Consider the following 56,833-nt stretch of genomic DNA (forward strand, 5'->3'; position numbering starts at 1 on the left):
GCAAGCCATCTTAGTGTAGTTTTAGCAAAGCTAGAGCAAATGGGTTTTAGCTTTGATATTAATGAAGATAGTATTAGTATAAATCCTGCCAAAGAAATCAAGCCAGTTGAAATTTTAACTAGCGAATATCCAGGCTTTCCAACGGATATGCAAGCACAATTTATGGCTTTAGCTTTAAAAGCAAATGGTACAAGTATTATTGATGAGAGATTATTTGAAAATCGTTTTATGCATGTAAGTGAGCTTTTAAGAATGGGAGCTGATATAAGATTAAACGGGCATATTGCTACTATAAATGGCACTAAAGAGCTTTTGGGAGCTGATGTTATGGCTACTGATTTGCGTGCATCTTCTGCTTTGATTTTAGCGGCTTTAGCAGCTAAAGGCACAAGCAAAATTCATAGAATTTATCATCTTGATAGAGGGTATGAAAATTTAGAAGAAAAATTTAAAAAACTAGGCGCAAGTATAAGAAGGCTTGAAGAATGAGAGATATTTTTGCAACTTTAGATTTTTTAAAAGAACAAATCAAAGCAAAAAATGAATTTCAAAAAGTAAATTTGACACAGGCTTTGGGGCGTATTTTGTATGAAGATGTTTTTGTGAAAAAAAACCTACCCGCTTTTGATAATTCTGCCCTAGATGGTTATGCATTAAATTATACACATAAGAATGAATTGCTAGAAATAAAAGGAAGCATTTTAGCAGGCGATAAAAATGATTATATTATAGAAAAAAATGAATGCTATAAGATTATGACAGGAGCTAAAATTCCTCAAAATGCAAACACCATTTTAATGTTTGAAGAAGCTTTGTTTGAAGATGAAAAGCTCAATGCTAAAAACGCTAAAGAAAACAATGCCATCCGCTTTAAAGGCGAGGAAGCAAAGCTTGGAGAGCTTTTGTTTAAAAAGGGACAAAAAATCACTTCAGGTATGGTAGCTATGCTTGCTGCTCAAGGAATTTATGAGCTAAAAGTCGTTAAGAAAATGCGTATTGGAATTTTTTCAAGTGGAGATGAGCTTGTAGAACCTTGGGAAAATGCTGATGAATACAGCATATATAATGCAAATGCTTTTGGTATTTATGCTATTTTGCAAGATTATGCTGATGTTGAGTATTTAGGACTTATAAAAGATGATTTAAATGCATATAAAAAGCTTTTAGAAAATAAAGAATTTGATATACTTATAAGCAGTGGTGGAGCTAGCGTGGGTGAGGCTGATTTTATCAAACAAGCTTTACTTGAGTGTGATTTTAACCCTATTTTTGAAAAAGTCAATGCTAAACTTTGCAAGCATGTAAAACTTTTTAGCAAAAGCGATATGCTTTTTCTAGCCCTACCAGGAAATCCTTTAGCCTCTTTAGTTTCAACACATATTTTTGCAAAAAATATACTCAATTTACTTTATGGTAAAGAACTTTTGGAATTTGATAAAGCAAGATTGACTAAAGATTTAAATTTCAAAGGCCAAAGAAATGATTTTGCTTTTGGAAAATTAGTCGATGGGTATTTTAAACCAAGTGAAGCTAAATTTGGCTCAGGTATGCTAAAACCTTTATGTGAAAACACGCATATTTTAATCACGCAAATTGATGACATAAAATTAGCAAAAGATCAAGAAGTTAAAGTTTTAAAAATTTAATAGGGTATTACACTACCCTATTTTGAATGATTAACTTCTTGCTTTATCTAAGGTTTTAAAAAGATTATTTAAGATATTTTCTTCATTTTTTTGGTATTTGCTTTGGCGTAATTTCTCCCAAGCATATACGCTATAATCTTTAGAAATCGAACCTATATTTAAATCTGTATTACTAAAAGCATTGTTGCTATCTTTTTTATACTCTTTTTCTTCTTTGTCTTTAAGTGCATTAAGTGTAGCTTGAAATTCATCTAAAGATGTGTTTTTTTCTTTGATTTTTGTCATATTATTTAGGGCTAGCGGACTATTTTTATCATTTACTTGCATGAGAACTCCTTTTAAAATTTAATAACTATAAGCAAAAAACATTCCTTAATTTTAAAAACTTGACAATAAAATAAAGTTTTGATAGAATCACACTCTACTTTCAAAATGCGGGAATAGCTCAGGGGTAGAGCACAACCTTGCCAAGGTTGGGGTCGCGAGTTCGAATCTCGTTTCCCGCTCCACTTCTTTTAACTAAAATCAAACTTTTTTAATGTATTATACGATTAATATATTTTTATAAAAGGTCGCTGTATTGTTTTTTAAGCAAATCATTCTAGTTTTATTTTTCTATACTTTAAGTTTTGCTTCAAATTTTGATGAAGTAAAATTAGCTTTGATTAAAGAATTTAAGACAAATTATCCGCAACTAGAAATCATTTCTTTAGATCTTAACACTCAATCAAGTTTGCCTGCTGATTTTAATCAATATATTTTTTTAAAGCTGGGTAATCATAATTTTGATAGAGCAGATGGTTTTGTAAAGGCTGAATTTAAAACTCCAGAGCAGTTTAAAAAAAATATATTTTTTAAGTATTTTTTAAAGGCAAAATTAGAAGTTTTACAAACCACACGCCCTATTGCGCGCAATGAAAATTTAAGTCCTGCTAGTTTTAAAATTTTAAAAATTCCTTTTGATAAAGCTCCTCAAGGTGTATTAAAAAAAGATGAAATCGCAAATTTAATAGCCAAAAGCAATATAAGAGAAAATATGATTTTAAAATATAATATGTTTAAAACCAAAACCCTTATACAAAGAAATGATTCTGTTTATGGGGTTATCAAAGATGGGGATTTAAGCATGATAATAGAATTAAAAGCCTTGCAAAGCGGGAATTTAAACCAAAGAATTCGCCTTAAAAATAAAGATGGAAAAGTCGTGCATGGTAAAGTCATTAGTAAAAATTATGTGGAGCTAAAATGAGAAAAATTTTAGTAGGTATTAGCGGGGCTAGTTCTTGTGAACTTGGTTTTTTATTGTTAAAACATTTAAAAGAAAAAGGGCAAATTTATGCCATTATAAGTAAAAATGCAAAAATAAGCTTTGCAAAAGAAAATTCTCTTTTAGAAAATATAGACTTTTTGCAACACGTAAAAGATAAATTTGAACTTGAACATGTAAATTTTTTAGATAATGAAGATATTAGTCAATGCGTTGCAAGTGGATCTTTCGGCATAGAAACGACTTTTATCGCACCTTGCTCTATTAACACTTTAGCAAAAATTACTTGTGGTATAAATGATACTTTACTTACAAGAGCTGCAGGAGTGGCTTTAAAAGAACGCAAAAAACTCATACTTGGAGTAAGGGAAATGCCCTATTCTACTTTAAATTTAGAACAAATGACTAAACTTTCTAGCTATGGAGTTATCATCGCTCCTCCTGTAATGGCAAGTTATGCTAAGATTGATAATTTAGAAAAATTATATGAATTTATCATAGGAAAATGGCTTGATCTAGCAAATATTGAGCATAATTTATACCAAAGGTGGCAATGATGGCTAGTTGTATATACCCAGGGACATTTGATCCTATCACTAATGGACATTTAGATGTTATCGTTCGAGCTAGTAAGATGTTTGAAGAAGTAATCGTTGCCATAGCTAAAAGTGAGAGTAAAAAGCCTATGTTTAGCTTAGAACATAGAGAAAAAATGGTAAAAATTGCTACAAAAGACTTAAAAAATGTTAAAATTACAACTTTTGATAACTTACTAGTAGATCTTGCTAAAAATTTGCAAATAAATATCATTATAAGAGGCTTAAGAGCGGTGAGTGATTTTGAGTATGAATTACAACTTGGTTATGCAAATCACATGCTTTGGGAAGATTTTGAAACTATATATCTTATGCCAAATTTAAAAAATTCTTTTATTTCAAGCTCTATAGTAAGATCAATTTGTATGCATAATGGCGATGTGAGTAAGCTTGTGCCAAAAGAAATTATACCTTTATTAAAGGAGAAAGATTGTATATAGCTTTTGAAGGGGTTGATTGTGTGGGTAAAAGCACGCAAATAGAGCTTTTGAAAAAATATTTTCATAATGCATTTTTTACTAAAGAACCAGGTGGAAGTGAGCTTGGGGTGCATTTGAGAAAAATTTTATTAGAAAGTAAAATGCAATTTTCTAAAAAGGCTGAGCTTTTGCTTTTTTTAGCAGATAGAGCAAATTTAATCGACATGCATTTAGCACAAAATAAAAGCAAACTTATCATTTCAGATCGTAGTTTTATTTCTAATATGGCTTATGCAAGATGTGATTTTGATCAAAATACTTTATTTGAGTTAAACTCTTTTGCCACAGGTGGAGTTTTTCCACAAAAGGTTGTATTTTTGCATGGTTCTAAAGAGCTTATCGCACAAAGACTTTCTAAAAAAGATCTAGATAGTATTGAAAAAAGAGGGATTGGGTATTTTTTAAATATACAAAATGCCCTAGAAGAAACTTTAGAGTTTTTAAAAACTAAAATAGATATAAAAATTTTAAAATTAGATGCTTCTTTGAGTATTGAAAATTTACATGAAAAGATTAAGGAATTTATAGATGATTAATGCTTTAAAAGGAATGAAAGATTTACAAGATGACCAAGCTATTCTTTATGAAAGAGTAGTTAAAACTTGTGAAGAAGTAGCTAAAAACTATGGTTTTACTTTTATTAATTGTCCGCATTTAGAACTTACTAAGCTTTTTAAAAGAAGTGTTGGGGAAAGCTCTGATATAGTTGGCAAAGAAATGTATGAATTTGTTGATAAAGCAGGCAATGATGTGTGCTTAAGGCCTGAAGGGACAGCTGGAGTGGTAAGATCATACATAGAAGCTAAAATGGATAAGGCTCAAAGTGTTAAAAGATGGTTTTATCATGGCTCTATGTTTCGCTATGAAAGACCACAAAAAGGAAGATTGCGTGAATTTCATCAATTTGGTGTAGAAAGCTTTGGTATAGCAAGTGTGTATGAGGATGCGAGTATTATTTTAATGCTAAATGAAATTTTTAAACGCTTAGAAATTCACACAAGTTTGAAGATTAATTCTTTAGGCTGTAAAGAATGTATGGGTGTATATAAAGAAAAACTCATAGCTTTTTTAAATTCTAAAGAAGGTTTTTGCGAAGATTGCTTAAGAAGAAAAGACTTAAATCCTATTAGAGTGCTTGATTGTAAAAATGATCATTGTCAAAGTTTAATCGAAAATGCGCCAAAACTAAGTGAAAATTTATGCTCATGTTGCAAGAAAGATTATGAAAAATTACAAAAACTTTTAAAAGAAAATAATGTTGAATTTGAATGTGATGAAAAATTAGTGCGTGGGCTTGATTATTATTCTAAAAGTGCATTTGAGTTTGTTAGCGATGAAATCGGTGCAAAGGCTGCTGTGGCAGGTGGTGGAAGATATGATAGATTGATTGAATACTTAGATGGTAAAAGTGGCTATGGCGTGGGTTTTGCTATGGGTATAGAAAGGATTATGGCTATTTTAGAGCAAAAACAAAGCGTAAAATCAAGAGAAGGAATTTATCTTTGTGCTATGGATGAAGCTTATATAGATACTATTTTTAAATTAGCAAATACTCTAAGAAAAAAACATAAGGTATATTTAAGTTATGAAGCAAAAAAACTTGCAAGGCATTTAAACCAAGCAGATAATGCTAATGCTAAAATCTTTTTGTGTATAGGTGAAGATGAAATGCAAAAAGAAGAGATTTTTTATAAAAATTTAGATAGTAAAGAAAATAAAAATATAAAATTAGCAAATTTGGAGAATGAGTTATGATTGATTATGGTATTAATATTTGGGGTGCAAATAATTTTATCATCGAAAATGGCAAAGTATGTGTAAATCATGGTAAAAAACCTGCCATTATAGATATAGTAAATACTTTGCGTGATGATGGTTATAAGGGGCCATTATTGCTTCGTTTTCCTCATTTAATCCATAAGCAAATTGAGCAAATTTATAATAAATTTGCCAAAGCAAAAAAAGAATTTAACTATAAAGGTTCTTTTAATGCTGTGTATCCTTTAAAAGTCAATCAATATCCAGGTTTTGTAAAAAATTTAGTTAATCTAGGTAAAGAATACAACTATGGCTTAGAAGCAGGAAGTAAGGCTGAGCTTTTACTAGCTATGGCTTATAATAATGAAGGTGCACCTATAACGGTTAATGGTTTTAAAGATAAAGAACTCATAAATATGGGCTTTATAGCGTGTGAAATGGGTCATAATATCACTTTAACTATGGAAGGGCTTAATGAGCTTGAAGCAATGATTGAAATTGCTAAAAATCGTTTTAAGCCAAAGCCAAATATAGGCTTAAGGGTGCGTTTGCATTCAGCTGGAGTAGGAATTTGGGCAAAAAGTGGTGGTATAAATTCAAAGTTTGGTTTAACATCTACTGAGCTTATTGAAGCGGTAAATCTTTTAAAAGCTAATAAGCTTTTAGATCAATTTACTATGATACATTTTCATTTAGGTTCACAAATTACTGAAATTCATCCTTTGAAAAAAGCTTTAAATGAAGCGGGTAATATCTACACTGAGCTTAGAAAAATGGGTGCAAAAAATTTAAAAGCTATTAATCTTGGCGGGGGTTTAGCAGTAGAATACTCTCAGTTTAAAAACGAAACAAGCAGAAATTACACCTTAAGTGAGTATGCAAACGATGTTGTGTTTATTTTAAAAAGCATAGCAGAACAAAAAAAAGATTTAGAGCCTGATATTTTTATAGAAAGCGGGCGTTTTGTAGCGGCTAATCATGCTGTTTTAGTAGCGCCTGTTTTAGAGCTTTTTTCTCAAGAATACACAGAAAGTAAACTTTTATTAAAAGATAAAAATCCAAAACTTATTGATGAACTTTATGATTTGTATAAAAATATTAAAGCCTCTAATGCACTTGAGTATTTACATGATAGTATTGATCATATGGAGAGTATTTTAACCTTGTTTGATTTGGGTTATGTAGATTTACAAGATCGCTCAAATAGTGAAATTTTAGTACATTTGATTATGAGAAAAGCTATTTCTTTAGTGGGTGATCAAGCTGATTTGTCGAGTTTGCAAAATGAAGTACAAGAAAAATATTTAGTGAATTTTTCAGTATTTCAGTCTTTACCTGATTTTTGGGGTTTGGAGCAAAATTTCCCTATCATGCCACTTGATAGACTCAATAAAAAACCTACAAGAAGTGCAAGCATATGGGATATAACTTGTGATAGTGATGGAGAAATTTCTTATTCTAAAGATAATCCTTTGTTTTTACATGATATTGATGTAGAAGCTGAAGATTATTTTTTAGGATTTTTCCTAGTGGGAGCTTATCAAGAAGTGCTTGGTATGAAGCATAATCTTTTTACACATCCAACCGAAGCTTGTATAAGTATTAATGAAAAGGGTTTTGAAGTAGAAAGCGTACTAGAGGCTCAATCTATTTTAGATACCTTAGAAGATCTTGATTATGATATTCATGCAATTATGGATAATATTAATGAAAAAATTTATGCTTCAAAACTTGTTAATGAAAATCAAAAAAAGCATATTTTGGGTGAAATTTATTTATTTTTAAATGATAATGGATATTTAAAAAGCATAGGCTCTAAATGAGTATTTTTAAACTAATCAAAGAAGATTTTTCTATGCCAAAGCAAAAAGATCCTGCATATAGATCTTGCGTGGAATTAGTTTTTAATTATCCTGGTGTTTGGGCTGTGGTAAATTATCGCTTTGCGCATTTTTTTTACCAAAAAGGTTTTAAAAAAATTGCAAGGATTATTAGTGGAATTTCTCAGTTTCTTACTGGAGTTGATTTACACCCTGGGGCACATTTAGGTAGAAGGATATTTATAGATCATGCAAGTGGGGTTGTGATTGGTGAGACTTCTATTATAGGTGATGATGTTTTGATTTATCAAGGTGTTACTTTGGGTGGAACGAGTTTAGATAAAAATACCAAAAGACACCCCACTATAGAAGATGGTGTGATTATAGGTTCTGGTGCTAAAATTTTAGGCAATATTACTATAGGTAAAAATGCCAAAATAGGCTCAAATGCAGTTGTATTAAAAGATGTTGGGCCAAATTTAACAGCTATTGGCATACCTGCTTATATTAAAGAACATGGTAAGATTGGTTATGAAGAAAAAATCGCTAAATTAGAAGCAAGACTTGCTATTTTGGAAGAAAAGCTAAATAAAGAGGATAAATGATAGCAATTACAGGTGGAGGCACAGGAGGACATTTAGCTATAGCTAGATGTTTATTGCAAAGTGCAAGAAAACAAGGTATAGAATGCATTTACATAGGAAGTGAAAATGGCCAAGATAGACTTTGGTTTGAAAATGAAAATGGTTTTTATAAAAAATACTTTCTAAGTTCCCAAGGCGTTGTTAATAAAAAAGGTTTGGCTAAGGTTCAATCGTTTTTGCATATTATAAAACTTGCAAGAAAAACAAAACAAATTTTAAAAGAACATAATATTAAAGTAGTTTTTAGTGTGGGTGGATATAGCAGTGCTCCAGGCGCTTTTGGTGCTTTAATGGCAAATATCCCACTTTTAATCCATGAGCAAAATTCAAAAATGGGAAGTTTAAATTCACTTTTAAAGCCTTTTTCTAAAGCTTTTTTTACTGCTTTTGATGATCAAGTTAATAAAGCAAATACTTTCTTTTGTCCTTATCCTATTAGTGAAATTTTTTCACAAAAAGCAAGAGTGAGAAAAGAATTAAAAAATATTATTTTTCTTGGTGGATCTCAAGGGGCTAAATTTATAAACGATCTTGCCTTAGAAAATGCTTTATACTTTAAAGAAAAAGATATAAATATCATTCACCAATGTGGTAAGAATGATTATGAAAGATGTAAAAAAGCTTATGAGGATTTAAATGTTAATGTAGAGCTTTTTGACTTTGATAAAAACATTATAGATAAAATTTCTAAAGCAGATTTAGCCATATCAAGATCAGGTGCAAGTAGTCTTTTTGAGCTTAGTGCAAATTTACTTCCTTGTATTTTTATTCCTTATCCATATGCGGCTAAAAATCATCAGTATTTTAATGCATTGTATTTAAAAGAGCGTAATTTATGTGAAATTTTAACCCAAGAAGAAAAACATCAATTTTTAAATTTGGTAGAAAATTTCTCACTAGAAGAAAAATCTTTAGCCTTGCAAGAGTTAAAAAGTGAAAATGGTGCAGATTTTATGATAGAAAAAGCAAAACAAATGGGGTTTATTTAAATAAAATACTCCCCAAACGCACCATATTTGAACCACATTTTATAGCTAGTTCAAAATCCCCACTCATACCCATAGAGCAAATTTTTGCCCCGTGTTTTTGTAAATTTTCATAGATTTTAAAAGTTTGCTCAAAACTTTCTTGAACTTTTTCCTCATCCATAGAACCTATACACATAATGCCTATAAGGTTTAAATTTTTACACTCTTCTTGTATTTGCAAATACTCTTCTATGGCCTTATTTTGCTCTATGCCACTTTTAGAACTTTCATTGGCAGTATTTATTTCTAATAAAGTATCTAATTTATAATCAAGTCTTTTATCTACAGCTTTGGCACTTTTTAAGCCATTGCAAGATTGCCAAAGTAACGGGTTTTGTTTGATTAAAAGGTTGATTTTATTACTTTGAAGATTACCTATAAAATGCCACTTGATTTCTAAATTTTGAAGTTTTTCTTTTTTTAAAGCTAAAGCCTGGACTTGATTTTCTCCAAACTCTACAACACCTTGCTTAAAAAGCTCTCGAATTTGTTCATCTTGAACATACTTACTAGCTGCTACTAAACGTACATTTTGTTTTATGGTTTTTTCAAAAATACTTTCTAAATTCATCTTTTCCTACATTAATTCATATAATTTTTTACGCTCACTTGAGCTTCCTATGCCAAGTTGCATACGATATTTAGTGATAGTCCTACGCCCTAGTTGCACACTTGGGAATTCTTTTTGAGTGAGTTCAAGAATTTTCAAATCACTCAAAGGCTTTTTAGGATTTTCCTTTTTAATTAAATTACTAAGAAAATCTTTAATAGTTGCATTAGAAGTTTCACCATCATCAACTGCAGTGGTAAAGAAAGATTTTAAAGGTATCAAGCCTCTATCACAACTTAAGTATTTATTTGCAATTGCCCTTGAGATGGTAGAAGCATTTCTTTCAAGATCTTGTGCTAAGTCTTTAAGCTGCATAGGTTTGATATCCCCACCCATGAAAAAATCATATTGATATTCTATAATCATAAGCCCTAGTTTATAAAGGGTAGCTTTACGCATGGCTAGTGCATCGATTAAATTTTTAGCATCTTTTAAATAAGCACTTAAAAACTCATGATCTAAACCATCTGCTTCAAAAGCAATTTCAGGGTAATAATCATCATTGATTTTAATTTTAATTTCACCATTTTCTTGATAAATAAATATATCAGGAATGATTTCCATACTCTCTTCAAAATACTCTAAAAAAGGTGGAATAGAGATTTTTTTAATTATCGCTATAGCCTTTTTATACAAAGGATCTTTGATAAAATCTTTTGCATTTTCTAAATTTAAAATTAGCATTTTGCAAAACTCATAAAGCTCATCATCTAAGTCAAAATGCTCTAATGCAAAAATAAAAGCTTCTTGATTGTCTTTTGCCCCTACTCCAACGGGATCAAGGTATTTAAATCTTTGCCTGATTTTTTCTACTTCTAAAGGATCAAATTCACCTAAAATTTCCTCATCATACTCAAAATAACCTTCATGATTTAAACATTCTATGATTTTTTCAGCAATGGTTTGGGATTTTTTAGTAGGAAAAAATGGTGGTATGATTTGCTCGCTTAAAAGTTCATACACATTTTTTACTTCCAAGCTTTTTGCATCAATCATTTGTGTTGTGGTGTTTTTGCTAAAATATTCTTGATAATATTTGTTTTGATTGTTTGTAATACTTGAGTTTTCTTTGATCTCTATAAAAGGATTTTCTTTAGCAAATTCATCTAAGCTTTCTTTTAGATCTTCAATGTTAGCTTGCAATATAGGAAGCCAAGATCTTAAGGTTTGTGATAGTTTTGCTTTTTGTGTTATAGAGGTTTTTTGTTTAAGCATTATTCAAGTCTAAACTCACTTCCAAGATAGTATTTTTTAACATCTTCATTATGCGCAATTTCATTAGCATTGCCACTAGCTAGCAACCTTCCACTTCTAATCACATAAGCTCTATCGCAAATTGCTAGAGTTTCTCTTACATTATGATCGGTGATTAAAACACCTATATTCATAGCTTTTAAGTCATTAATCAAGCTTTGAATTTCACTCACTGCGATAGGATCGACCCCAGCAAATGGTTCATCAAGAAGTAAAAATTTAGGATCACACATAAGCGATCTTGCGATTTCACAACGCCTTCTTTCACCCCCACTTAAACTCATACCTTTTCTGTGTCTAATAGGTTCTATACTAAGCAATTCTAGCATTTGTTCTATCTTTTGTTCTAATAAATTTTTATCCTTATATATTACTTGGGCGGCTAAAAGTAAATTTTCTTCTACGCTTAAGTCTTTAAAAACACTACTTTCTTGAGGTAAATACCCAATGCCAAGCTTTGCTCTTTTATTAAGCGGTTCTTTTGTGATATCTTGTGAGTCTAAAAACACCTGTCCACTTGTTGGCAAAATAAGCCCACATATCATATAAAAACTTGTAGTTTTTCCTGCTCCATTAGGCCCTAAAAGCCCCACAACTTCCCCACTTTGTACTTCTAGTGAAACATCGTGTATGATTTTAGTTTTTTTAATGATTTTTTCTAAATTTCTAGCTTCTAGCTTACTCATGTATTATATACTTTCTTTTATTTTCATAAGGAATGATTTGTAAAATTATATTAAAAATTTGATATTTATCTAAGTATTTTTTTAATTTTTCATCACCCCATTCTACCAAATGCAAACCTTCTTCAAAAAAATTTTCAATCAAGCCATTTTTTAAAAGTCCATCAAAACCTTCTTGATAAATATCATAATGATACATTTTACCTTGTTGAAAATCATACTCTTGCATGATAGAAAATGTAGGAGAATTAAGCGTTTTTTCTACTCCAAGAAATTGAGCATAATTTTGCACCAAAGTAGTTTTTCCACTTGCTAAATCCCCTTGAAGTAAAATAACTCCATTTTTAGGTAAAATTTCACAAAGCTTATAAAGCTCATTTTGACTTAAAATCATTTCTTTCATTGAATTTTTACCACATATTTTTCTTGCATAGCTTTTGGTATGCTTTTGGTTGTTGGTATGTCTAAAACTTTATAGATATTAGTATATTCTATAAATTTAATGCTTATTTCATCGCCAATTTTTACTTCTTTACTAGCTTTAACCACTTGATTGTTTATACTTACTACACCACTTTTACACATATCTTCTGAAATAGCACGACGCTTAGTAATATTAACTACATTTAAAAACTTATCTATTCTCATAAAAATATTTTATCAAAAAATACAAGAAAATGTTATAAAATGTCTAAATATTTTACATTATATTAAACTAAATTCGTTAAATTTTAAAATTATTTTTACAAAGAGGAAAGACAATGAAAAAAGATATCAAAAAAGTGGTTTTAGCATATTCTGGTGGACTTGATACAAGTATAATTTTAAAATGGTTACAAGATGAGTATAAATGTGAAGTGGTAACTTTCACAGCAGATATTGGACAAGGTGAAGAGCTTGAGCCTGCTAGAAAAAAAGCACTTTCTTTGGGTGTAAAAGAAGAAAATATTTTTATTCAAGATTTAAAAGATGAATTTGTAAAAGATTATGTATTTTCTATGTTTAAAGCAAATGCTATTTATGAGGGAGAATATTTACTAGGTACAAGTATAGCAAGACCTTTGATAGCAAAAGCTTTAGTAGAAATAGCAAATAAAACAAAAGCAGATGCTATTAGCCATGGGGCAACAGGTAAAGGAAATGATCAAGTGCGTTTTGAATTAGGTGCTTTGGCGCTAAATCCAAATTTAGCCATCATTGCTCCTTGGAGAGAATGGGATTTAAATAGCCGTGAAAAACTCTTAGCTTATGCACAAAAACATGGTATTGATATAGCTAAAAAACCAGGTAAGTCACCTTATTCTATGGATGCAAATTTATTGCATATTTCTTATGAGGGTTTAGTGCTTGAAGATCCTGCGGCTAAACCTGAAGCAGATATGTGGCGTTGGGTGAAAGATTTAAAAGAAACTCCAAATGAAAGCGAAGCGATAGAGCTTGAGTTTAGTAAAGGTGATTTGTGTGCTATTAATGGAGAAAAAATGACTCCTGCACAGCTTTTAGCAAAACTTAACGAACTTGGTGCAAAACATGGTATAGGTCGTCTTGATATTGTTGAAAATCGCTATGTGGGTATGAAAAGTAGAGGTTGCTATGAAACTCCAGGTGGAAGTATACTTTTAAAAGCACACCGAGCTATTGAAAGTATCACTCTTGATAGAGAAGCAGCGCATTTAAAAGATGAATTAATGCCAAAATATGCAAGTTTAATTTATAATGGCTATTGGTTCTCACCTGAAAGATTAATGCTTCAAGCCTTAATTGATGAGTCACAAAAATATGTAAATGGCAAAGTTAAACTTGAATTATATAAAGGTAATGTAATGGTAATAGGCAGAGAAAGTGCGAATGATAGTTTATTTAGTGAGGCTTATTGCACTTTTGAAGAAGATGCTGTGTATGATCAAAAAGATGCAGCAGGTTTTATAAGATTAAATGCTTTAAGATTTATCATCGCAGGTAAAAATGGAAGAAAATTTTAAAAAAGGAAAACAATGAAAGTATTATTGATTAAAGATGTAAAAAGCTTAGGAAAAGCAGGGGAAGTTAAAGAAGTAAAAGATGGATATGGACAAAATTTTTTAATTGCCAAAGGTTTTGCTAAGGCTGCTACACATGAAGTTTTAAAACAATATGAAGCAGAGCAAAAGAAAAAGGCAGAAAATTTAAGATTTGAGCTTGCAAATTTGGAAAAATTAAAAGAAGAATTATCTAAAATCACTATTTGTATAGCTAAGCCTGTGGGAGCTAATGGAAGCTTGTTTGGTGGGGTTACTAAAGATGAAATCGCTCATGCACTAAAAGAGCAAAAAGGCATAGAGCTTGATAAAAAAAGCCTAGAATGTGATACTATAAAAGAACTTGGCGTGCATGAAATTTCAGCAAAATTAGGCCATGCGATTCATGCTGTATTTAAGCTAGAAGTTAAAGGAGAATAATGTTTCACGCAACTACAATTTTAGCTTATAAAGGTAAAAATAAGTCTGTAATTGGTGGAGATGGACAAGTAAGTTTTGGAAATACTGTTTTAAAAAATAATGCAGTTAAAATTAGAAAATTAAACAATGGAAAAGTATTAGCAGGCTTTGCAGGAAGCACTGCTGATGCTTTTAATCTTTTTGATATGTTTGAGAAATTGCTTTCTAGTTCTAAAGGTGATTTACTAAAAGCTGCAATAGATTTTTCAAAAGAATGGCGTAAGGATAAATACCTAAGAAAACTTGAAGCAATGATGCTAGTATTAGATAGAGATCATATATTTTTACTTTCAGGAACTGGAGATGTAGTTGAGCCTGAAGATGGCGCTATAGCAGCTATTGGTAGTGGGGGTAATTATGCACTTTCTGCTGCAAGAGCTTTAGCCAAACATTCAAATTTAGATGAAGAAGAATTAGTCAAAGAAAGCTTGCAAATAGCTGGTGAAATTTGCATTTATACTAATACAAATATTAAAACTTATGTAATTGAGGATGATAAATGAATTTAACTCCAAAAGAGATTGTGAAATTTTTAGATGATTATGTAATTGGACAAAAAAATGCTAAAAAAATCATAGCAATTGCTTTAAGAAATCGTTATAGAAGAATGCAGCTTAGTCCTGAACTTCAAGATGATATCATGCCAAAAAATATTTTGATGATAGGATCAACTGGGGTTGGTAAAACAGAGATTGCAAGAAGGCTTGCTAAGATGATGGGACTTCCTTTTGTAAAAGTTGAAGCAAGTAAATATACTGAAGTTGGTTTTGTTGGGCGTGATGTAGAAAGCATGGTTAGAGATTTAGCTAATGCTGCTTTAAATTTGGTAAAAAATGAAGAAAAAGAAAAAAATAAAGAAAAGATTAATGAATTTATAGAAAATAAGATTTTAGAAAAACTTTTACCGCCTTTACCAAAGGGTGTTAGCGAAGAAAAACAAGAAGAATATCAAAATTCTTTAGAAAAAATGCGCGTGAAATTAAAAGCTGGTGATTTAGATGATAGTACAATAGAAGTTGAAATTTCACAAAGCGTGTTTGATACTAATCCAAATTTACCACCTGAAATGGGTGCTATGCAAGATATAGTAAAAGTTATTGGTGTGGGTAATAAAAAAGTTAAAAAAGAAATGAAAGTAAAAGATGCAAGAATAGCTTTAGCTCAAGAAGCAAGTGAGAAAATTCTTGATATGGAAAGTATTAAAGGCGAGGCTTTAAGAAGAGCAGAAAATGAAGGGATTATTTTTATCGATGAGATAGATAAAGTAGCAGTTTCAAGCTCCAATTCAAACCGCCAAGATCCAAGCAAAGAAGGGGTGCAAAGAGATTTACTTCCTATAGTTGAAGGTAGTACTATACAAACTAAATTTGGACCTTTAAAAACTGATCATATTTTATTTATCGCTGCAGGTGCTTTTCATCTAAGTAAGCCAAGTGATTTAATCCCTGAACTTCAAGGGCGTTTTCCTTTAAGAGTTGAGCTTGATTCGCTAGATGAGGATGCTTTATATGCTATTTTAACAAGACCTAAAAATTCATTACTAACGCAATATATTGAGCTTTTAAAAACTGAAAATGTAGAGCTTGTTTTTGAAGATGAGGCTATTAGAGAAATAGCAAAAATAGCAAGCAAGGCTAATGAAGAAATGCAAGATATTGGTGCAAGACGTTTGCATACAGTAGTGGAAAAACTTTTAGAAGATATTAGTTTTGAAGCAGATGAATACGCAGGTAAGGTATATAAAATAGACGATTTTAAAGTGCAAGTTAAGCTTGGAGATATCATAGAAAATAAAGATTTAGCTAGGTATATCTTGTGAAAAGTGGCTTTATAAGCATAGTGGGTAGAACTAATGCAGGAAAAAGTTCTATCCTAAATTCTTTATTAGAAGAAAAAGTTGCTATGGTTTCTCATAAGCAAAACGCTACAAGAAGAAAGATTAATGCAATTATAATGCATGAGAATCATCAGCTTATTTTTATAGATACACCAGGCTTGCATGCAAGCTCTAAAGCTATGAATCAGCTTATGATTGATTTGGCGATTAAAAGCATTGTAGATTGTGATGTGATTTTATTTGTAGCTAGTATTTATGATGATATTAAAGATTATGAAAATTTTTTAAGTTTAAACCCTAAAGTACCGCATATTGTGTTGATTAATAAGGTTGATTTAGTAAAAAAAGAAGTTTTGCTTAAAAAATTAAGCGAGTATTCTCAGTTTAGCTCACATTTTAGTGCTATTATCCCCTATTCTGCAAAGCAAAAATTTTATAAAAAAATTCTTTTAGATGAGATGATTAAGTATTTGCCTGAACATCCGTATTATTTTGATCCTGAGTTTATTACTACTACAAATGAAAAGGATATTTATAGAGATTTTATCTTAGAAGCTATATATGAAAATTTAAGTGATGAAATTCCTTATAGCACTGAAGTAAAAATAGAAAAAATTAAAGAACTAGAGCAAATTTATTATATCAATGCCATTATCATTACAGATAGTAATTCTCACAAAGGAATGATATTAGGTAAAGATGGTGCTACAATTAAGCGTATAGGTAAAGAAGCTAGAGTGAAAATAGAAAAATTAGCACAAAAAAAGGTAATGCTAAAATTATTCGTTCAACTTGAGAAAAATTGGCACAAAAACGAGCAAAACCTTAAGAAAATCCTTTATGATGAGTAAGAAAACTATTCTAAAAGATTTTCTTGCTTATGAAAAGCTTTTATATATTAAATTTGCAAATCCTATTAACGAAGATGAAATTTTAAAAAAGAGCTTTGAGGAGCTTGGTCTTAAAGATGATTTTTCTTATAAGCTAAAGTATTTTCAAGATAAATCTTTTGCATATGTATTCTTGTGCAAGTATGAAGATATTTTAGATATCGATTATATAATACCTGAACCCCTGCTTTTTGAAGTGTATTTTAAAAATAACACAAATAGCGAAAATCTTGCATTATTGTTTAAGGAAAAATACATAGTTTTAGTGGAGTATTTAGGATGTGATTTTCAAAATTGTAAAGTTATGCCATTAAATGTTTATGATAAAATATATAATGAAAAATTAAAAAATACTTATAAGCACATTATAAGCATAGATGATACTCAAAATCTTAGTAGTTTTGATAAATTTAATAGTAATATTTTTTATCAAAAATTACTAAAAAATTGCGATCAAGTCAAGATTAATTTTACCAACAAAGAAAAAATAAATCATTTAAAATCTTTTAGTTTTAAGATTTTATTGGCTTTTGTTTGTGGAGTTTTACTAGCTTTAGCTTATCCTTTGTATTTGTATACACAAAAATCATTTTATGAAAATGAGAAAACAAAATATGAAAATTTAATAAAAAAGCAAGATGATATTTTAGAACAGGTAAAAATTAATCAAAAGCAAAATCAAGAGTTTAAAAAACTATAAGAAGAAAATGAGTTAAAGGTTGATTTGTTGCAAAAATTTTATGCAAATACACTTTGTTATAAAGATTTTTATGATTTTTTAAAAGTTTTAAATTCTCATCAAGCTCATATAGAGGCTTTGCATGTTAAAAATAATGATTTTATTATAGAGCTTAAAAATGACTATGAATTTTATGAAGATTTTAAAAAGCATCATTTTGTATTAAAAAATAAAGAAGTTAATAATGGAAAAATCACTCTTGTTTTTGAAAAATCTTTATAAAAATTTAGAAAATATCTTTGCTAAGTTATCTGAGCGTGAATTTATATTGTCTTTGATAGTTGTTTTTGTTTTTGGTTTTTTCATGGTTTATATGGGTGTTTTTGATTATTTTGAAAAACAAATGAAATTGTCAAAAGATGAACTATATAATTTACAAACAAAATATGAGCAAAAACAAGAAGTGATTTCTGATTTAAAAGAAGATGAAAATATATCTTATAATGATCGCTCGTTTTTAAGTATAAATAAAGATTATCAAAGTATTTTAAAGGATATAGAAAAGAATCTTAATGGAGTTCAATCTTTGCAAATTCAAAGTTACAAAAGTCAAGATGAATATTTTGCTTGTTATGAATTAAGATTAAGTTTTGTTGGCGATTTCATTTTTTTAACGCAGTTTTTGCAAAAATTAGATCCTTATATAAAAGTTAAAAATTTAGAACTTGTAAAATATGAAAATAAATTAAAAATTACATTAAATCTTGTTTTTGCTCTGGTATAAAAATAATTTTTTTGGTAGAATTTGTCTAAACATGGCAAGCGATCGCTTCTTTTTGAAGAGGAAAGTCCGAGCTGCAATAAGACAAAGATTCCATCTAATGGATGGCTAGGGCAACCTAAGGGAAAGTGCAACAGAAAGAAAACTACCATATTTTATATGGAAAAGGTGAAACGGTAGAGTAAGAGCCTACCAGTAGCTTTGGTAACAAAGCTAGCTATGTAAACCCAATCTGCAGCAAGAAGGGGTGGTTTTTGTCTTATAATATAACCCTTCGCTTGAACTTGTTTGTAAAAACAAGTCTAGATAAATGATCGTTCTTGACAGAACTCGGCTTATAGCCATGTTTTACTTTATATAAGCAGAAGCTTTTTTGAGTTTTTGTAAATTAACAGCTATTTCATCTTGTTTTTTTTTCATAAAAGCTATCGCTTCATTAGTCAGTGCTAAAGCCTCATTGGGACAATCTTTGTAATCCGGTTTTTCCATAAGTTTGACTATTTTTTCTACATCTTCAGTATAAACAGCTAGTTTAAACTCATCAATCCATTTTTTTTCACTCATTTTTGGTGTACTTCTCTCCAAGCTTCCAATAAGCCTTTTACTACATTTATTACTTCATCCACTCTTGCTTCGCTGTTTTCTATATTTGCTAAAGAAAGAAGTTGTAATTCTCTAGTGTATAAGCCACTTAAATAATGTGCTACTTCGCCGCCCTTATCATAATCAAGACAATTTAACAATTCAATAAAAATAGCACTAGCTCTTTTTACATAATACACTCTTTCTTCTATATTTTCATTTTGTATAGCTATTTTTATCCTACTTGAAAAGCGTAAAATCCCACTGTATAGCATTTCTATAAGTTTCTCTTGGGATTCTACGCCAGTTTGATTTTGTGAATATGCGCTATAAACTGCACTATTTAGCATTTAAACCCTTTCTTTATTTTAAGAATTTTGATTGTTTGCTGCATTAATCATATTTGCAATAACACTTGCTTGGTTATTTAGTTTTGCAATGATACCATCATATGCTGCCCATCTTGACCACATTGTATCATATCTACTTTCTATGGAAGCTTTGGTGCTTTCTATGGTTTCATTTAGATTTTTTGATTCTTTTGTTAAAGATTCTTTATAACCTCCAAATGAACCTTCAGAACTCATTATTTCACCCATGGTATTTTTTAGCATACCAAAAGTTCCAGTTTCTTCTTTATAAACTGAATATAAGGTTCTAGAACTTAAACCAAATTTTTTCAAAAATTCATTATCACCTTGAATTTCTAAGTTGCTACCTGAAGTTCCTTTGATTTTAAATTGAATTTGTTGATTTTGATTGCCTTGGTTAATGATTTCAAAGCTAGCCTCTAAACCTTCTAAGCCAAAACTATTTATATGATCAACCAAATTTTTAGCTTTTTCAATATCATCTTTACCTGTTAATACAAAAGGATCTCCATTTGGAGTTTTGCTTAAATCTATGGTTGTATCATTATAAGTGATAGTAAAACTACCTTCTTTAAATGCTATATCATCTGTGCCAAGATTGCTTACTCTATCACCAGCTAAATCAATATCTTCAAAACCATTACTTCCTACGAAAAATTTTTCAGCTAATTCAGGATCTTCGTTAAATTTAGAGTTAAATTTTCCCGAATCAAAAGATAAAACACCATCGTTTAACGTTAAACCATAATCAGCCAAAGACAAACTTACTTTAGAGGAAACTTCAATCCCTTCTGAACTTTCACTATCACCAACCGTAACAGTTCCGTCTACTGTTATAGTTTGAAGTAAAATATTGTTTATCTCAGATTTTATATTATAAATTTCGCTAACACCTACGAAATTTCCTTTTGTGCCTGCATCGGGATCGTACTTTGTTGCTGCGTTAAGATTTATCATTAAATCATTATAAGCAGTAGCTAAACTTTCTAAAGATTGCGCAAGTGCTTCAGTGTCTTGAGAAACGTTAAAAGTTATCTCTCCTTTTTGTTTTAATTCCAAGGTAACATCTGGAGCGATATCAGTGATAGTATTAGTTGGTCTTGTCATTTTAACACCATCTACACTAAAGATAGCATCCATACCTTTTTGGATATGATTTTCATTGTTTGAAGCTACATTGTAGCCTTGTGGAGTGCTAGTATCTAGAGTAATGCCAAATTTACTACTTAATAATGAAGTAGCTTTGCCATCTCTAGCATAATTTGCTTGATCTATATTTCCTTCAGCATCAGTTGCATAACCACCATCAAATACGCTTAATTGTCCACCATTGGTAGCTCTAAAAGTTGGAGTTTTACCATCTGCACCAAAGCTTAATTCAACTTTTCCATTGGTTTGTTTTTTTAAGTCCTCTGCTAAACTTTCATAGGTTGTTTGATCATTTATATCAATAGTAAATCTATCATATCTTTCACCGTTTTTAATAACAAAAGTTAAAGATGTTTTTTCTCCTGAGTTAAGTAGTTTATCTGTGGTATTTCCACTCATACTTCCGGTTATTTTATCTTTATCAGTATCTCCAGCACCTGTTGGTCTAAAACCATACAAACCACCAGCGCTAATGCTATCTTTATCAAGTCCCCAACCCATAGCATTTAATAACTTTTCATCACCTGAAAAAGAAATATTGTTTTTAGTTCCTGTTTCAGTGCTTTGTACTACTAAGCGGTATGGATTATCTCTATCTCCTGTATTGACTATTTTAGCTTCTACTTTTCCACCTGTTGCAGCATTTATTTTTTCTGCAAGCTGAGATACAGTAGTGCTTTCATCAATATCGATTTTATAATCTTTTCCATCTTGGGTAATAGTAAAAGAAGTTTTGCCATCTACACCTTCTATACCTAAACTACCCATTACAGTGGCAGTTTTATCTTTAAATCCATTACTTTGATATACGTCTTTTTGTGCAAGTTGATCAACAATAACTTTCATGTTTGTAAGGTTAGATAAAGATCCTACTACTAAGCTTGCAGCAGCGCTATCTCCACTTACGCTAGGTGATACTTTTTTCTTGTTAAATTGTGAAGCATCACCTAAGCTATTTACGGCTGTTTGAAACGCAAGTAGCTTAGCTTCAAGTTCTGCTAGGTCTTTTTGTCTTGAAGTATTAGTTTCAAGCTGTGAGTTATAAAGACCTAAATGCGCATTCATTTCTGCTTCTTTTAGCTTGTTTAATGTATCGCTTGTTAAAACTCCTGAACCTATTCCTAAACTTCCTAAACTACCTACTGCCATAATTAACTCTCCTTATCAAAAATAGTGCCAATAACACCTTGAAAATGTTCTATTAGCTTCATAACTTCCTCGCTAGGAATTTTACGTATTAACCTACCAGTATCTTTTTCGGTTACACTAACATACATTTCATTGATTTTATCATTATATGCAAAACGTACGTTTGTTTCTAGTGTTTCCATTTGATTATTAAGTTTTTCTGTTGCATTTTTCAATTTTTCATTTAAATTCTCATCTTGATTATTTAAATTAGTTTGCTGTTGATTTTCTTGAGATACTTTTCCAGTACTTTTTGTATTAAATTGTGCTGTGTTTGCATCCCTTTGAATATTTCCAATGTCCATTTTAAACTCCTTTTTAAAAGACTTTAAAATACTCTATCGACATAATTTTAAAAAACTTAATATTTAGATTAAAAATCTCTATATTATTAATAAGCAAAAAGTGTTCTCAAAAAGCTTAAAATTAAAAAATTTCAAACTTTTTGAATAATTTTTCATCATTTGGAAGTAAATTTCTTGTAATAAGTCTATCTATGACTTCTTTAGAGCAATTTGTCATTAAAGGCCATTCTTTATGATAATCTTCTAATGATCCTTTATTTGTTGCATCAATCGCAACGCAATCTTTTTTGATAAATATATCTCTTTTTGCATCTATATTATTTACCACACGCCAAATTAGCATATAAGGATTTTCTAAAATAGCATCTGAATCTAAGAAAACTAAAATTCTAAAATGTTTTTTATAAGTTTGTAATTTTTCAAAAACTTGAGTTATTTTTTCTTTTTTATCTATCAAAATCACGCAAACTGGAGCAAAGGTTTGAGTGTAAAATTGCTTTAATTTTAAAATACTTTGATCTTTTTCTTTAAAAAGTGAAAGTAAAGCCTCATCGCTTAGAATTTCAAGTTCAACTTTTTTCTCATCACCACATGCATCAAGCCCTGCTTTGCCACCATAACAATAAGTGCTTGAAGCATGGTCGAGTTGATCACAAATTCCTTCGCTAATAAGTAATTTTTCTTCATCAAAGCGATTGAGTATATAAGGTATGAGTTTGTCATAATCTTTCAAACAAGGCGCATTTTCATCAACAAAAATAGCATGTTTTACAAAACTCATTTGCCCTACTCCCCAAAAAGTATGCATTACTTGTTTTGCATGAGCTGGGTATTTTGCTTCTATTTTGGCCAAGATTAGATTATGAAAAACCCCATTTTCAGGCATGTTATAATCTATCAAATCAGGGGCATTTGTTTGAAGTAAAGGCAAAAAAACTCTTTCTGTTCCAAGTCCCATGTATTTATCTTCCAAAGGTGGTTTTCCCACAACAGTAGCTTGATAAATCGCATTTTTTTTAGCAAAGATTTTTTCTACTTTTAAAATAGGACAAAGTTCAACAGGGGTATAAAAACCTGTATGGTCTCCAAAAGGTCCCTCAGGTGCGAATTCATTTGGATCTACAAAGCCCTCAATTACAAAGTCACTATCATAAGGTACATAAAGATGGTTACTTTTGCATTTTGCCAAAATGGCAGGTTTTTTCTTGATAAAACCATAAAGTAAAAGTTCAAAAATTCCTTTTGGCAAAGGCGCTTGAGCACACCAAATATATAAAGGATCTCCACCTATGGCTATGCTTACTGGCATTTTTTGATTTGCTTTTTTATACTCATGGAAAAAATGGCTCGCATCTTTGTGAATTTGCCAATGCATAAGCAAGGTTTTTTCATCAACTACTTGCAAACGATACATTCCAAGATTATTTTGCTTTCCATCTATACTTTGAGTATAAACTTGCCCCATGGTGATAAAAGGCGCAGCATCTTTTTCCCAAGTTTTTAAAATAGGCATATCATATAATGAATTTAAGCTTTTATAGTTGAATTCTCCATCTTTTTTAATGCGTTTTGGTGGGATATTTTTTAAATCAAGCAAGGTTTTGAAAAAATTTAATTTTGCACCAAAGCTTTGTGGTATATGCATTTTAAGTAAAGAGCTAATTTCTTTAGCTATATCTTCATAGTCTTTTTCAAATGCTAATTTTAAAGCTTTTTCATTACAAAAAGTATTTAAAAGAACAGGATAATCATATTTTTTACCATTTTTGACTGCACTAGTAAAAAGTAAGGCTTTCGAGTCTTCTTTTTTGACTTCTATATAAGCTAAATGTGCCATCTCAAGATCAACATCAACAGGCTCATGAATGGTTTTTAATAAATTATTTTTTTCTAAAAGATCTATGAATTTTTGCATTTATATCATACTCTCTGCTTCTTTTAAAATTTCTTTTGCACCTTTTGCTATCATTTCTTTAGCTAAAAGTTCGCCCGCTTTTGCGTAATCTTGCTTATCAATCATTCTTTTTTCTTTGAGAATTTTACTTGCATCAGGTAAGCCTACTATGGCGCGAATTTCTATTTTTTCATCAATGATTTTTGCATTAATACCTATAGGTACTTGGCAGCCACCTTCTAGAGTTTTTATAAAATCTCTTTCTATATGGGTTTCTATAAAGGCATTTTCATCATTTAAACATTCAAGGTATTTTAAAATTTGTTTATCATCAATGCTTTCTATACCTAAAGCTCCTTGGGAAGCTGCGGGTATCATCTCATCAAGCTCAAAAGCTCTAATGTATTTTATTTCTTTATCTAAACCTAAGCGTTTAATACCAGCTAAAGCCAAAATAATAGCGTCAAATTCTTTAGCTTTAAGTTTTTCTAAGCGCGAGTTGATATTACCTCTTAGAGAAATGATGTTTAAATCAGGCCTTAACGCTAAAAGTTGCATTCTTCTTCTAAGGCTTGTAGTGCCTACTTTTGCACCTTTTGGGAGAGCATTTAAGCTTTCATAATACTCGCTTAAAAAAGCATCATTTACCACTTCTCTTTTGGAAATAGCAGCCAAAACTAAACCTTTTGGGAAAAAACTAGGCACATCTTTTAAGCTATGCACAGCTAAATGCGAATCGCCTCTTAACATACTTTCTTCAAGTTCTTTTGTGAAAAGTCCTTTTCCACCTATTTTAGCCAAAGGTGAATCAAGTAAAACATCGCCTTTAGTTTTAAAACCTTCTAAAGAAATTTCTAATTCAGGATGTGTTTGAGATAATTTATTTTTTACATACTCACTTTGCCATAATGCAAGTCGGCTTTTTCTTGTTGCGATGATTAATTGCATTTTTTATGCTCCTGTATGATTTCTACATCTATGATTTCTTCTTCGTTGTTTGTTTGATGATATTTTCTTTTTTGTTTTGTAAATAATTTTAATATCATCATAAAAAATAAGAGTAAAATTCCTAAAAATGTACTTAAAATTCCTGGTATTAAAAGCAAAATTCCTACTATGGTTAAAGAAAATAATTTAATCATACCAAATAAATTTGTATTGGTATTTTGCATAGTGATGAGATTTGTCCAAGTCTTTGCTAAAAACATTGCACCTAAAAACATACTTGCAAAAACTATCATAAAAAAATTTAAAAAACCAAAAAAGGTTATAAATAAAATACTAGCAATTAATTCTAAAATCAAAAATGCACTTAAATTTGTTTTTACCATCATAGAATTTTCTCTAAGTGTGAAATTACTTCTTGGGTTTTCAAAACTTGTTTTTCTAAGGTATTTCTATGGATCAACTCTACTTCATCATTTTCTAAGCCCTTACCTATAACTAAAGCATAAGGAAAGCCCATTAATTCAAAATCATTAATCTTTACACCAAAACGCTCATTTCTATCATCAAATAAAATCTCTTTATCACTAAAATGAGTGTAAATTTGTTCAGCAAATTCCATAGCTTTTGTGTCTTTTATATTAGAAACGATAATATCTAAAACAAAAGGAGCTAGAGTTTTATTCCAAATACAACCTTTTTCATCATGGCTTGCTTCTATGGCAACAGCTACTAAACGGCTCACCCCCATACCATAACAACCCATAGTGAAAAATTGAGCTTTACCATTTTCATCTAAATAGCTTGCATTCATTGCTTTTGAGTATTTATTTCCAAGTTTAAAAATATGCCCTACTTCAATACCCTTGCTTTGCTTAAGCTTATGCTGGCATTTTGGACAAAGATCATGTTCTTTAACTGCTGCAAGATCTTTAAAGCGTTCTTTATTTAAATTTACAACATTGATTCCGACTAAATGATAATCTTTTTTATTTGCACCAATAATCATATTTGTTTCATTTTCAAGCTCATGATCAATATAAAAATCAACGCCATTTAATCCTACAAAGCCGATAAATCCTGGTACCAAACCTGCTTTTTCTAATTCTTCTTCACTTACATCGGCTAATTCTAGTGCATTTGCTGCATTTAGTGCTTTAACTTCTTGTAATTCATCATCACCGCGTATAAAAAATACTACAATTTTTTCTTCATTTTCATAAATAGCTTTTTTAGCAATAGCTTTAATAGTATAGTAAGGGTTAATTTTAAAAAATTCCGCTAATTCTTCTATAGTTTTTACATTTGGAGTGTGAAATTGTGTAGCAAAGTCAACTTCTGGCCTTTCATCTTCACAACTTTTTTTAGCTCTTTTTGCTGCTTCAATATTTGCAGCATAATCACAATGCTCACATAATAATATATCATCCTCGCCATTTTTAGCCAAAACCATAAATTCTTTTGAACCACTGCCACCAATAGCCCCGCTATCAGCTTCAACAGCTCTAAATTCAAGTCCTAATCTTGTAAGAATTTTACTATAAGTTTCATGCATAAGATTAAATTCTTTGTCTAAATCAGCTTCGCTAGCATGAAAGCTATAGCCATCTTTCATTAAAAATTCCCTACATCTTAAAAGTCCAAATCTAGGCCTAGCTTCATCTCTAAATTTAAGTCCTATTTGATATAAATGCAAAGGAAGTTGTTTGTAAGAATTTATTTTATTTCTTACTAAAGCTACCATAGCTTCTTCATGGGTTGGCCCTAAAACAAAATCATTTTCTTTTCTATCTTTAAAGCGTAAAAGCTCTTTACCAAAAACATTAAATCTCCCACTTTCTTTCCAAAGTTCAGCTGGAGTATTAAAACTTAAATTTACTTCTAAAGCCCCTGCTTTATCCATTTCTTCTTTGATGATATTTTTAATCTTATCTAAAACTCTTTTTCCTAAAGGTAAAAAATTATACAAACCACTTCCAATTTGTTCTACAAAGGCACCTTTAACTAAAAATATATGACTTGGTAAAGTAGCATCTTTTGGATTTTCTTTTGTGCTTATGGCATAAAATTTACTAAATTTCATGATTATTCTCCAAATTAAATTCACATTTATAAAGGTTTAAACCTTCCATATTTTCATTTTTTAAATCAAACACATAACGCATAGCATTAATTACTGAATCATTTTGCATAGTTCCGCTTAGTTTTTTTAAATTTACGCTAGGATGATGTAAAAATGCATTCATTACTTGTCTTATAAGCTTTCTTGCTTCTTCATGGTTTGAGTGCTTTAAATATCCTTTATCTATAGCCTTTTGTAATTGTTCTTTAGCGATTTCATCAGCTTGTAAGCGTAATTGCTTAACTAAAGGCAAGGTTGCTAGTTTGCTTAGATGTTGAAAAAACTCATTTGTCATAGTGCCTACTATGGAATAAGCAATTTGGGCTTGGTGTTCTCTTAGAGTTAAATTTTTTCTTACAACTTCTTCTAAGTCATCAACGGCATAAACTATATTTTTTTCATTTGCTTTCACATCAATATCCCTAGGCACTGCTATATCAAAAAAATATCTTTTATAATCTTTTTCTTCTAATAAATCATTAGTTATGATAGCATGTGGAGCATTTGTGGCGCTAAAAAATATCTCATATTGATTTAGTGCTTCTTTTAAATTTGCAATACTTTCATAGCTTGCATTTTCACCTAAATCCTCGCAAAGCTTTTGGGCATTTTGTATATCTCTATTTAATATCAATACTTTAGCCTTGGCATTTAGTAAATGCTTACAGGCTAGTTCGCTCATTTCACCTGCACCTACTACAACAGCAGTTTTATTTTCTAAATTTACAAGTTCTTTAGCTTTTGCCACCGCCACTGAAGCAACCGAAATAGGATTTTTAGAAATTTCAGTTTGATTTCTAACATTTGCCGCACATTTAAAAGCATAATGCACTGCTCTAGTTATATGCACACCACATCTTTGCTCTTGCAGGGCAAATTTATAAGCATCTTTTAATTGTCCAGCAATTTGTGTTTCACCAATAACCAAGCTATCAAGCGAACTTGCCACAGAAAATAAATGATGGATGGCTCCGCTATCTTCGTAAAAATCAGCCTTGATGCTTAAATTTTCTCTATCAACTCCACAAAGCAAACTAAGTGTTTTTAAAATATGCTCATTAATGCTTTCAACATCCCCAACAAAAAGAAAAATTTCAACCCTATTGCAAGTACTAAGCACTAAGCTTTCTAAAATTTTATTATTAGTATGGATTAGCTTTAGTAATTCTCTTTTTTTATCTTCATTAGAAAAGGAAAGTTTTTCTCTAGTAGCAATATCTGTATTTTTATGTGTAAAACTGATGCAGTAATAATGCATTAAAATTCCCTTTCTATCATGCTTTTAATAATATCTTCTAAATCTTTTATATTGTATTTTTTTATAGCTTTTAGTGCATTATTTGCACAAGTGTTTAGTTCTTGGCCAACTTGATTAAAAATTTCATGCTCTTGCATTTTACTTTTAATCCAAGCAAGCTCATTCACACTTAAATCTTTCTTGTAATAAGACTTAAGTATTTCTTGATCTTGTGGATTTAATTTTTCGTGTAAATATATATAAGCAAGAGTGGTTTTACCTTCTTTAAAATCATTCATAGCAGGTTTACCTAAAGTTTGCTCATCACCTTTGATATCTAAAATATCATCTACAATTTGAAAAGCTAAACCTAAATTTTTACCATATTCTGCAAAATCATCTTCATTTAAATTAGCAAGTATTGCCCCACACCTTGCACTAGCTTCGATTAAAATGGCTGTTTTATTATATATCATTTGTAAATAAGCGTTTTTATTAGTATTGAAAGTTTCGCTTAAATTTACATCCATTAATTCACCAACAGAAAGCATTACAACGGCATTAGAAATGATTTTTGCTAATTTTAAATCAATCAAAGAAAGCTCATAGAAGGCTTTTGAGTATAAAATATCTCCAAGCATGATGGCATTTTTAGCTCCAAATTGTGCATTGATAGACTTTACACCTCTTCTTAATTTTGCTTCATCAATCACATCATCATGCAATAAGCTTGCAGCATGAATTAACTCTATAATAGCACAGATTTTATAGCTAATATCACTTTCCCCAGCTATTTTTAAAAGTAGTTTTGAGCGTAATTTTTTACCACCTTGAAGTTTTGAACTCATGGTTAAAATAGGCTCATAATTTAATTCAGATAAAAATTCATGCATATACTGATCGATCTTTTGCACTATGCTTTCCTTAGTTTTCTTATAATTATATTTTATTAAATTTTACTTTAGTTTTGATTAAGAGTGGCTTTTCTAGGGTCTAAAAATTCTACTTCTAATTTCTTATCTCTATCTTCTATATACACAGTAAAAATAGCCTCACCTTTTTTAAAATCACTAAATTCAAGTATCAATCTTGCTCTATCTATATGAGGATTTTTATAATCAGGCACTAAGGTTTGATCAACCCAGTTTAAATTTCTTCTTAAAGACATCACAAATTGTCTAGGGTATTTTTTATACTTTGAATGAACAATGATATTAGTTTGATCAAATAAAGTCCATGAGAAGTCAAAATAATAAATCTCATCAGGGTAGTCAATTTCTTTTATTTTTACACTTGCTTTTTCATCTTTACTCAGGGTAAATTTATAAGTATAATCAAAAAATACTTCAGCCTTTAAAAAGTTAAACATCAAAAATAAAGATAAAAGTAAACGCAAAATCAACCCTCATGCCCTAAAATTTCAGCACTTAAGCCTATGTAAAAATCATTTTTTCTCTCATCTATTAAGAGTGAATTTTCCATTTGAAATTGCGCTACATCGCTTTCATTTAAATTATTTTTTTCTAAAAGCTCTATCATAGCGATATGATCGGCTAATAATTTTTCTAAAACATTTTCCAATGCACCTAAATTTGCATATTTTATTGTTTCAATAAATTTTTCTTTAGGGCTTTTTGCAAACATTTCATCAAAAATATCCATTTTTTAACCTTTCATGTGAGTTTGAATTTTTTCTATTAAAGTAGTTTTATCGTTAACTTCATCTAAGTCTTTAGTTTCTTTTTGCCAAGAAATATGTATATAATCCATCTTAGCATTTTTAGCACAAAGTCTGTCTTTTAAACTATCGCCTATAAAAATACTTTTTTCATATTTTGCTTCATCTGCGATTAATCTTAGCATCATAGGATCAGGCTTAGCTTCTATACCATAACTAACACCTAGTATTTTATCAAAATATGAAAGAATGTTTTGTTTTTTTAAAATAGGCACCAAGCTTTCTTGAGGTGCATTAGTAGCTATAGCCAGATAACAATCGTTTTTTTTACAAAATTCCAAAACCTCAAGCACACCATCAAAAAGCACCACACTTTGATCATAATGCTTAATAAAATATTTCTCATAACCTTCTTTAAAGCTAGTATGTGAGTAAGTATCAACCCCATAAAAAATCTTAGCATAATTTTGCCCAGGAGTATTGATAGTATCTAAAATAAACTCTCTTTTTAAAGGTTCTAAATTTAAATCCGCTCTTATTTCATTTACTGCATATACTATAGCATTAGCACTATCTATAAGCGTGCCATCCATATCAAAAATTACATTTATCAATATTCATCCTTAAATTTAATTTTATGTTTGTCTTTTTTATAACTTTGATTATTTTTTAGCTTATACAAAGCATTAGCTTTTGAAGTTAAGGTTTTTTGGTCTAAACTCTCATCTAAACACTCATTTACAAAAAGCTCTAAAGCTTTAGTATAAGTAGAATCCAAAAACACCGCTTGAACTTTTTCAAAGATTTTAGCATTTTTTTGCATTCTTTCTCTAAAAAGTGTTAAATCAAAATCTTCCCTTTTTAAAGCATTCACAGCAGAGTTGGTAAATTTTTCCAAAGCTCTTACATATTTAACTCTCAAAGCTTTTTCATCATTTTTCATTCTGCTGCACTTGTATTGATTCTACATTGTAATGCTTCTTGTACTAAATTTCTAGCTATTGAAGCTTCAGCATCTACAATGTGTAAATGTTTATCAGTGTGTGGGAAAATGATCTTAGCACCTGTACCACTTGTTTTTAAAACCGTTTGTATGGGTTTATTGAAATTAGAAAGCACTTGATAGAGCATATCAAGTTTAGCTTCATTGCTTATGGTTATAATAGCAACTGAGCATTCTTCTATATTAGCTACCTTTAGTGTTTCTACTTGCGCTACACTAGCAAAAAAAACATTCTCATTTCTGCTACGCCCAAGCTCAACTAAATTTAAATCACTTTCTAAAACTAGATATGGAATACCTGTTTTTTTGATCTTTTGCACCACTTCTTGACCTAATCTTGTATAACCAAAAATGATAAAATGATCTTTCATTTTTTGATCACACAGATAAAATTTAGCCATATCATTTTGCTCACCTTCGGCTGCGTTGGCTATTTTTCTAAGATTATTTAAAATAAAAGGTGTTGCAACCATAGTGATGATAGAAACTATAATAAAAATTTGTGCTGTTTTTTCATCTATAAGCGAATTTACTTGCATTAGTGAAAACACCGCTAGAGCAAATTCTCCAATTTGAGAAATACTCAAAGCAGTTTTTAAAGCTACTCTTTTTCTCGTATAAAGGATTAAAAGACCATAAATTACTACAAATTTTATCAATAACACCAAGCTTACAAAAACAAAAATCAAAAACCAATTTTCAAAAACTATATGAAAATCAATTTGCAAGCCAACACTGATAAAGAAAAACCCTAAAAGTAAATCCCTAAAAGGAACTAAATCTGCTTCTATTTTATGTTTATATTTAGTTTCAGCGATCAAAGCTCCAGCTATGAATGCTCCAAGCGAGTAAGAAAAACCAAAAGAATGTGCTAAAAAGCTTGCTCCTATTACGGTAAAAAGTATAGTAGCGATGAAAATTTCATTTGCATTGGTCTTAATGATAAATTTTAAAACATAAGTAAAAAGGTATTTGCCTATAAAATAAAGCAAAACAAGTAAAATCACAGCACTGACTAAGGTTGTAAATAAAAGCTTTGAAATATCAGCGTTTTGAGAGCTAAATATATCAATCATTAACAGCAGTGGTATCACAGCAATATCTTGAAAAAGCAAAATTCCCAAAGCTTTTCGGCCATATTCTTCATTGATATCGCCACTATCATTAAGTATTTTTAAAACTATAGCTGTGGAGGATAAAGCTAGGGCAAAACCTGCTATCATTGCTATATGGTTTGCTATACCTAAAATATAAGTTACAAGTAAAGTACAAACCAAGCCACAAGTTAGCATTTGTAAACTTCCATTTAAAAACACTTCTTTTTTCATTGCTAAAAGGTGTTTAAATGAAAATTCAAGCCCTATGGTAAACATTAAAAAAACTATACCAAACTCAGCCACATGGATAATGATTTCATTCGTGCTAAAACCATAAAATTCGCGCACAAACAAACCTGTGGCTATATAGCCTATAATGGTTGGAATTCCAAATTTTTTAAGTATAACATTAAGTACGACAGCAACTGCTACTGCAGTTAAAAATAAAGTTATAAAAGCATCCACTCACCAACCTTTTTTTGTAATGTTTTATTATTTTATTTTTTCTAAAAAAATTAAGTCAAAATTGCTTCTGTGTTTTACTACTGCTCTTGATTTTGAAGGATTATCTCTTCTATCAAGTTCTAATCTTAATTCTTCAATGGTATTTTCAAACTCATCAATTTTTGTTTTTAGTTTTAAAATCACATCAACACCAGCTAAATTAACTCCAAGATCTCTTGTTAAGCGTAAAATCATTTTGATTCTATCTATATCTTTTTGAGAATAAAGTCTCATTTTGCCATCGGTTCTACTTGGTTCAACCAAACCTTCTTTTTCATATTGTCTTAGAGTTTGTGGGTGTATGCTTAAAACCTTTGCAACAACACTTATAAGATACACCGGTTCATCATAACTATGCTCCATTGCATACTCCTTTTAAGGTAATTTTTCTTCTAAAATTTTTACAAATTCAGGATCAAGGCTATTAATATCAGGTATTTTTACATTTAAAATTAAATACATATCTCCATAAAGATCTGTTTTTCTATTTTGCACCCCATAGCCTTTAAGTCTGATTTTTTGATTGTTTTTAGAATTTGGCGGTATGGTGATTTTAACTTCTTTTCTTGGGGTATGTACGCTGATTTTATCTCCAAAAAGTGCTGTTTTTAAGCTAATTTCAACTTTTTTGTATAAATCATCATCTTCTCTTTCGTATTCATCGCTTTTTTCAAGCTCTACCTTTAAAATCAAATCTCCTTTTTGTCCTTGAAAGCTTTTTCCCTTACCTCGTATGCGTAGCTTTTCGCCATCTTTTATACCATGTGGAATTTTGATTTTAACTTGTTCGTTGTTGATATTTATAGTATGTTCACCACCTAAAATTCCTTTTTCAAAAGGAATTTTAACACTTGCTTGTAAGTCTAAATCCTCTTCAAAACCCCCAAAACCCCCAAAACCACTTCTAAAATTATTACTAGAGCTAAAGCCTCTGCCGAAACCCCCAAAGCCTCCGCCAAAAATATTATTCAAAATATCATTGATATCAGCTCCGCCTGCATTTCTTGAAAAATCATGAAAACTTTGCCCACCAAACATAGAATCACCATATCTATCATATTGAGCTCTTTTTTTCTCATCACTTAAAATTTCATAAGCGGCGTTAATTTCTTTAAATTTTTCCTCAGCACCTGCTTCTTTATTGATATCTGGGTGGTATTGTCTTGCTAATTTTCTATAAGCTTTTTTTATTTCATCTGCGCTAGCATTTTGCGAAACACCTAGTGTTTCATATAAACTATTACTCATTTTTTTATTCCTTATTTTTTATAAGATTATACCATAAACTTTAGTCTTAGTCAATCAAGTTTTATAAGTTTTAAAACTAAAGGTTTTATTTACAATTGCGTAAAAATAAAATTTTATACTTGTGTAAATTGATTTTACAAAGGATAATACATGAAAAAAACTATGGTTCTTTCTTTGGCGTTGGCAACTAGTCTTTTTAGTGCTAGTATTGATTTTAAACAAGCAGATGATAATGTAAAAAGATCTTTACCAACTGATAATCAAAATACTATACTCTCTTATCATGATTCTATACAAAAAGTTAAAAATTCAGTTGTGAATATCTCAACTTCTAAAACCGTTCAAAGTAATTCCTTTGGGATTGATGATTTTTTCAATGATCCTTATTTTAAACAATTTTTTGGTTTTGATTTTCCACAAGCTCCAAAAAGTAAAAAAAATAAAAAAGAAGTAGTAAGTTCGCTTGGATCTGGTGTAATTATTTCAAGCGATGGTTATATTATAACAAATAATCATGTTATAGAAGATGCTGAAAAAATTACTGTAAATTTACCTGATTCTAGCACTGAATATAAAGCTAAATTAATCGGGGCTGATCCTAAAACAGATTTAGCAGTGATAAAAATAGAAGCAAAAAACCTACCTGCTGTGGTTTTTGCTGATTCGGATAAATTATTAGAAGGTGATGTAGTATTTGCTCTAGGTAATCCTTTTGGTGTTGGAAGTAGTGTTACAAGTGGGATTATCTCAGCTTTAAATAAAAACAATATAGGTTTAAATCAATATGAAAATTTCATTCAAACGGATGCTTCAATTAATCCTGGAAATTCAGGTGGGGCTTTAGTAGATAGCAGAGGGGCTCTAGTTGGGATAAATTCAGCCATACTTTCAAGAAGTGGAGGAAATAATGGTATAGGCTTTGCAATCCCTTCTAATATGGCAAAATCTATTGCACAAAAACTTATCGAGCATGGAAAAATAGAAAGAGGATATTTAGGTGTAGTTATAGGAGCTTTAACTCAAGATATTAAAAAAGCTTATATCAATCAAGAAGGAGCTTTAATAACAGAAGTTCAAAAAGACTCAGCAGCTTATAATGCGGGATTAAAAAGAGGTGATTTGATTATAAAAGTAGATAAAACTGTGATTAAAAGCCCTATGGATTTAAAAAATTATATAGGAAGTATTGATCCAAAACAAGCTATAGAGGTAACTTATGAAAGAGATAATAAAGTTAAAACAGCTAAATTTATGCTAAAAACAGATGAAAAATCGCTACAATATGAAAAAGATTATATTGATGGTTTAAAATTAGTAGAGCTTGATTCTAAAAATAAACAACAATACCGCATACCTGAAAATATTAGTGGTATTTTAATCACTGAAGTTACTCCAAAATCAAAAGCAGAAAAAATAGGCTTTGAGCAAGGTGATATTATTATAGGTATTGATCAATATGAAGTTTCAAATTTTAAAGAATTATCTAAGGCTTTAGAATTAAATAAAGGCAAAGAATATGTTAAAATTTGGATTAATAGAGGTGGTATGGTTAGAGCTTTACTTTTTTAAGAAAGGAAGAAAATGACAAATATTTTAATGATAGAAGATGATTTAGAATTAGCTGAGATTATAGCTGAATATTTAGAGCAATTTGATATGAAAGTAGATATTGCTCATGAACCTTATATAGGTCTTTCAAGACTTGCTTTAAATCCTTATGATTTAATCATTTTAGATTTAAGCTTGCCTGGACTTGATGGACTTGAAGTTTGTGAAGAAATTCGTAAAAAATATGATACACCTATTATCATTTCAAGTGCAAGACATGATATTAGTGATAAGGTTACAGCTCTTGATTTGGGTGCAGATGATTATTTACCAAAACCATATAATCCTCAAGAGCTTCAAGCAAGGATTAAAAGTCATTTAAGAAGAATTTCAAATACAAAAACCGCTCAAGCTCAAGTTAAAAAAGATCTTGTATATGATAAATATAAACATACTATCACTATGAAAGATCAAGAAATTAGCTTTACCAATGCTGAATTTGATATTTTGAGTTATTTAATTAAAAAAGAAGGTGGAGTAGTGAGTCGTGAAGAACTTGTGTATAATTGTAGCTCTATTAGTGAAGATTCTAGCAATAAAAGTATAGATGTAATCATTAGCAGAATCAGACAAAAAATCGGAGATGATCCTAAAACTCCAAAATACATTCATTCAATCAGAGGTATAGGGTATAAATTAACTCAATGAATAAATCATCAATTTTTTATACCATAACCTTTGTTTTTTTGCTTGCTAGTGTTAGTGTGATTTTGGCATTTTTATGGCTTATAAAATATGATCAGCAAAATTACACTAATGAGCTTAATGCGAAATATTCTTTTATAGCTAATGCAAGATTATTGTATTTTAACCATGTAATTAGCGAAAAAGAATTTTATGAGCAAACAAAAAATTACAAAATGATAGAACTAACAACCCCATCTTCTATAAGAAAAATCATCTACAAAGCTGAAACCATAGCACGCGCTCAAACTAGCACAGGTGTAGTTGAAATCATTACTTTAGAAGATAATGTATATTTAAAAATCATTTTTGATGGTAAGCTTTATTTGTACAAAGATTTAGAATATCAAGGTTATCGTTATTTTGTGATTAAGCTTATTGCTAGTATAGTGGTAATGGTTTTATTGATTTTATATATTTTTATCATTAGAAAATTAAAACCACTTAGAGCTTTAAAAAGACAAATAGATAAATTTGGCGAAAATAAACTCAATGAAATTCAAAATGTCAGTAAAGGCAATGATGAAATTTCTCAAGTAGCAACAGCCTTTTATGAGTCTATTTTGAGAATTCAAAAACTAAACACTTCAAGGCAATTTTTCTTAAGAAATATTATGCATGAGTTAAAAACACCTATTACTAAAGGTTTAATTACTTTAGAAATGCTTGAAGATAGCAAATATAAAGAAAGATTAGTGGGTGCTTTTAATCGTTTGGAAATTTTGATTAATGAATTTGCAGCCATTGAACAAATTACTTCAGGTGCTGGTTTGATTAATTTAAAAAAATACAATATCTTAGATCTTTTAGATGAAGCTAAAGATATAGCTATGAGTGATGATGAAAAAGTAAAAATTAGTATCAAAGAAAGTTTTAGCGTCAATGTGGATTTTAAACTTTTTACTACTGCGATGAAAAATATGATAGATAATGCAACAAAATACTCTGATGAAAATTGCGTTACTATAGAAATAACTAAAGATTATCTTTGCTTTAAAAACAAAGGAAAAGCCTTAGATAAAGACTTGAAATACTACACTCAAGCTTTTACGCAAGGAAAGAAAAACAAAGATAGTTTTGGACTTGGATTATATATTGTTAAGACTATTTTAGATTCTCATAAACTTACGCTTTATTATGAATATAAAGATGGTATCAATCATTTTTATTTTAATGATATACAAAATATAATTTTAAACTAGGAAGCTCATGCCCTTATCGCGTTTAAATGAAGAACAATACAAAGCTGCTAGTGCTCCTTTTGGACACAATCTAATCATAGCAAGTGCAGGCACAGGTAAAACTTCAACCATAGTTGCAAGAATAGCCTTTTTACTTCAAAATAATATAAAGCCTGAAAAAATTATGCTTCTAACCTTTACAAACAAAGCTAGTAAAGAGATGATTGAAAGACTTAGTAGGTATTTTGATAAAAGCATTACTTCAAAAATCACAGCAGGAACTTTTCATAGTACTGCTTATTCTCTACTTAAAGAGTTAAATCATGATATTATTTTAAAACCTGCGAGTGAGCTTAAAATTCTTTTGCGTTCTATTTTTGAAAAACGCACTTTTCATCATTTAAGCGATACTAAACCTTATATGCCAAGCTATTTGTATGATGTGTATTCTTTATTTCAAAACACTAATGCAAATTTAGATGAATTTTATAATTGGTTTTGTCAAAATTATGATGAACAAGCTGTTTATGCTGAAATTTATGAAGATATTTTAAAAGAATACGAAGAAGAAAAAATGCGTTTTAACTATGTGGATTTTAATGATTTATTGATCAAATTAAAACATGTTTTAGCTTCACATCATTTTGAATTTGATGAGATTTTAGTAGATGAGTACCAAGATACTAATACTTTACAAGGTTCATTAATTGATGCTTTTAAAAGTAAAAGTTTATTTTGTGTGGGGGATTATGACCAAAGTATTTATGCTTTTAATGGAGCTGATATTTCTATTATAGGAAGTTTTAAAGATAGATTTATCGATGCAAATATTTTTACTTTAAATAAAAACTATCGTTCTAGTAAAAATATACTTGCACTAGCTAATAAAGTGATTTTAAACAATGAAAGATTATATCCTAAAGAATTGATTGTAACTAGAGAAGGAGATTTTAAAGCACCAAGTTTGCTAACTTTCAATGAATTATTTGATCAATACTCCACCATAGCAAAAATAATCTTACAAAGTGGAGTTAATCTTGATGAAATCGCTGTTATTTTTAGAAACAATTCTAGTGCAGATGGAGTAGAAGTTGCCTTGAGAGAACTTGGTATAGCAAGCAAAAGAAAAGGCGGGGGAAGTTTTTTTGAAAGCTTGGAAGTTAAAAACTTTTGCTCTATGCTTGCAATCGTGCTTAATCCAAAAGATATCATGGCTTTTATACACTTACTTGAATATACCAAAGGAGTTGGTGGGGTTTTAGCAAAAGATATTTTTGATGCTTTATTAAAATTAGGACATTCTAGTTTGATTAAAGGTTTTTTAAATCCTGATAGTAGTGTGAGTTTAAAAAAATACAAAAAACAAAGTTACCAACTAGGACTTTTTGATGATATTGAGGAGCTAGCCTCGCCTTCAAGATTTAATCTAAAAAGTGAATTTAACACCCACCCTATTTTAAGCCTTCCTAAAATCAACGAGCTTTGTGCGAAAAATCTTGAAAAAATTTATCTTTTTATTAAAAAAGCAAGTGAGTGTAAAGTTTCAACTCAGCTTGTAAATTTGATCTTAGAAAATGATTATTTTAAAGAAATTTGTGATATTTTAGCAACCAAAAGAGCGACTAATAAAAACTCCAATGTTGACTTAAATAAAAAAAATGAAATTTTAGAAAAAATCAACGCAAAAATGTTTGTATTAAAAGAACTTGCTAAAAATTACAGTGATAATTATAAATATTATAATTTTCTTACTCTTGGTGCTAGTGAAATGAGTAGTGGTAGTGGGGTTAATCTTTTAAGCATACATGCTAGTAAGGGGCTTGAGTTTGAGCTTGTATTTGTAATTGATCTTGCACAAGGAAGATTTCCTAATCAAAAACTCATGAGCATGGGTGGAAGTTTGGAAGAAGAAAGAAGGCTTTTTTATGTAGCAGTAACTAGAGCTAAGGATACTTTATACTTAAGCTATGCAAAATACGACAAGATTAAAAAAAGCAATTATCAACCTTCATGTTTTCTAATCGAAGCAGGTATGTGCAAAGAAGAACAAAAATAAGACTTTATTAATCTTTTTATATTATGATTAATAAAAATCATTCAAGGAGAAAAAATGAATAGTGTATTATTCAAAGGAAATAAAGTAAATCTAAAAGGAAACAACATCCAAGTTGGCGATATGGCTCCAAATATCACCTTAAAAGCTAAAGATCTTTCAGGTGTTGAAATTGCTCCAAAAGGCAAAACTCAAATTATTATCAGCGTGCCAAGCCTTGATACTCCAGTATGTGCAACTGAAGCTAGAGAATTTAATAAAAAAGCAGCAGCAAGTGGTGTAGAAGTAATCGTAGTTAGCATGGACTTACCATTTGCTATGGGTCGTTTTTGCTCAACTGAAGGTATAGATAATTTAACTGTTGCAAGTGATTTTGTTTCTAAAGAATTTGGTGAAAAATATGGTGTTTTAATGGCTGATGGTCCACTTGAGGGAATTTTAGCTAGAGCAGTGTTTGTAGTTAAAGATGGTGTGGTTGCTTATAAAGAATTAGTAAATGAAGTAACAGAACTTCCAAATATGCAAGCTTTAGAAAGCTTCTTTGGTCAAAGTTGTGGATGTGGTGGTTGTGGTTGCCACTAAAATTTAAAAGCCTTTTATAGGCTTTTAAAATTTAAAAACATGGAAAATTTTCTTTCTCATTTTGAAATAGAAAAACAAGATCTCAAACTTATACAAGAGCACTTACAAATAATAAGCATTGAAAAAGACTTTAAGGTCAATGATAAATGTTTAGGATTTATAAAAATTTTAAAAGGCGAGCTTAGAGCTTTTATTCTAACTCCAAATGCAAAAGAAATAACACTTTTTCATCTTAAAGAAAATGATGAATGTATTATTTGCTCTGAGTGTAATATGGATGGCATATCTTATGATGTTTTTATACAAAGTACTCAAAATACAAGTATAGCCATCATCCCCTCATCGATTTTTCAAATTTTAAAAGAAAAATACCCAAAAATTAATAATTATGTTTTAAGTTTAATCACTAAGCGTTTTAATACCTTAATCAAAGTTTTAGAACAAGCTTTATTTATGCCTTTATCTTCTAGAATTTGTGATTTTTTAAAAGAAAATGCTAGTAACAATACTTTAAAAATTACCCATGAAGCTTTAGCTAATCACTTAGGAAGCGCCAGAGAGGCCGTTTCAAGAATTTTAAAAGAATTAGAAAAAGAAGGTAAAATCAAACTTGAAAGATCTAAAATAATACTAATTTCTTTGTAACTTTATCACAGAAATACTTTTAAAATTTATTTATAATATCAACAAAAAAGGAGAAATTATGAGTAAATTAGAAAGAGTGCTAAGAATAGCTTTAGCCATAGTGGCATTTTCTTTAGGAGTTTATTTTTCAACTTGGTGGGGATTATTGGGTTTAATTCCTTTATTAACAGGTATTTTTGCTGTTTGTCCTATAAGAGTGCTTAGTGGAAAACAAGCTTGTCCACTTGGGGTTTGTCCTATTTCTAAAAAGAAAAATTAGGAATGATTTACTAGTTTTTCTAGCTTTGGTGTAATGACAAATCTACAATAAGCTTGGCTGGGATTATTTTTAAAATATTTTTGATGATAATCCTCAGCCTTATAAAATTTTTCTAATTTTAAAACTTGTGTAACTATAGCTTTAGCATAATATTTTTGTGCTTTTTGTAAAAAATCACTAATGATTTTTAACTCCTCATTAGTTTGATAAAAAACAACTGATCTATATTGTATCCCCTCATCAGCACTTTGTTTATCTAAGCTTGTTGGATCATGCATTTTGAGAAAAATTTCTAAAATTTTTTCTAATGAAATTTGTTTTTCATCATAAATTATCTTAGCTACTTCTATATTTTCATCGCCATTTATCACGCTTTCATAATTTGGATTTGGCTTACCACCGCTATAACCTACTTCTGTATAAACTACGCCTTTAATTTCATCAAACACAGCTTGAGTACACCAAAAACAACCCGCACCTAAGATGATTTCTTTATTTGTCATTACTTTCTAAATCCTCATTTTCTTTTAAAACAAGTTGCATAAGATAAAGTTCTTCTCCATCTATGATTTTTAAATCTTTATCTTCGCATTTTGGGCACCAAAAGATATTATTTTCAAGTACTCCGCTAAAATGGCATTTTTGACACTCAACTACTACTTCTTGGATATGCATAATAAATTTAGCATTTTTACACAAAGGACTATTTTCTTTAAAAGTTTCAAAGCTTCTTTGTAAAAGTGGAGGTTCAACCCCGCTTAAGCGCCCTATTTTAACATGCACTTCTTCAATAATTTTTCCTTGAGCATATTCTTCGCAAAGCTCTAGCAATGATTCTGTAATACTTAACTCATGCATTAGCAAATTCTTGGCAAAAGTTCGCCTTTTGGAGCTTCTAAAATGCGTTTTGCTCCATAAGCATTTTCTAAAACCACTCTTGCTTTTTCATTAGCTGTGATTTCACCTATAATAGCTGCATTAGCATTGAATTGTTTTAAAATTTCTAATGCTTTTTGCTCATCTTTTTTATCTACACAAATAATAAAAGTTCCTTCATTTGCAAGCTCATAAGGCTCATATCCAAAAAGCTCACAAACCCCTAAAACTTCATCACAAACTGGAATTTTTTCTTCATATATTAAAAGCTCTAAATTACTTAATTTAGCCCATTCATTTAAAACCGCACTAAGTCCACCACGCGTAGCATCACGCATTGCTTTTATAGAAATATCTGCATTTAAAAGTGTTAAAACTTCATCTTTTAAGCTTTTACAATCACTTTGGATATTTGCCTCTAAATTATTTCTTTCAACCAAAACTGCACAACCATGAGCTCCAATATCCCTTGAAACTAAGATACTACAACCACTTTTTAAGTCTTTGGTATTGATTTTTTGTATATTTTTACCTATACATGAAGTATTAATATATATTTCATCGCCTTTATTTTTAGGAACAACTTTGGTATCCCCACAAACTAGTTTTACTCCTGCTTTATCACATTCTTCTTTTATAGATTTTAGTATAATTTTTAACTTTTCTATTTCAAAACTCTCTTCTAAAATCAAAGCTAGTGATAAATATAGTGGTTTTGCTCCCACCATTAATACATCATTTACGCTACCACAAACTGCTAATTTTCCTATATTTATATCTTTTAAAAAGATAGGATTTAGTACAAAAGAATCGGTGCTAAAAGCTAAATCATCTAAAATAGCAGCGTCATTTGCTTCTTTTAAAACATCATTTTCAAAAATAGAAAAAATTTCATTTATCAAAGCATTCATTTCTTCGCCACCACCACCGTGGGCTAGAGTAATTTGTTTCATTTTATGCCTTATCTTGATAGTATTTATAATAAGCCGCACAAGCTCCTTCACTAGAAACCATACAGCTACCTATAGGATTTTTTGGAGTGCAAGTTTTTGCAAACACCTTACAATCATAAGGCTTAGCTAAGCCTCTTAAAATTTGACCACAAATACAAGCTTTACTCTCATCTTTACTTTGCACTTTACAATCAAACACTTTGCTAGCATCTAAGTGCGCAAATTCATCTTTTAAACAAAGCCCACCATTTATAATTACTCCAAGACCTCTAAATTCAAAATCACAAGGTTTAAAGTATTTTTCTACTAAAGCCTTAGCTTTTAAATTTCCTTCTTTACTAACTACTCTGTGATATTCATTATAAACTTCAAAAGTATTTGCATTCATTTGCTCTACTATATTTAACACACTAAGCATTATATCAACTGGCTCAAAACCACTCACTGCTATAGGGGTTTTATATTTTTTAGCAATAGGTTCATAAATGTTTGATCCTGTGATAACGCTTACGTGAGAAGGTCCTAAAAAGGCATCAATTTTTACATTTTCATCTTGCATGATAGCTTCTACCGCAGGTGGAACTAATACATGATTAATATGAAAAAATAAATTTTTTAAATTTAAGGCTATACTTTTTTCTATAATCACCCCACTCATAGGTGTAGTTGTCTCAAAACCTATGGTAAAAAAGATTATATTTTTCTCAGGGTTTTTTAAAGCTATATCTATCACATCCAAAGGTGTATAAAGCGCTCTAACATCAGCTCCTTTAGCTCTAAGATCAATTAAGCTTTCATAGCTTCCTGGCACTTTAAGCATATCGCCTAATACACAAAAGATAGTATTTGGCATACTTGCAAGCTTTAAAGCCACATCAATACGCTCTCTTGGCATAACACACACAGGACAGCCTGGGCCGTGAACAAAATTAATTTCTTTTGGCAATAAATCAGGTAAACCAAATTTCATAATACTATGCGTATGTCCACCACAAATTTCCATGATATTAATAGGCTTAGTAATTTTAGAAGCAATAAGTTCTTTTAGGGTTAAAATTCTTTCTTTATCTCTAAAATCATTAATTAAATCCATTTTTTAGCCCCATATCGCCTTCATTTTCATCAATTTGTCCATTTTGCATCTTCTCTGCTATATCTGTATAAATTTTTAAACTCTCTTGTGCAGCTTGAGTGTCAATTTTTTCCATAGCAAAACCCACATGTATAAGCACATAATCACCTACTTTTAAAGGTTCGCTTATCAAGTCTAAACTCACTCTTCTTTTAACCCCTAAAGTTTCTACTATGGCTGAATTTAGCTCATCAATTTCTAAAATTTTAGAAGGTATAGAAAGACACATTAGTTAAGCTCCTTTTTCATTTTTAGATAATTTATCCAAAGATCAAACCCTGTTTTTGTTTTGCTATCTAAAATCATAATATCTATTTTAGGATTTAGCCTTTTAGCAGCCATAGAAGCCGCTTTGAAATCAAAGTCAAAATGCTGAGCTAAATCGGCTTTAGTAATGACTAATAAATCAGCCTTTCTAAACATCACTGGATATTTTTCTACCTTATCACTACCTTCTGTTACTGAAAGTAAAACCACATTTAAATGCTCGCCTAAATCATAACTTGCAGGACATACTAAATTTCCCACATTTTCAACAAAAACTATATCAAGTTCGCTAAGTTTAAAATGATGTAAAGCTTCATGCACCATAAAAGCATCTAAATGACAAGTTTGTCCTGTGGTGATTTGATGAGCTAAGCCTCCTGCTTTGATAATGCGGTTTGCATCATTATTAGTTTCTAAATCCCCTTCAACCACGGCTATTTTTAAATCATCTTTTAAAGTTTTTATAGTTTCTTCTAAAAGTGTTGTTTTACCGCTTCCTGGAGAACTCATTAGATTAATACAAAGAGTATTACACTCATTAAAATGCTCTCTATTATGAGCTGCTTGGTGATCATTTTTTGATAAAATTTTACTAATAACATTAATAGTTTTTTCATCTTTTAAAACTGGATTTTCATGATGGTGATCATGATGATGTTCATGTTCATTAATAGAACAACCGCAATCTTTACACATAATCTTTCCTTTATATTTTTATTTTATTGTATATAAAAAAGTATTAAAAAAATATGAGTTTTATTAAGTTTTTAAAGATAAATAATACACAAGTTGCCCAAGTGCAATAGAACTATCGTTGCAAGGAAATTGTAAAGAAGTTTTATAAGCAATTTTTTTTCGAACTAAAATTTCAAGTAAGGTTTTGTTTTGAAATACCCCACCACATAAAAGCACTTCTTCTTTAAAATCTTTTGAATATTCTATAATTAAATTTGCAATGCCATTAAGCAAACCTGTGCTAATTTTAACTTTATCTTTATCTTCTAAAGCTTGCAAAAAAGCATTTTTAAAGCAAATTTCTTTTTCTTTGATGTCAAATTTGTAACTATAATCAAGATTTTTATCATAATATTTTTCCATCAAAAGCCCAATTTGTGCTTCATAATCAAGCTTTTGTATATCAAAAGCAAAAGCGCCAAAAGCATCGATAATCCTACCAAGAGAACTCGTATATAAAGAGCTTTGAGTGTGAATTTTTTTAAGATTATTTAATTTTACTTGAGAAAATTTAGCTAAAAACTCGCTAGCTTTGCTTTCTAAATTAAAATCAAAAATTAAAGCTAAAGCTAAATTTGCGATATTTTTAATATCTGCATTAATTAGTTTGAAATTTTTAAAATGATTTAGCCTTTCATAGCTTTTTAAATTCGCTCTAAAAATCTCTCCACCCCAAATTTTTCCATCATCTCCATAACCTGTTCCATCAAAAACAAAGGCTAAAACATCATTTTTGTAAATTTTGTGTTCAAATAAACAAGCGCACAAATGTGCATAGTGATGTTGCACGCGAAAATTTTTATAATCTTTAAATTCTTTTACATAGTTAAATTGTGGGTGTTTATCGCTTAAAATCTGATCAAAATTTAGTTTATAAGAGTTTTGAAAGAAAGTTAAAATTTTAAAAAATCTCTCTTGTATGTCTAAACTTTTCATATCGCCTATATAAGGAGAAATGAAAATTTGATTTTTAAAAAAACATGCAAATTCATTTTTTAGCTCACTTCCCAAAGCTAGAATATTTTCTTTTACATTATAAATATCTGCTGTGTTAATATAAAGTGGGTTAAGACCTCTTGAAGTCCTTAAAAACATTACTTCTTTACCGATAACTTGAGCAATGCTATCATCGCTTGAATTATGTATTGCTCTATCATAATCAAGATAAAAATCAAACACATCACTAAGTTGCTCTAAAAGTTTTGTTTCTTCATAAATAATGCTTTGTGAGCTTAGATTAGCACTTGTTGCAATGATAGGTTTTTTAAAATGCTCAAAAAGCATTAAATGTGTTCCCATATAAGCTAACATAATACCTATTTTATTAGTATCTGGCGCTAAGCTTTTATGGATATTTTTACTATTTAAAATAACTATGGGTTTTAAATTTGAAGTTAAAAGTTTTGCTTCAGCTTTATTAATAAAAGCTAATTCCTGAGCCATTTTAAGATCTTTTACCATAATAGCAAAAGGCTTTTTAGGGCGATTTTTACGTATTCTAAGTTCATTTATAGCATTTTCATTTGTGCTATCACAAATTAAATGAAACCCACCCATACCTTTAAAAGCTATGATTTTACCTTGTTCTAAAAGTTTTGCAAGCAAGATAAAAGCTTTTTCATCTTTAGCTAAAATATTTTGATTTTTATCTTTTAAAAAGATAGTAATTTTACATTTTGGACATGAGAGTGGTTGAGCATGAAAGCGACGATTAGTAGGTTCTTCATACTCGCTTTGACAAAAAGAACACATTTTAAACTCATCCATAGTCGTATTAGCTCTATCATATGGAAGTTTTTTTATAATAGAAAATCTTGGCCCACAATTTGTGCAAGTGATGAAAGGGTATTTAAAACGTGGATTTTTCTCATCATAAAATTCATTATAGCAATCCTCACAAAGAGCAAAATCACTCAGAATCGGACTAAATTTTTCACTATCTTGTGAAGTACTTATACTAAATTCATTATAAGTTTTTTGAAGTTTTTTATAAGAAAAATTAAAATCATCTATCCTAGCTAAAGGTGGTAAATTAGCAAAAAGTTTTTCTTTAAAAATTTCTAATTCATCATTGCTACACTCAAGGATTACAACAACACCTAAGCTGTTGTTGTAAACTTCACCTTTTAAATTAAGCTCTTTAGCTATATTAAAAACAAAAGGACGAAAGCCAACGCCTTGTACTAGCCCTTTAATATGAATTTCATATCCAAAGTGGGACATCACTTAACTTAAAAAATGGTATGTGTTTAAATACATTTTTACTAAGGCTTTTATGCTCAAACAAGCTCCCACTAAGCACGGCACAATCAACTTGCTCTTTAGCCTTTAAATCATCAAATAAATCCCTTAAAAAATACGCCAAACTCTCAACAACGCCTAAGGCTATGATTTGATTTTCTACTCCAGCAAGCTTAAAACTCATCACGCTTCTTAAGGTCTTAGTATAATCAAATTCTTTTTGCTCATTAAGCTTAAAATCTATCCTAACACCTTTTGCCATTTTACTCTCATCTGCTAAAGCTAAAAGCGCTAATGCTGCTTTTTTCTCGTTTTCACCAAGCTCTAAAATCATCCCTACCATGCCAAAAAGATTAAAAAAATTATTAGCCATATTTAGTTCTTTTCGCACTAGGGTAAATTCTTTTTCATAATTAGCTAATAATCTCTTAGCAACATCATCTTGACTTATAGTTTCATAAAACTCATCAAAGCTTTTTGGTAAATTTAGTTTTAAAAGATTGATTTCTTTATCAAGTAAGATAATATCATCATATTTTTTACTAAGTTCTAAAAGCAAAGGCTTTTTGTCTTTAAAATCAGATAATATACAAGAAATTCTTGCAAAATTTTTATCTTCTTTTTGAAAAATCAAATTTTTAAACTCAGGTAAAATATAATCATAACCCCTGCAAACTACTAGTTCATTTTCGATTAAAGCCACTTCAAAATCATCTTCAAAATGTTCTAGCTTTTTAAAATTTAAAAACTTAATTCCTTCTTTTTCAAGCTCAAAACATAAGGCAAACAAGAAAAGATTATCGTATATTTTTATTTTAAAATACTCATGATTTAATTGATGATTTTGTCTAAAAATAGCATTAAATTTAAGTTTCATTAGAGGTTTTTCAACCCCTGCTAAGATTTTAAACTGCTCGTTATTACAAGAAAAAAATGCATTGATATGCTTTGGATCACAAGGTATTAAAAAATCATCCAATGCTTCATTAAAAATTTCAAAAGCATATATTCCTTTTGAGCTTTTAAAATATATTTTATCTTTGTTTTTTAATTTTTCTAAGGCTTTTTTCAAGTTATCGTAGAAATTTTCTTTAGTGATTTTTATAAAATCTTCTTCTATTTTAAAATCTTCTTCTATTTTAAATTCTTCTTCTATTTTAAATTCTTCTTCTATAAAAATACCCCATTCATTTTCTAAAAGCTCGCCATTAGTATAAGCATTTGCATTAAGTCTTGTTAAAAAACTTCTTTTGGTGAAAGTTTTTTCTTTTTTTATAGGTGTAAAATCTTCTTCTATAACTTTTAAGTCAAATTTGTTTAAAAAAACACTATGGCTGATATTTTCTAAATTAGAACAAAAGGCTTGAATTTCATCTTTTTCACCTTTAATTTTAATGATGATTTTTTCATCTTTTTGCTCATAATCATACACATAATCTTTAGCATAATAAGCTAACAAATATTCAAAAATATCGTTTTTAGATTTATAATCAAAAGTAATTTCTAAAAGCAAGTTAAAAACCTTAAAATTAAATTTTTTTAAAGCATAAATATAACAATTTTAATTCTAAGGAAAGCTTAAACAAGCTATCTAAAATATAGATAGCTTATCATTTTAGTAGTTAAATTCAGAACCGATAGCGATTTTTTGAATTTCTTTTTTGTTTTCAAGTTTTAAAAGTGGAGCATTTTTATCCATACCTAAAACTTTTGCTTTTTTGCCATCAAGTAATAATGCAACACCTTCAGGCAAAGCATAAACAACTACTTTAGGATTAACAATCAAAAACTCTTCTAATCTTTCCTCACGACTTTCACCATTATGTCCTACTGGCTTACCTGAGATAAAATGTGGATTGATTTGATGAGGGAAGATATTAAAAGTGTTGAATGATTTTGGTTCAACTATAGGCATATCATTAGTTGTCATCATAGTTGCACCTGCTACATTTGAACCTGCTGACCAGCCAACATAAGGTACACCCTCACTTACTCTTTTTGCAATGAGTTCAACTAGGTTATTATTGTAAAGTTGATTTACAAGTTCAAAAGTATTTCCGCCCCCTACAAAAATCGCATCAGCACTTTTAACAATATCAACAGCATTACCTCTATGCACACTAATTATTTGAAGTCCTAAACTTTCTAAAGCTTTAGCAACTTGTGCTTCATACTGTTCATAAGTTTTTCTAACACCTGCATAAGGTATAAATGCTACTTTTTTGCCTTTTAAGTTATTTTTTTCAACAAATTCTTTAAGCCAAGGTAAAGCATGGTTTAAATATCCAGTGTCTTTATAGCCTGAACTTGAGAGCAATAAAGCTTTTTGCTTATCTTTTGGAAAATTAACTACATCATTAGCATTTAAAGCCACACCGCTAAAAAGCATAGCAGCTAAACCAAGAGCACCTACTTTTAACAAATTTCTTCTTTTCATTGTTTTTCCTTTAAAAGATATTTAAAAACAATTTATTTTAATAAATGATTTTTTAAATTAAAATAAATTTTTGTTAAAAAATAAGACTTTTTAGAAAAACCTCTCTTGTCTTGTAATCAGGCATTAATTTATGTAAAAAATCATAAAATTCTTTTTGATGATGTGGGTAGATTAAATGTGTAAGTTCATGCAAAATCACATATTCTATAGCTTTTATAGGTTTTTGCATGAGTTTTAAATTTAAGTTTATATATGCTTTTTGATGATTGCAAGAACCCCATCTTGAAATCATTTCTTTAATACAAATTCTTTGTACCTTTCTCTTGTGGATAAATTGCCATTTTTTTATAAAATACTCAAAAATCACCCTAGCACTACGCCTTAAGAAAAGATCTAAGGCTTTTTGATTTTTTGCAAAAATTTTATCTTTTTTTATAAGAACCTTTTTATGATTTTCGTTAAAAACTAGCTTGTATTTTTTACCTAAAAAATACAATTCATCACTTGCTAAAACTACTCTTTTTAAAGAAAGTTCTTTTTCTTTGGCTCTAATCCAACTTTCATTTTTTTCTAAAAATCTTAAAACATCTCTTTGCTCATAATATAGCGGTATACTAAGCTTGAAAGTTAAATCCCTATCTACCCTAAGTCTTAAGTATTTAAGTTTTTTCTTTTCAAAAGCAAAACGAAATTCTTTAAATTCTAAAATTCCTTTTATACTAGTGCTTTGCCTTGCCATTTTTTACTTTTCCATCTATATGAATTGACTATACCGCGTAAAAACTCATCTGCACAAAAACCTACCCAAACTCCTAAAATTCCAAGTCCAGCATAAAAACAAAGCACATAACCAACCGGTAAAGAAACTCCAAGCATAAATACCACTCCACTTAAAAACGGAAACCTCGCATCACCACTTGCTCTTAGCGAATTCACCATGACTATATTAAAAGTTCTTGAGATTTCTAAGAATATTGAAAGAGTAAAAAGTGGTATCATAAGTTCTTTTAAACTTTCTTCAAGCTTTACTACACCCATGGTAAAATCTTGCAAAACATAATTAAGTAAAGCCACAAAAGCACTTGCAACCACGCTAAAATACAAAGCTATCCAAGTATGTTTATAAGCTACATTTAAGTATTTTGCACCAACTAATTTACCTATGATAATCTCATTTGCCACGCTTATAGCTTGCCCTACTAGCATGATAAGTAAAGAAATTTGAAAATAAATCGTTTGAACACTTAAATTTTCTTTACCTAAACTTGCTACAAAAGCAAAAGCTATAGTGTATTGTATAAACCATATCAAATGCTCTCCTGCTGCAAAACCACCGATATTAAAAATCTTTTTAAGTACCACTTTTTCAAGGTTTATCATCTCTTTAATTTTAAGATGAATTTTGAGCTTAAAACTAAGTATTGCTATAAGCATACTAAAGGCTACCAAACGCCCAAGTATATTACTAAGTCCTACTCCAAAAAGCTCTAGCTTAGTAAAATGCAATACATAAAAATTTCCTATAAATATCACAACATTCATCAATAAGGTAGTAAACATAACCCAATAAGCCATATTATACACCCTAATAATAGCAGCCAAAACTATACCCATAGCATCAAAAAACAAACAAATTCCAAGCATATGCAAGTAAATTTCACTGTCTTTTAAAAGTTCATTTGGAATTTGCAAAAGATAGAGCAAAAACTCTCCATGCCATAAAATCAAACTTCCACACACAAAACCAAGCAAGGCATTTAAAAATAAACTTTGATGAATTGCTTTTCTTGCTAGAGTGTAATCTTTAGCCCCTAAAGCTTGGGCAATCACTACACTACAACCCACACTTAAAAAACTAAAAATAATGATAAATAAATCTGCTACTTGATTACCCGCACCCATAGCTCCAACTAAAAAGTTAGAATACTGCGAAACCATAACGGTGTTGATAATCAAAGAAAAATATCTTAAAAACATTTCAAGTAATATAGGCATACTAAGATGTTTAAGTGAAAGTTGTTTGCTTGCCATGAATACTCTTTTTGATAATAATCTTTTGAAAGTAAAAAGTAATTTTACTTAAAAATTACTTTTTTAAAGATAAATATATTTTTAATTATACTGATTTTAAGAATAAACAAATATATTTTAGAAATTTTGATTAATTATATCATCAAAAATTCTAAATAAATAAAAATTATCCAAAAGCTCCATTTAAATAAGCTTTTGTTTTTTCTTCTTTAGGATTTTCAAAAAATTCTTTACTCTCTCCAAATTCTACAAGCTCTCCTAAATGAAAAAACGCAGTATAATCAGCTACGCGCTTAGCTTGTTGCATGTTATGTGTTACCATGATCATGGAAAAATTATGACTTAATTCCTTAACAAGCTCTTCTATAATGCTTGAAGATATAGGATCAAGTGCAGAAGTTGGTTCATCTAAAAGTAATAATTTTGGCTTTATAGCCAAAGCTCTTGCAATACAAAGGCGTTGTTGCTGACCACCTGAAAGTGCTAGAGCATTTTGTTTTAGTTTATCTTTTACTTCCTCAAAAAGACCCACTTTTTTAAGACAATCTTCCACTAAAGCATCTTCTTCATCTTTATTTTTGATCATCCCATGAAGTTTTGGAGCATAAGAAATATTATCATAAATGCTTTTTACAAAAACATTAGGTTGTTGAAATACCATTCCGACTTTTTTTCTAAGCACAACTAAATCTTGATTTTTAACATCTTTTCCATCAATCTCAACAAGACCATCGATTTTTGCTATTTTGTCATTCATCCTATTAAAACAACGCAAAAATGTGGATTTTCCACAGCCTGAAGCACCTATTAAAGCTGTGATTTTATTTTTTTGAATTTCCATATTTATATCAAACAAAGCCTGTTTTTTACCATAAAATAAATTTAAATTTGTTGTTTTTGCTATCATTTTATTTTCCTTGAAAATATCTTCTTAAAAGTATTGCTGCTAAATTTAAAATCACCAAAAGAGATAAAAGCACTATAATCCCTGCTGCTGTTCTTTCTAAAAATGCACGCTCTGGCATAGCTGACCATGAAAAAATTTGAGCAGGCAAAACACTTGTTGGTGCAAAAACACTATTTACCACATCAGGTATAAAAGCTATCATACCTATAATCATCAAAGGTGCGGTTTCACCAATAGCCCCTGCTAGAGTTAAAATAGAACCTGTTAATATCATAGGCATTGCTAAAGGTAGCATAATGCCTTTTATCATTTGAATTTTAGTCATTCCTAAAGCATATGCAGCATTTTTCATATTAATATCCACACTTTTTAAGGCAGCTTTAGTTGAAACAATAATAATAGGCAAACTCATAATAGCCAAAGTCAATCCCCCAACCAAAGCACTAGAACGAGGCATGCCAAAAAGATTAATAAACACTCCAAGACCTAAAAGTCCAAATAAAATACTAGGAATGCTAGCTAAATTATTTATACATACTTCTATAAAATGCGTAAATACATTTTGCGGAGCAAATTCTTCTAAATAAATAGCTGCTCCAACTCCTATTGGGATACTCACAGCCATACATACTAACATTACAAGCAAAGTTCCAACCACAGAAGCAAAAATTCCTGAATTTTCAGGTGATTTAGAATCTCCATTAAGGAAAAAATTTGTGTTAAAACTTAGTTTGATTTCTTGCTTTTGAACTAGCTCATCAACTAATTTTTTTTGTTCATCGCTTAGTTTATTGTAATTTTTTTTCATATATTGATCAACTTCAGAATTTGCTAAAAGCCAAGATTTTTCTTTGATTTGACCTGTTCTTATTTTCCTTTGTTCAGCGCGCGATAAAAGCTCATATGAAGGGCTATTTCTATCAGCATGGGCATAAATGTAAGTTTGCTTAAAAGCTCCTATCCCAAGATACCCTACACTTGATAAAAAAATACAAAGAAAAATAAGGTTTATATAAAGCCCTATTTTACAGAATCTTTTGAAATTTTTTGAAGCTTTTTTTCTTTGTTTAAAAAGTTTTTTCATAAATTTTTCCTTTTATGGAAGCGGTTTATCAAATAAACGCTAAAAATATTAATGATTAATGTGATAATAAAAAGCACAAGCCCTAAAGAAAATGCACTTAAAGCTAAAGAACTATCAAAAGCTTGATCGCCACTTAATGCTTCTACTATTTTTACAGTCACTGTTGTCATATCTTCTAAAAAATTCATTGTTAAATTTGGACGCAATGAAGCAGCCATAACAACAATCATCGTTTCACCTAAAGCTCTTGAAAGTCCTAAAAGACAAGCTGCAACTATGCCTGGCATTGCTTCTGGTAAAATTACTGCAAATACAACTTCTTTTTTAGTCATACCTAAAGCATAAGCTCCATTTATCCTTTTTAAACTTACAGCTTCAATGCAATCTTGTGAAAGTGAAGCCACTATAGGAACTATCATAATACCCATGATAAAACCTGCACCTAGGGCACTTTGAAAACTAGCTTTGATACCAAAAAGAGAAAAAAACCACACTATAAAAGGAGCTACAACTATGGCTGCGAAAAATCCAAAAACTACAGTAGGAATTCCTGCTATGATTTCTAAAATAGGTTTTAAATAGTTTTTAGATTTTTTACCTGCAAATACTCCAAGATAAATAGCACACATTATGCCTAAAGGTAAGGCTGTTAGCATTGCTATTAGTGAAATATAAAAAGTTCCCCAAAATAAACTCAAAGCACCAAAAACCCCATGCTTGCTACTTCCATCAGCACCTACAAATGCAGCATCTGCTGCCCACTGACTTGAGAATAAAAAAGTAAATACGCTTTCTTTTTGAAAAAATTTTAATGCCTCTATTAAAATAGTTAGCATAATAGCAAAGCTTACTACTACGCTAACAAAAGCACAAAGAAAAAGCGTTAATTTTATTATTTTTTCTTTTATCAATTTTTCATCCTAAAAATTAAAAAACTTTCCCTGTTTTAACAAGCTCATCAGTTAATAAACCTTTTTCTTCTATATGTTTTTGGGTTTGTTTTAAAGTTTTTTCATCCAAAGGAACCAATCCTATTTTTTCTAATTCTGCTCCGCTTTTAGCTAAATCATCACTCATATAAATTTTTGCAAATTCAAATACTTCTGGATTTTTCTTAGCATTCATATATATAAACAAAGAACGAGCTAGTTTATATTTTCCTTCAGATATATTTTTCTCATCAGCTTTTACACCATCAATGTAAGCAGCATTAATCTTATCATCATTGCTAGCTAAAAATCCGTATCCAAAAAGCCCAAAAGCTTCTTTATCAACAGAAAGTTTTGAAACAATTAAATTATCATTTTCACCGCTTGGTATAAATGCTCCATCTTGGCGTATAGTTTTATATGCACCTTTATATTCAGGAATTTTTTTAGAAATATCTACCATTACAAGCTCTTCTATACTATCTCTTGTTCCTGAACTTGATGGAGGACCATAGATTGTAATTTTTCTATTTGGTAGATTTTTATTGATTTGTTGCCAATTTGTATAAGGATTTGGGACCAATTTTCCATCTTGTGGAATTTCTTTGGCCAAAGCTAAAAATAACTCATGTAAGCTTATATTTAATGGAGCATTGATTTTATTTTGAGCTAAAACTATGCCATCATAACCTATCATAATACCGACTATATCACTCACGCCTGATTTTTTACAAGTTTCAAATTCACTTGGCTTGATTGCCCTTGAAGCATTAGAAATATCAGTAATTCCTTCACAAAAAACTTTAAAACCACCACCTGTGCCAAGACTTTCAACTATAGGTGTTTTTGTATTTTTTATAACAGCATATTCTTCAGCAACAAAAGAAGTAAAAGGATACACCGTTGATGAACCTGCTATTTTTAATTCTACTGCTTCTAAACTAACAAAGCAAGCCACACTTAAAGCCAAAAGTTTTTTCATTTTTTCTCCTTAGTTAAAAAGTAATGAAAATTTAAAAAAACTTGGAAACATTTTGGATACATATATTTTTTGATATAATTTTTATATGTTAAATATTATTTTGATAGAAGATGATAAAGACTTAAATGAATTAATCACACTAAGACTTAGCCAAGAAAATATAAAAATTTATAGTTATTTTGATTTTTTTGACTTAGAAAATTTTCTAGATACAAATGAAATAGACTTAATCATCATGGATAGAAATTTACCAAGTGGCGATAGTGTAGAGATGATAAAACAATTAAGAAAAAAAGGTTATATGGAGCCTGTGATTTTTCTTAGTGCAAAGACTTTACAAAAAGATATTTTAGAAGGTTTTGAGCAAGGCTGTGATGATTATATATGCAAACCTTTTGATTTTAATGAACTTTTATTTAGAATCAAAGCCGTAACTAAAAGAAATAAAACTCCAAAAGAACAAATTTCTTATCAAGATTTTACTTTATATATAGAAGAAAGGAAATTAATTCATCAAACAAATACATTTGAAAATTTATCAACCCTAGATGTAGAATTACTCAAGTGTTTTTTTAATCACAAAAATCAACTTCTAAGCCGTCAATTTTTAAGTGAGCAAGTATGGAAAAATGACACAACAAGCGATAAGACAATCAATACAGCTATTTTAAGATTAAAACAAAAAATTCCACAAATTAAAGAGAATATCATTTCAGTGCGCTCGGTGGGCTATAAATTGTGCTAAAAATAAAAACATTTTTCCTTTTTACACTTGGATTTTTTTGTATTGCTTTTTTCATATTGTTTTATTTTTTCAATGAAAGTTATATCAATACTACGGTAAAAAACACTTACGAGCAAAAACTAAAAACACTCAATGATATTTTACAATTTCAGTTATTAGATACACTAAATTCCAACAATATCAAGCAATTTGCTCAAAATACTAGAGCAGATTTTATCATTAAACAAAATGATGATATTTTTTCATCATTAAAAGATTATTCTTATTTTCTAAATCACTTTGAATCTAATTTTACTCATGATTTTTATAAGAAAAAAGAAATTTATTTTAAAGCTTATACTTATAAAAACTATCAATACATCATCATTGTATATCCTAAAATACACTCTTTGGTGCAAAATTTTTGGATTAAAAATATTATTATTTTTTCTTTCTTTTTACTTATACTTGTTGTGTTTTATTTTGTTGTATTTAATTTTTTCAAAAATTATTTTCAAGAATTATTATTGTTTGTTAAAAGTATCAAATCAAATACTAATTTCATTTTAAAATATAATTTCGTTTATGAATTAAAAAATTTAAATTTACGCTTATTGAAAATTAAAAAATTACTCATCAAGCAAGAATTAAAAAACAAAAAACAAGCTAAAAAAATTCAAACCAAAAACACCCAACTAAGCAATGTAATCAGCGCTATATCACATGAGCTTAAAAATCCTATAAGCGTTAT

65 protein-coding genes, 1 tRNA gene and 1 other RNA gene (2 of these 67 cut by a window edge) are annotated in these 56,833 nt (G+C 29.7%); 29 read left to right on the plus strand and 38 right to left on the minus strand.

The genetic code is table 11. From position 1 onward, the window contains the following. On the plus strand, positions 1 to 489 hold the end of the coding sequence (gene murA, locus CAMP5118_RS02005; RefSeq protein ID WP_337216489.1) for a UDP-N-acetylglucosamine 1-carboxyvinyltransferase. It extends 768 nt beyond the left edge of the window; only the last 489 of its 1,257 coding nucleotides appear in the window; the start codon falls outside the window, past its left edge; the stop codon is at positions 487 to 489. Continuing rightward, entirely contained in the window at positions 486 to 1,646 is a 1,161-nt protein-coding gene (locus tag CAMP5118_RS02010; protein WP_337216490.1) for a molybdopterin molybdotransferase MoeA, read from the plus strand. Before murA ends, CAMP5118_RS02010 begins: the two co-directional genes overlap by 4 nt. A 30-nt stretch (positions 1,647 to 1,676) precedes the next feature. On the opposite strand, the gene CAMP5118_RS02015 is transcribed toward CAMP5118_RS02010, so the two are convergent. After that, positions 1,677 to 1,973, minus strand: coding sequence for a hypothetical protein (locus CAMP5118_RS02015; protein WP_337216491.1), 297 nt, complete (start codon positions 1,971 to 1,973; stop codon positions 1,677 to 1,679). 107 nt (positions 1,974 to 2,080) lie between these two features. Here CAMP5118_RS02015 and CAMP5118_RS02020 point away from each other — a divergent pair. From CAMP5118_RS02020 to murG, 9 genes are all read left to right on the plus strand, one after another. Further along, positions 2,081 to 2,155, plus strand: a tRNA-Gly gene (locus CAMP5118_RS02020). Positions 2,156 to 2,226: 71 nt separating this feature from the next. Then, on the plus strand, positions 2,227 to 2,895 hold the full coding sequence (gene flgA / locus CAMP5118_RS02025) for a flagellar basal body P-ring formation chaperone FlgA (RefSeq protein WP_087700599.1): 669 nt from the start codon (positions 2,227 to 2,229) through the stop codon (positions 2,893 to 2,895). Further along, complete coding sequence (locus tag CAMP5118_RS02030; RefSeq protein WP_337216492.1) at positions 2,892 to 3,470, plus strand: UbiX family flavin prenyltransferase; 579 nt, start codon at positions 2,892 to 2,894, stop codon at positions 3,468 to 3,470. The genes flgA and CAMP5118_RS02030 overlap by 4 nt, the downstream gene beginning before the upstream one ends. Continuing rightward, positions 3,467 to 3,949: a pantetheine-phosphate adenylyltransferase gene (gene coaD / locus CAMP5118_RS02035; protein WP_337216493.1), complete on the plus strand. Its 483-nt coding sequence runs from the start codon at positions 3,467 to 3,469 to the stop codon at positions 3,947 to 3,949. Before CAMP5118_RS02030 ends, coaD begins: the two co-directional genes overlap by 4 nt. Beyond that, a complete protein-coding gene (gene tmk / locus CAMP5118_RS02040; RefSeq protein ID WP_337216494.1) occupies positions 3,940 to 4,524 on the plus strand; it encodes a dTMP kinase in 585 nt (194 codons plus the stop codon). Before coaD ends, tmk begins: the two co-directional genes overlap by 10 nt. After that, a complete protein-coding gene (hisS, locus tag CAMP5118_RS02045; RefSeq protein WP_337216495.1) occupies positions 4,517 to 5,743 on the plus strand; it encodes a histidine--tRNA ligase in 1,227 nt (408 codons plus the stop codon). The genes tmk and hisS overlap by 8 nt, the downstream gene beginning before the upstream one ends. Continuing rightward, the gene (speA, locus tag CAMP5118_RS02050; protein ID WP_039628312.1) at positions 5,740 to 7,569 is read left to right on the plus strand and encodes a biosynthetic arginine decarboxylase; all 1,830 of its coding nucleotides are present in this window, start codon (positions 5,740 to 5,742) and stop codon (positions 7,567 to 7,569) included. Before hisS ends, speA begins: the two co-directional genes overlap by 4 nt. Next, on the plus strand, positions 7,566 to 8,171 hold the full coding sequence (gene cysE, locus CAMP5118_RS02055) for a serine O-acetyltransferase (protein ID WP_337216496.1): 606 nt from the start codon (positions 7,566 to 7,568) through the stop codon (positions 8,169 to 8,171). The genes speA and cysE overlap by 4 nt, the downstream gene beginning before the upstream one ends. Next, positions 8,168 to 9,199: an undecaprenyldiphospho-muramoylpentapeptide beta-N-acetylglucosaminyltransferase gene (gene murG / locus CAMP5118_RS02060; protein ID WP_337216497.1), complete on the plus strand. Its 1,032-nt coding sequence runs from the start codon at positions 8,168 to 8,170 to the stop codon at positions 9,197 to 9,199. The genes cysE and murG overlap by 4 nt, the downstream gene beginning before the upstream one ends. On the opposite strand, the gene CAMP5118_RS02065 is transcribed toward murG, so the two are convergent. The 5 genes from CAMP5118_RS02065 to CAMP5118_RS02085 are packed head-to-tail and all read right to left on the minus strand — an operon-like array spanning position 9,192 to position 12,433. Beyond that, a complete protein-coding gene (locus tag CAMP5118_RS02065) occupies positions 9,192 to 9,809 on the minus strand; it encodes a YggS family pyridoxal phosphate-dependent enzyme (protein ID WP_337216498.1) in 618 nt (205 codons plus the stop codon). The two genes, murG and CAMP5118_RS02065, sit on opposite strands and share 8 nt — an antisense overlap. 6 nt (positions 9,810 to 9,815) lie before the next feature. Further along, a complete protein-coding gene (locus CAMP5118_RS02070) occupies positions 9,816 to 11,063 on the minus strand; it encodes an RNA polymerase factor sigma-54 (protein WP_039641436.1) in 1,248 nt (415 codons plus the stop codon). After that, a complete protein-coding gene (lptB, locus tag CAMP5118_RS02075) occupies positions 11,063 to 11,788 on the minus strand; it encodes an LPS export ABC transporter ATP-binding protein (protein ID WP_039618272.1) in 726 nt (241 codons plus the stop codon). The genes CAMP5118_RS02070 and lptB overlap by 1 nt, the downstream gene beginning before the upstream one ends. Then, entirely contained in the window at positions 11,781 to 12,188 is a 408-nt protein-coding gene (gene tsaE / locus CAMP5118_RS02080; protein WP_133318901.1) for a tRNA (adenosine(37)-N6)-threonylcarbamoyltransferase complex ATPase subunit type 1 TsaE, read from the minus strand. Before tsaE ends, lptB begins: the two co-directional genes overlap by 8 nt. Beyond that, positions 12,185 to 12,433, minus strand: a complete 249-nt coding sequence (locus CAMP5118_RS02085) for an RNA-binding S4 domain-containing protein (protein ID WP_039618276.1) — start codon at positions 12,431 to 12,433, stop codon at positions 12,185 to 12,187. Before CAMP5118_RS02085 ends, tsaE begins: the two co-directional genes overlap by 4 nt. A gap of 113 nt (positions 12,434 to 12,546) precedes the next feature. Between CAMP5118_RS02085 and CAMP5118_RS02090 the strand changes: the two genes are divergently transcribed. The 9 genes from CAMP5118_RS02090 (at position 12,547) to rnpB (ending at position 18,803) form a co-directional block, all read left to right on the plus strand. Continuing rightward, positions 12,547 to 13,767 (plus strand): argininosuccinate synthase, encoded by a 1,221-nt coding sequence (locus CAMP5118_RS02090; protein WP_337216499.1) that lies wholly within the window; start codon positions 12,547 to 12,549, stop codon positions 13,765 to 13,767. 12 nt (positions 13,768 to 13,779) lie between these two features. Beyond that, positions 13,780 to 14,223 carry a 50S ribosomal protein L9 gene (rplI, locus tag CAMP5118_RS02095; RefSeq protein ID WP_114640308.1) on the plus strand — a complete coding sequence of 148 codons (444 nt, stop codon included), beginning with the start codon at positions 13,780 to 13,782 and terminating at the stop codon, positions 14,221 to 14,223. Further along, positions 14,223 to 14,765 (plus strand): ATP-dependent protease subunit HslV, encoded by a 543-nt coding sequence (gene hslV / locus CAMP5118_RS02100; RefSeq protein ID WP_133318899.1) that lies wholly within the window; start codon positions 14,223 to 14,225, stop codon positions 14,763 to 14,765. The genes rplI and hslV overlap by 1 nt, the downstream gene beginning before the upstream one ends. Beyond that, positions 14,762 to 16,081: an ATP-dependent protease ATPase subunit HslU gene (hslU, locus tag CAMP5118_RS02105; protein ID WP_039618284.1), complete on the plus strand. Its 1,320-nt coding sequence runs from the start codon at positions 14,762 to 14,764 to the stop codon at positions 16,079 to 16,081. Before hslV ends, hslU begins: the two co-directional genes overlap by 4 nt. Beyond that, positions 16,078 to 16,950: a GTPase Era gene (gene era, locus CAMP5118_RS02110; RefSeq protein WP_337216500.1), complete on the plus strand. Its 873-nt coding sequence runs from the start codon at positions 16,078 to 16,080 to the stop codon at positions 16,948 to 16,950. Before hslU ends, era begins: the two co-directional genes overlap by 4 nt. After that, positions 16,940 to 17,689 carry a hypothetical protein gene (locus CAMP5118_RS02115; RefSeq protein ID WP_337216501.1) on the plus strand — a complete coding sequence of 250 codons (750 nt, stop codon included), beginning with the start codon at positions 16,940 to 16,942 and terminating at the stop codon, positions 17,687 to 17,689. Before era ends, CAMP5118_RS02115 begins: the two co-directional genes overlap by 11 nt. 27 nt (positions 17,690 to 17,716) lie before the next feature. Beyond that, entirely contained in the window at positions 17,717 to 17,950 is a 234-nt protein-coding gene (locus tag CAMP5118_RS02120) for a hypothetical protein (protein WP_337216502.1), read from the plus strand. Next, entirely contained in the window at positions 17,913 to 18,452 is a 540-nt protein-coding gene (locus CAMP5118_RS02125) for a hypothetical protein (protein WP_337216503.1), read from the plus strand. The genes CAMP5118_RS02120 and CAMP5118_RS02125 overlap by 38 nt, the downstream gene beginning before the upstream one ends. A gap of 26 nt (positions 18,453 to 18,478) precedes the next feature. After that, positions 18,479 to 18,803: RNase P RNA component class A (gene rnpB, locus CAMP5118_RS02130), an RNA gene on the plus strand. Here the strand turns inward: rnpB and CAMP5118_RS02135 are convergent. The 17 genes from CAMP5118_RS02135 to CAMP5118_RS02215 all read right to left on the minus strand — a co-directional run bounded on the left by CAMP5118_RS02135 (position 18,798) and on the right by CAMP5118_RS02215 (position 33,772). Beyond that, positions 18,798 to 19,034 (minus strand): hypothetical protein, encoded by a 237-nt coding sequence (locus tag CAMP5118_RS02135; RefSeq protein ID WP_263679417.1) that lies wholly within the window; start codon positions 19,032 to 19,034, stop codon positions 18,798 to 18,800. The genes rnpB and CAMP5118_RS02135 overlap by 6 nt on opposite strands. Further along, positions 19,010 to 19,381 (minus strand): flagellar export chaperone FliS, encoded by a 372-nt coding sequence (gene fliS / locus CAMP5118_RS02140; RefSeq protein WP_263663313.1) that lies wholly within the window; start codon positions 19,379 to 19,381, stop codon positions 19,010 to 19,012. The genes CAMP5118_RS02135 and fliS overlap by 25 nt, the downstream gene beginning before the upstream one ends. A gap of 18 nt (positions 19,382 to 19,399) precedes the next feature. Continuing rightward, positions 19,400 to 21,700, minus strand: coding sequence for a flagellar filament capping protein FliD (fliD, locus tag CAMP5118_RS02145; RefSeq protein ID WP_337216504.1), 2,301 nt, complete (start codon positions 21,698 to 21,700; stop codon positions 19,400 to 19,402). Positions 21,701 to 21,702: 2 nt separating this feature from the next. After that, entirely contained in the window at positions 21,703 to 22,044 is a 342-nt protein-coding gene (locus CAMP5118_RS02150) for a FlaG family protein (protein ID WP_263679419.1), read from the minus strand. Positions 22,045 to 22,165: 121 nt separating this feature from the next. Next, positions 22,166 to 23,959 (minus strand): menaquinone biosynthesis decarboxylase, encoded by a 1,794-nt coding sequence (locus CAMP5118_RS02155; protein ID WP_337216505.1) that lies wholly within the window; start codon positions 23,957 to 23,959, stop codon positions 22,166 to 22,168. Further along, positions 23,960 to 24,886: a hydroxymethylbilane synthase gene (hemC, locus tag CAMP5118_RS02160; protein ID WP_337216506.1), complete on the minus strand. Its 927-nt coding sequence runs from the start codon at positions 24,884 to 24,886 to the stop codon at positions 23,960 to 23,962. After that, positions 24,877 to 25,272 (minus strand): FxsA family protein, encoded by a 396-nt coding sequence (locus tag CAMP5118_RS02165; protein WP_263663308.1) that lies wholly within the window; start codon positions 25,270 to 25,272, stop codon positions 24,877 to 24,879. The genes hemC and CAMP5118_RS02165 overlap by 10 nt, the downstream gene beginning before the upstream one ends. Further along, positions 25,269 to 26,969, minus strand: coding sequence for a proline--tRNA ligase (locus tag CAMP5118_RS02170; protein ID WP_337216538.1), 1,701 nt, complete (start codon positions 26,967 to 26,969; stop codon positions 25,269 to 25,271). The genes CAMP5118_RS02165 and CAMP5118_RS02170 overlap by 4 nt, the downstream gene beginning before the upstream one ends. Next, the gene (hemA, locus tag CAMP5118_RS02175; RefSeq protein ID WP_263706170.1) at positions 26,956 to 28,263 is read right to left on the minus strand and encodes a glutamyl-tRNA reductase; all 1,308 of its coding nucleotides are present in this window, start codon (positions 28,261 to 28,263) and stop codon (positions 26,956 to 26,958) included. Before hemA ends, CAMP5118_RS02170 begins: the two co-directional genes overlap by 14 nt. Continuing rightward, the gene (locus CAMP5118_RS02180; protein WP_337216507.1) at positions 28,263 to 29,156 is read right to left on the minus strand and encodes a polyprenyl synthetase family protein; all 894 of its coding nucleotides are present in this window, start codon (positions 29,154 to 29,156) and stop codon (positions 28,263 to 28,265) included. The genes hemA and CAMP5118_RS02180 overlap by 1 nt, the downstream gene beginning before the upstream one ends. 47 nt (positions 29,157 to 29,203) lie before the next feature. Further along, positions 29,204 to 29,611, minus strand: coding sequence for an exporting protein (locus CAMP5118_RS02185; RefSeq protein WP_263679458.1), 408 nt, complete (start codon positions 29,609 to 29,611; stop codon positions 29,204 to 29,206). Between the two features lie 29 nt (positions 29,612 to 29,640). Further along, positions 29,641 to 29,904, minus strand: coding sequence for a DUF2018 family protein (locus CAMP5118_RS02190; RefSeq protein ID WP_039618310.1), 264 nt, complete (start codon positions 29,902 to 29,904; stop codon positions 29,641 to 29,643). Between the two features lie 3 nt (positions 29,905 to 29,907). Further along, on the minus strand, positions 29,908 to 30,534 hold the full coding sequence (locus CAMP5118_RS02195; RefSeq protein ID WP_337216508.1) for an HAD family hydrolase: 627 nt from the start codon (positions 30,532 to 30,534) through the stop codon (positions 29,908 to 29,910). Further along, positions 30,531 to 30,863: a hypothetical protein gene (locus CAMP5118_RS02200; RefSeq protein WP_263682261.1), complete on the minus strand. Its 333-nt coding sequence runs from the start codon at positions 30,861 to 30,863 to the stop codon at positions 30,531 to 30,533. The genes CAMP5118_RS02195 and CAMP5118_RS02200 overlap by 4 nt, the downstream gene beginning before the upstream one ends. After that, on the minus strand, positions 30,860 to 32,485 hold the full coding sequence (locus tag CAMP5118_RS02205) for a cation:proton antiporter domain-containing protein (protein WP_263663303.1): 1,626 nt from the start codon (positions 32,483 to 32,485) through the stop codon (positions 30,860 to 30,862). The genes CAMP5118_RS02200 and CAMP5118_RS02205 overlap by 4 nt, the downstream gene beginning before the upstream one ends. A gap of 27 nt (positions 32,486 to 32,512) precedes the next feature. Next, positions 32,513 to 32,887 (minus strand): heat shock protein transcriptional repressor HspR, encoded by a 375-nt coding sequence (locus CAMP5118_RS02210; protein WP_039668403.1) that lies wholly within the window; start codon positions 32,885 to 32,887, stop codon positions 32,513 to 32,515. Positions 32,888 to 32,899: 12 nt separating this feature from the next. Next, positions 32,900 to 33,772, minus strand: a complete 873-nt coding sequence (locus tag CAMP5118_RS02215; RefSeq protein ID WP_039628332.1) for a co-chaperone-curved DNA binding protein A — start codon at positions 33,770 to 33,772, stop codon at positions 32,900 to 32,902. 150 nt (positions 33,773 to 33,922) lie between these two features. On the opposite strand from CAMP5118_RS02215, the gene CAMP5118_RS02220 reads away from it, so the two are divergent. From CAMP5118_RS02220 to CAMP5118_RS02250, 7 genes are read left to right on the plus strand one after another with little or no spacing between them, the layout of a single operon-like run. Continuing rightward, positions 33,923 to 35,341 (plus strand): DegQ family serine endoprotease, encoded by a 1,419-nt coding sequence (locus tag CAMP5118_RS02220; protein ID WP_337216509.1) that lies wholly within the window; start codon positions 33,923 to 33,925, stop codon positions 35,339 to 35,341. A gap of 12 nt (positions 35,342 to 35,353) precedes the next feature. Beyond that, the gene (locus CAMP5118_RS02225) at positions 35,354 to 36,028 is read left to right on the plus strand and encodes a response regulator transcription factor (protein ID WP_120759067.1); all 675 of its coding nucleotides are present in this window, start codon (positions 35,354 to 35,356) and stop codon (positions 36,026 to 36,028) included. After that, positions 36,025 to 37,266 carry an ArsS family sensor histidine kinase gene (locus CAMP5118_RS02230; protein ID WP_087700579.1) on the plus strand — a complete coding sequence of 414 codons (1,242 nt, stop codon included), beginning with the start codon at positions 36,025 to 36,027 and terminating at the stop codon, positions 37,264 to 37,266. Before CAMP5118_RS02225 ends, CAMP5118_RS02230 begins: the two co-directional genes overlap by 4 nt. A 7-nt stretch (positions 37,267 to 37,273) precedes the next feature. Next, the gene (locus CAMP5118_RS02235; protein WP_337216510.1) at positions 37,274 to 39,301 is read left to right on the plus strand and encodes an ATP-dependent helicase; all 2,028 of its coding nucleotides are present in this window, start codon (positions 37,274 to 37,276) and stop codon (positions 39,299 to 39,301) included. Between the two features lie 54 nt (positions 39,302 to 39,355). After that, positions 39,356 to 39,880 carry a thiol peroxidase gene (gene tpx, locus CAMP5118_RS02240; protein WP_012661493.1) on the plus strand — a complete coding sequence of 175 codons (525 nt, stop codon included), beginning with the start codon at positions 39,356 to 39,358 and terminating at the stop codon, positions 39,878 to 39,880. A gap of 39 nt (positions 39,881 to 39,919) precedes the next feature. Further along, complete coding sequence (locus CAMP5118_RS02245) at positions 39,920 to 40,525, plus strand: Crp/Fnr family transcriptional regulator (protein WP_337216511.1); 606 nt, start codon at positions 39,920 to 39,922, stop codon at positions 40,523 to 40,525. Between the two features lie 58 nt (positions 40,526 to 40,583). Beyond that, positions 40,584 to 40,784, plus strand: coding sequence for a YgaP family membrane protein (locus tag CAMP5118_RS02250; protein ID WP_012661495.1), 201 nt, complete (start codon positions 40,584 to 40,586; stop codon positions 40,782 to 40,784). On the opposite strand, the gene msrA is transcribed toward CAMP5118_RS02250, so the two are convergent. The 15 genes from msrA to CAMP5118_RS02325 all read right to left on the minus strand — a co-directional run bounded on the left by msrA (position 40,781) and on the right by CAMP5118_RS02325 (position 55,358). Continuing rightward, positions 40,781 to 41,287, minus strand: a complete 507-nt coding sequence (msrA, locus tag CAMP5118_RS02255) for a peptide-methionine (S)-S-oxide reductase MsrA (protein ID WP_337216512.1) — start codon at positions 41,285 to 41,287, stop codon at positions 40,781 to 40,783. The genes CAMP5118_RS02250 and msrA overlap by 4 nt on opposite strands. Next, positions 41,277 to 41,642 (minus strand): hydrogenase maturation nickel metallochaperone HypA/HybF, encoded by a 366-nt coding sequence (locus CAMP5118_RS02260; protein WP_337216513.1) that lies wholly within the window; start codon positions 41,640 to 41,642, stop codon positions 41,277 to 41,279. The genes msrA and CAMP5118_RS02260 overlap by 11 nt, the downstream gene beginning before the upstream one ends. Further along, on the minus strand, positions 41,642 to 42,613 hold the full coding sequence (gene hypE / locus CAMP5118_RS02265) for a hydrogenase expression/formation protein HypE (RefSeq protein WP_337216514.1): 972 nt from the start codon (positions 42,611 to 42,613) through the stop codon (positions 41,642 to 41,644). The genes CAMP5118_RS02260 and hypE overlap by 1 nt, the downstream gene beginning before the upstream one ends. 1 nt (position 42,614) lies before the next feature. Continuing rightward, entirely contained in the window at positions 42,615 to 43,706 is a 1,092-nt protein-coding gene (hypD, locus tag CAMP5118_RS02270; protein WP_337216515.1) for a hydrogenase formation protein HypD, read from the minus strand. Further along, on the minus strand, positions 43,693 to 43,974 hold the full coding sequence (locus tag CAMP5118_RS02275; RefSeq protein WP_039618343.1) for a HypC/HybG/HupF family hydrogenase formation chaperone: 282 nt from the start codon (positions 43,972 to 43,974) through the stop codon (positions 43,693 to 43,695). The genes hypD and CAMP5118_RS02275 overlap by 14 nt, the downstream gene beginning before the upstream one ends. After that, positions 43,974 to 44,708, minus strand: coding sequence for a hydrogenase nickel incorporation protein HypB (gene hypB / locus CAMP5118_RS02280; RefSeq protein WP_337216516.1), 735 nt, complete (start codon positions 44,706 to 44,708; stop codon positions 43,974 to 43,976). The genes CAMP5118_RS02275 and hypB overlap by 1 nt, the downstream gene beginning before the upstream one ends. 63 nt (positions 44,709 to 44,771) lie before the next feature. After that, positions 44,772 to 46,970 (minus strand): carbamoyltransferase HypF, encoded by a 2,199-nt coding sequence (gene hypF, locus CAMP5118_RS02285; protein WP_337216517.1) that lies wholly within the window; start codon positions 46,968 to 46,970, stop codon positions 44,772 to 44,774. Next, a complete protein-coding gene (locus CAMP5118_RS02290) occupies positions 46,951 to 48,501 on the minus strand; it encodes a hypothetical protein (RefSeq protein ID WP_337216518.1) in 1,551 nt (516 codons plus the stop codon). Before CAMP5118_RS02290 ends, hypF begins: the two co-directional genes overlap by 20 nt. 102 nt (positions 48,502 to 48,603) lie before the next feature. After that, positions 48,604 to 49,425, minus strand: coding sequence for a dipeptidase PepE (gene pepE / locus CAMP5118_RS02295; protein ID WP_263702637.1), 822 nt, complete (start codon positions 49,423 to 49,425; stop codon positions 48,604 to 48,606). A gap of 73 nt (positions 49,426 to 49,498) precedes the next feature. Beyond that, on the minus strand, positions 49,499 to 50,164 hold the full coding sequence (locus tag CAMP5118_RS02300) for a M48 family metallopeptidase (RefSeq protein ID WP_263725108.1): 666 nt from the start codon (positions 50,162 to 50,164) through the stop codon (positions 49,499 to 49,501). Next, positions 50,140 to 51,456: an MATE family efflux transporter gene (locus CAMP5118_RS02305; RefSeq protein ID WP_337214713.1), complete on the minus strand. Its 1,317-nt coding sequence runs from the start codon at positions 51,454 to 51,456 to the stop codon at positions 50,140 to 50,142. The genes CAMP5118_RS02300 and CAMP5118_RS02305 overlap by 25 nt, the downstream gene beginning before the upstream one ends. Positions 51,457 to 51,622: 166 nt before the next feature. Further along, complete coding sequence (gene pstB / locus CAMP5118_RS02310) at positions 51,623 to 52,363, minus strand: phosphate ABC transporter ATP-binding protein PstB (protein WP_337216519.1); 741 nt, start codon at positions 52,361 to 52,363, stop codon at positions 51,623 to 51,625. Position 52,364: 1 nt separating this feature from the next. Beyond that, positions 52,365 to 53,447, minus strand: coding sequence for a phosphate ABC transporter permease PstA (pstA, locus tag CAMP5118_RS02315; protein ID WP_337216520.1), 1,083 nt, complete (start codon positions 53,445 to 53,447; stop codon positions 52,365 to 52,367). Continuing rightward, a complete protein-coding gene (gene pstC / locus CAMP5118_RS02320) occupies positions 53,444 to 54,358 on the minus strand; it encodes a phosphate ABC transporter permease subunit PstC (protein WP_337214716.1) in 915 nt (304 codons plus the stop codon). Before pstC ends, pstA begins: the two co-directional genes overlap by 4 nt. Before the next feature lie 16 nt (positions 54,359 to 54,374). Then, positions 54,375 to 55,358, minus strand: coding sequence for a substrate-binding domain-containing protein (locus CAMP5118_RS02325; RefSeq protein ID WP_337214717.1), 984 nt, complete (start codon positions 55,356 to 55,358; stop codon positions 54,375 to 54,377). Between the two features lie 85 nt (positions 55,359 to 55,443). Here CAMP5118_RS02325 and CAMP5118_RS02330 point away from each other — a divergent pair, with 85 nt between their 5' ends. After that, positions 55,444 to 56,103: a response regulator transcription factor gene (locus tag CAMP5118_RS02330; protein WP_337216521.1), complete on the plus strand. Its 660-nt coding sequence runs from the start codon at positions 55,444 to 55,446 to the stop codon at positions 56,101 to 56,103. After that, positions 56,097 to 56,833, plus strand: partial view of a sensor histidine kinase gene (locus CAMP5118_RS02335; protein WP_337216522.1) — the 5' portion only. Its footprint extends 553 nt past the window's final position; the window shows 737 of its 1,290 coding nt (coding positions 1-737); it begins with the start codon at positions 56,097 to 56,099; its stop codon lies off the right edge, out of view. The genes CAMP5118_RS02330 and CAMP5118_RS02335 overlap by 7 nt, the downstream gene beginning before the upstream one ends.

Source organism: Campylobacter sp. LMG 7929 (genome assembly GCF_024723595.1).
Classification (GTDB): domain Bacteria; phylum Campylobacterota; class Campylobacteria; order Campylobacterales; family Campylobacteraceae; genus Campylobacter_D.

Excerpts from the sequence above, each read along its gene's own strand:
- CAMP5118_RS02010 (WP_337216490.1), top strand. The coding sequence starts at position 486 with ATGAGAGATATTTTTGCAACTTTAGATTTTTTAAAAGAACAAATCAAA.
- CAMP5118_RS02015 (WP_337216491.1), bottom strand. The coding sequence starts at position 1,973 with ATGCAAGTAAATGATAAAAATAGTCCGCTAGCCCTAAATAATATGACA.
- CAMP5118_RS02030 (WP_337216492.1), top strand. The coding sequence starts at position 2,892 with ATGAGAAAAATTTTAGTAGGTATTAGCGGGGCTAGTTCTTGTGAACTT.
- coaD (WP_337216493.1), top strand. The coding sequence starts at position 3,467 with ATGATGGCTAGTTGTATATACCCAGGGACATTTGATCCTATCACTAAT.
- hisS (WP_337216495.1), top strand. The coding sequence starts at position 4,517 with ATGATTAATGCTTTAAAAGGAATGAAAGATTTACAAGATGACCAAGCT.
- speA (WP_039628312.1), top strand. The coding sequence starts at position 5,740 with ATGATTGATTATGGTATTAATATTTGGGGTGCAAATAATTTTATCATC.
- cysE (WP_337216496.1), top strand. The coding sequence starts at position 7,566 with ATGAGTATTTTTAAACTAATCAAAGAAGATTTTTCTATGCCAAAGCAA.
- murG (WP_337216497.1), top strand. The coding sequence starts at position 8,168 with ATGATAGCAATTACAGGTGGAGGCACAGGAGGACATTTAGCTATAGCT.
- CAMP5118_RS02065 (WP_337216498.1), bottom strand. The coding sequence starts at position 9,809 with ATGAATTTAGAAAGTATTTTTGAAAAAACCATAAAACAAAATGTACGT.
- CAMP5118_RS02070 (WP_039641436.1), bottom strand. The coding sequence starts at position 11,063 with ATGCTTAAACAAAAAACCTCTATAACACAAAAAGCAAAACTATCACAA.
- lptB (WP_039618272.1), bottom strand. The coding sequence starts at position 11,788 with ATGAGTAAGCTAGAAGCTAGAAATTTAGAAAAAATCATTAAAAAAACT.
- tsaE (WP_133318901.1), bottom strand. The coding sequence starts at position 12,188 with ATGAAAGAAATGATTTTAAGTCAAAATGAGCTTTATAAGCTTTGTGAA.
- CAMP5118_RS02085 (WP_039618276.1), bottom strand. The coding sequence starts at position 12,433 with ATGAGAATAGATAAGTTTTTAAATGTAGTTAATATTACTAAGCGTCGT.
- CAMP5118_RS02090 (WP_337216499.1), top strand. The coding sequence starts at position 12,547 with ATGAAAAAAGATATCAAAAAAGTGGTTTTAGCATATTCTGGTGGACTT.
- rplI (WP_114640308.1), top strand. The coding sequence starts at position 13,780 with ATGAAAGTATTATTGATTAAAGATGTAAAAAGCTTAGGAAAAGCAGGG.
- hslV (WP_133318899.1), top strand. The coding sequence starts at position 14,223 with ATGTTTCACGCAACTACAATTTTAGCTTATAAAGGTAAAAATAAGTCT.
- hslU (WP_039618284.1), top strand. The coding sequence starts at position 14,762 with ATGAATTTAACTCCAAAAGAGATTGTGAAATTTTTAGATGATTATGTA.
- CAMP5118_RS02115 (WP_337216501.1), top strand. The coding sequence starts at position 16,940 with ATGATGAGTAAGAAAACTATTCTAAAAGATTTTCTTGCTTATGAAAAG.
- CAMP5118_RS02125 (WP_337216503.1), top strand. The coding sequence starts at position 17,913 with ATGGAAAAATCACTCTTGTTTTTGAAAAATCTTTATAAAAATTTAGAA.
- fliS (WP_263663313.1), bottom strand. The coding sequence starts at position 19,381 with ATGCTAAATAGTGCAGTTTATAGCGCATATTCACAAAATCAAACTGGC.
- fliD (WP_337216504.1), bottom strand. The coding sequence starts at position 21,700 with ATGGCAGTAGGTAGTTTAGGAAGTTTAGGAATAGGTTCAGGAGTTTTA.
- CAMP5118_RS02150 (WP_263679419.1), bottom strand. The coding sequence starts at position 22,044 with ATGGACATTGGAAATATTCAAAGGGATGCAAACACAGCACAATTTAAT.
- CAMP5118_RS02155 (WP_337216505.1), bottom strand. The coding sequence starts at position 23,959 with ATGCAAAAATTCATAGATCTTTTAGAAAAAAATAATTTATTAAAAACC.
- hemC (WP_337216506.1), bottom strand. The coding sequence starts at position 24,886 with ATGCAATTAATCATCGCAACAAGAAAAAGCCGACTTGCATTATGGCAA.
- CAMP5118_RS02165 (WP_263663308.1), bottom strand. The coding sequence starts at position 25,272 with ATGATGGTAAAAACAAATTTAAGTGCATTTTTGATTTTAGAATTAATT.
- hemA (WP_263706170.1), bottom strand. The coding sequence starts at position 28,263 with ATGCATTATTACTGCATCAGTTTTACACATAAAAATACAGATATTGCT.
- CAMP5118_RS02185 (WP_263679458.1), bottom strand. The coding sequence starts at position 29,611 with ATGTTTAACTTTTTAAAGGCTGAAGTATTTTTTGATTATACTTATAAA.
- CAMP5118_RS02190 (WP_039618310.1), bottom strand. The coding sequence starts at position 29,904 with ATGGATATTTTTGATGAAATGTTTGCAAAAAGCCCTAAAGAAAAATTT.
- CAMP5118_RS02200 (WP_263682261.1), bottom strand. The coding sequence starts at position 30,863 with ATGAAAAATGATGAAAAAGCTTTGAGAGTTAAATATGTAAGAGCTTTG.
- CAMP5118_RS02210 (WP_039668403.1), bottom strand. The coding sequence starts at position 32,887 with ATGGAGCATAGTTATGATGAACCGGTGTATCTTATAAGTGTTGTTGCA.
- CAMP5118_RS02215 (WP_039628332.1), bottom strand. The coding sequence starts at position 33,772 with ATGAGTAATAGTTTATATGAAACACTAGGTGTTTCGCAAAATGCTAGC.
- CAMP5118_RS02220 (WP_337216509.1), top strand. The coding sequence starts at position 33,923 with ATGAAAAAAACTATGGTTCTTTCTTTGGCGTTGGCAACTAGTCTTTTT.
- CAMP5118_RS02225 (WP_120759067.1), top strand. The coding sequence starts at position 35,354 with ATGACAAATATTTTAATGATAGAAGATGATTTAGAATTAGCTGAGATT.
- CAMP5118_RS02230 (WP_087700579.1), top strand. The coding sequence starts at position 36,025 with ATGAATAAATCATCAATTTTTTATACCATAACCTTTGTTTTTTTGCTT.
- CAMP5118_RS02235 (WP_337216510.1), top strand. The coding sequence starts at position 37,274 with ATGCCCTTATCGCGTTTAAATGAAGAACAATACAAAGCTGCTAGTGCT.
- tpx (WP_012661493.1), top strand. The coding sequence starts at position 39,356 with ATGAATAGTGTATTATTCAAAGGAAATAAAGTAAATCTAAAAGGAAAC.
- CAMP5118_RS02245 (WP_337216511.1), top strand. The coding sequence starts at position 39,920 with ATGGAAAATTTTCTTTCTCATTTTGAAATAGAAAAACAAGATCTCAAA.
- CAMP5118_RS02250 (WP_012661495.1), top strand. The coding sequence starts at position 40,584 with ATGAGTAAATTAGAAAGAGTGCTAAGAATAGCTTTAGCCATAGTGGCA.
- msrA (WP_337216512.1), bottom strand. The coding sequence starts at position 41,287 with ATGACAAATAAAGAAATCATCTTAGGTGCGGGTTGTTTTTGGTGTACT.
- CAMP5118_RS02260 (WP_337216513.1), bottom strand. The coding sequence starts at position 41,642 with ATGCATGAGTTAAGTATTACAGAATCATTGCTAGAGCTTTGCGAAGAA.
- hypE (WP_337216514.1), bottom strand. The coding sequence starts at position 42,613 with ATGAAACAAATTACTCTAGCCCACGGTGGTGGTGGCGAAGAAATGAAT.
- hypD (WP_337216515.1), bottom strand. The coding sequence starts at position 43,706 with ATGGATTTAATTAATGATTTTAGAGATAAAGAAAGAATTTTAACCCTA.
- CAMP5118_RS02275 (WP_039618343.1), bottom strand. The coding sequence starts at position 43,974 with ATGTGTCTTTCTATACCTTCTAAAATTTTAGAAATTGATGAGCTAAAT.
- hypB (WP_337216516.1), bottom strand. The coding sequence starts at position 44,708 with ATGTGTAAAGATTGCGGTTGTTCTATTAATGAACATGAACATCATCAT.
- hypF (WP_337216517.1), bottom strand. The coding sequence starts at position 46,970 with ATGTCCCACTTTGGATATGAAATTCATATTAAAGGGCTAGTACAAGGC.
- pepE (WP_263702637.1), bottom strand. The coding sequence starts at position 49,425 with ATGAAAAGAAGAAATTTGTTAAAAGTAGGTGCTCTTGGTTTAGCTGCT.
- CAMP5118_RS02300 (WP_263725108.1), bottom strand. The coding sequence starts at position 50,164 with ATGGCAAGGCAAAGCACTAGTATAAAAGGAATTTTAGAATTTAAAGAA.
- CAMP5118_RS02305 (WP_337214713.1), bottom strand. The coding sequence starts at position 51,456 with ATGGCAAGCAAACAACTTTCACTTAAACATCTTAGTATGCCTATATTA.
- pstB (WP_337216519.1), bottom strand. The coding sequence starts at position 52,363 with ATGATAGCAAAAACAACAAATTTAAATTTATTTTATGGTAAAAAACAG.
- pstA (WP_337216520.1), bottom strand. The coding sequence starts at position 53,447 with ATGAAAAAACTTTTTAAACAAAGAAAAAAAGCTTCAAAAAATTTCAAA.
- CAMP5118_RS02325 (WP_337214717.1), bottom strand. The coding sequence starts at position 55,358 with ATGAAAAAACTTTTGGCTTTAAGTGTGGCTTGCTTTGTTAGTTTAGAA.
- CAMP5118_RS02330 (WP_337216521.1), top strand. The coding sequence starts at position 55,444 with ATGTTAAATATTATTTTGATAGAAGATGATAAAGACTTAAATGAATTA.